The following is a 57,671-nucleotide window of genomic DNA, read 5'->3' as shown; positions in this document are numbered from 1 at the left end:
AGCATGTATCGAATGACTATTTTACCGATCGTAAAAAGTACTCCGGTAAAAACTCCACCTACTATAACTACTTTCCATGTAGCCTTTGCGGCTGGGAGCGCCTTAAATAAAATAGAAAACCAGGTAGAAACAACAACTACTGAAAAAGCCTGGTTAAAAAGGACGGTTAGGACATTGGCCGTGTGAGGCGGGATTTCACCAGTATATCGAAGTAAAAAAGCTTCCAATCCTTCTATAAGCATTCCGCTAATAAATAAGATCCCTGCAAGCAATATTATGATTAGAGATACTGCTCTTTTTTCTATTTGCAACTTGAAGGGCTGCGGTGTTCCTTTTACGTTCCAAAGTTGATTAATTGAGTCTTGAATAACTTTAAAGAGCGTGGTAGCAACAAACATTAAGAAGACAAATCCAGCAGCTACTAAAAACCAATTTTTAGCAAGAGATGTAAAGCCGAGAAATGTTTCTCTGACTTGTGCCGCACTTCGACGCCCTAAGACTTCAGCAAGTCGAACAAAAAATTTGTCGCGAAGATTTTGTATTTGAAATACAAGTCCTATTATCTGGACCAATATTATTATAATCGGAGGAAGTGCGAAGGTGGTAAAAAAAGCCGTTGCTCCCGCAAGGCGCAGCGGTTCGTTTCGCTTGAATTCGTCAAATGAAATAGCGCAAATTTTTATAAACTCTTTGCCTGTTATCCGCGCCATTAATCCAGATGAGGTTTGTAGGGTTGCAAATGTGGATCGGGGGAAAAAGCCGGCTATACAAAGACGTGAGACGGATCTTAAAGCCTGGGATCAAAAATGTCTATTTCTAAAAGCAAGGAAGTAGTACTTACTCAATCCTTGCCTTTAGAAATAAACTTAAATTAATTGATAGGAGATTATACAGCTTTCTTCTTAGTAACTGATAGACGGGTAAACTCGCTTCCGTTAAACATTCTGCCAGCGTTTACGTCCTTCGACTTGTTGTAGGTTTCAAGGTTAGCTTCAGTAACCAATCTCCAGAAGTTTTTAGATTTTAGTTCTTCGTAATCTGTGTGCTTGATGAAAATTCCAGTAATAGAATTACGTTTTTTGAATTCAACTTTAACTGTTGGGTTGTTTAATTGTTCGGTTTCAACAAATTTTGCAATCTGCTCTGGTAACATAGTAAAAATTTAATATAGGTGATTGCGGTAAAGCTAAGGAAATAGGCCTCATTAAACAATTTTTAGCAGCTTTATTAACTTTCGTTAACATATTTTTTATAAACAACTGTTTATACATCAATTTAAAAAGTTACGCTTACCCAAAGTCTAGGTCCAGAAGGACGGCAGTCTTTTCACTTGGTCTATCTAGGGTTCATTTCCTGAAAGGCGTCTTCGTTCAAATTACTTTGCTTTATTTGCAATTCATTTTTCACTTATGACCGGAAAACTAATCATTATAACGGCTCCATCAGGAGCAGGAAAAACAAGCATTACCCGGTATTTGCTTAATAAATATCCCAAGCTCGCTTTTTCGATCAGTGCGGCTACCAGGCCTCCACGTGGAAAAGAAAAAAATGGGGTCGACTATTATTTTTTGTCGCTTGAGGAATTTCAAGAAAAAATAAAGGCCAATGAATTTATTGAATGGGAAATGGTTTATGAAGGCAAGTACTACGGTACTCTTAAAAGTGAACTTGAAAGGATTTGGACAGAAGGCAAAACACCAATTTTAGATATTGACGTAAAGGGAGCGATACATGTGCAGCGGCAATATCCCAGCAATACACTTACTATTTTTGTACAGCCACCGTCGGTTGAAGAACTGAAGAAAAGACTTGAAGGCAGGGGAACAGAAACTCCTGAGAATATTGCCACAAGGTTAAATAAGGCTAGTTATGAGATGTCGTTCAATCACTCGTTTGATAAAGTAATCGTAAATGATGACCTCAGCCATGCTTGCACAAAAACAGAGGAAGCCATCAAACAATTTGTAAATATCGATTGAGTATGAAAGTGTATGGAATCCCTAATTGTAACACAGTAAAAAAGGCGATCGACTGGATTAAGAGTAATAATGTGCAGTTCGAATTTCATGACTACAAGAAGAACGGGATTACAAAAGGGAAGTTAAAGGAATGGTCTAAAGAAGTTGGCTGGGAAAAACTGTTGAATAAGAAAGGCACGACTTGGAGAGGACTATCACCGGAACAACAACAGCAGGTAAAAAATGAAAAGACTGCTATAGAATTAATGATAGAAAAGCCTTCAATAATTAAAAGGCCCGTTATTGAAACAGGTGGAAAACTGTTAGTAGGCTTTGATGAAGAAGAATATATGGCCAATCTGAAAAAATAGGCTTCTTTTGCTTCAAACCTCAGTTGCCTGGCATGTGCTGTTTTTATCCAACAAGTTCATGAAACCATTATTCCCGCGTTGACGTTTTCTTCCTTTGGTTTCTTTGCGTTATGGGTTCTCCTTTTAGTGTTATTTTTGCTCCTTTCTTTTCTACAACAAACCAAAGCTTTATTTCCACGTATTTAGTTTCAGGCGAATTCTAAGGGACTAGCAGAAATTCGAACATCTTTTTAACTTTCGTTCTTTATTCTGGCATTTGATGGGTGAGAATTTTTTCTTCATTGAAGAGTGCCACGCAACGATGTTGAATAGCGCTAAGTGTTGGGTTCCCAAAAAAAATCTAAGAAGTTTATGTGTGGCATAGCAGGAATATTATCACCGGATCATAGAAATGTAAGCAGGGAACGCTTGCAGAAAATGACCAATGCAATGAAGCATCGCGGACCTGAAGGTGAGGGATTCTGGATGAATGCTGACCGCACTACGGCCTTTGGCCACCGGCGATTATCTATTCTTGATCTTACAGACGCCGGGGCTCAGCCTATGCACTATTTCGATCGCTACACCATTACCTACAATGGCGAAATTTATAACTACGTTGAAATAAAGGAAACGCTGGAAAAGCAGGGATTTTCGTTCAAATCTCACTGCGATACAGAAGTTGTGCTGGCGGCGTACGCCTGCTATGGCAAAGAATGTCTCCAGTATTTCGACGGCATGTTTGCTTTTGCGATATGGGATGAACAAGAGAAACTTTTATTCTGCGCGCGAGACCGCTTTGGGGAGAAGCCCTTCTATTACCACTATTCATATCAACACAATCAGTTCGTCTTTGCAAGCGAAATGAAAGCGTTGTGGGCTGCGGGTATCAATAAAAAAATGGACAATGAGATGTTGCTGAATTATCTCACACTTGGGTGGGTACAGAACCCGGTAAATAAGCAACAGACTTTTTTTGAAGAGATTGTGTCATTGCCTCCATCTCACTATTTGATTTACAAAATCGACAATCGCGAACCTTACCTGGAAGTTAGGAGCTACTGGGATATTGATAAGGAAGCTGAAATACCTGATTGTTCAAACGATTGTATTAAGGAGAAATTTTTGGAGCTTTTTACTACATCTGTAAAACGTAGACTAAGAAGTGATGTAGCTATAGGCTCTAGCATTAGTGGAGGACTGGATAGCTCTTCGATCGTTGCGATAGTACATAAAATATTAGGTGGTACGGGAAACCAGAAAACGTTTTCAGCAGTCTTTCCCGGGTTTGAAAAAGATGAGTCAGCACAAATTGATGAGGTGGTTCGTCAATTTGGGTTAGACAATTTTAAAGTAACGCCAGAGCCAAATGATTTTATTGCAGACTTTGAAAAACTCGTGTATCACCAGGAGGAGCCTTTTCAATCCTCGAGCATCTACGCCCAATTTAAGGTGTACGAACTGGCCCGACAGAAAGATGTGACCGTAATCTTAGACGGCCAGGGAGCGGATGAGACCATGGCCGGTTATACAAAATACTACCAATGGTATTGGCAGGAAATTATAGCAGGCCGGCAATGGAAGGAAGCTAAAAAAGAAATAGAACTAGCAAAGCAAAATGGTCAGCAAATTAACTGGAGCTGGAAGAATTATGTTGCCGCCTTTATGCCCCAGTTGGCTGCGAATCAGCTTAACAAACTTTCTTACAAAAAGCAGGTAAACCATCCTGATATAACTGCTGATTTTTTTGAGGGCTATAACGACAGAACGAAGATTTTTAAGCCTGCGGTCACCAAATTGAATGACATCCTTTATTTCAACACGATGCAGTTTGGCCTCGAAGAGCTTTTACGGTATGCCGACAGAAATTCTATGGCGCACTCAAGAGAGGTACGCCTTCCTTTTTTAAACCACGATTTGGTTCAATTTATTTTCAGCGTTCCTTCGGCACTAAAAATATATGAAGGGTTCACAAAGCAAATACTACGGCTTAGTATGAATGATTTTTTGCCTAATTCCATTGTTTGGCGAAAAGACAAAGTAGGCTTTGAACCACCCCAAAAACAATGGATGAAACATCCAAAAGTAGAAGAGCTGATAATTGAAAGCAGGAAGAAATTGGTAAAGCAAGGAATTCTTAAACCTGAGGTATTACAAAAGCCGGTGCGCCACCAGGCAGCACATGAAGCAGGCAACTTCGACTGGCGATACTTATGCGCCTCCCAATGTATTTAATGTCGCCCAGCTCGGGCTGTTCACGTGTTTCTCAAACTCTCGCCCATACAAGCTTTGAAGCATTTTCTTACAATTAAGCTCAGCGTCTAAAATATAATCGGCTTTGGAAAGCGGGCTAATGGAAATAATTCATCCATCTTTGCATTCCTTAATTCAATTCAAAATATCATTATTCTTATATGAGACTGAATACAAAAATTATACATGCAGGTGCCGAACCTGATCCTTCGACCGGCGCTATCATGACTCCTATTTACCAGACCTCCACATATGTGCAGGAGGCACCAGGAAAGAATAAAGGATATGAATATGCACGTTCTCAAAATCCAACACGAACTGCGCTTGAAACCGCATTGGCAGCCCTTGAAAATGCAAAGTTTGGTTTAAGTTTTAGCAGCGGGGTAGCAGCAACAGATGCGGTAATTAAGTTACTCTCGCCTGGTGATGAAGTGATTGCAAGTAATGATTTGTATGGCGGCTCTTACCGAATGTTTTCTAAAATCTTTCAAAAGTTTGGGATTAAGTTTCATTATATAAACATGCACGACGCCAGCCACGTAAGTGATTATATAAATGAAAATACAAAGCTCATTTGGCTCGAAACGCCAACAAACCCTTTGATGAATATTACGGATATTGAGGCTGTAACAGCAATTGCAAAACCACACAATATACTTGTCTGCGTCGACAACACTTTTGCATCGCCTTATCTTCAAAACCCTCTGGACCTTGGCGCAGATATCGTAATGCATTCAGCTACTAAATACCTTGGTGGCCACAGTGATGTCATCCATGGCTGCCTGATGATGAATGACCAGGAGTTGCGTGATAAGTTGTTTTTTATTCAAAAGAGTTGCGGGGCTGTGCCGGGACCTCAGGATTGTTTTCTTGTGCTTCGGGGCATTAAAACATTGCATGTTCGTATGCAGAGGCATTGTGAAAACGGAGAAAAGGTCGCTCAATTCCTTCGCAACCATCCAAAGGTTGAAAGGGTGTACTGGTGTGGTTTTGAAGACAGTCCCAATTTTGAAATTGCTCGCAAGCAAATGCGGGGTTTTGGCGGAATGATGAGTTTTACTTTAAAAGATGACAGCATAGAGACTGCAACAAAAGTGTTGTCGTCAACAAAAGTGTTTGCGCTGGCCGAAAGCCTCGGTGGAATTGAATCTCTTATTAACCATCCGGCATCGATGACTCATGCATCTATTCCTCAGGAAGAAAGGATCAAAAACGGGTTGTCAGACTCTCTAATCAGGTTGAGTGTAGGCATCGAAGATGCGGAGGATTTGATCGAAGATTTGAACCAGGCAATCGGATAGATGGATGGAGTAAAAATTCGGAAATAGACAATAAACGTTCAAAACAATCCCTGCTTAAGTTAGCAGGGAATTGTTTTTGTCGCAGGCTGAAGATCTTTTATCAACATCGTTGTGTCACTCCCTTGTACTATAAAACGTTCTTGAGCCGCTTCCATTAATTATACCTTACGCGTTGCCGTTATCTTTGCCGCGTGAATGATCAATTGAAAGACTTTCTTGACAGCAAAGTCGAGCAGTACAACACTCCTGCTTTTATAAAAGATGATCCTGTTTGTATTCCCCACCTTTTTACCGAAAAACAAGACATAGAGATAGCAGCGTTATTCGCATCCATCTTTGCATGGGGCAACCGCACGATTATCATTAAAAAGTCGAAAGATCTTTTGCAGCGAATGGACAACGCTCCTTATGACTTTATTGTAAATCATACTGATAATCATTTAAAGGCTCTCTTAGGTTTCAAGCACCGCACCTTTAACGACACAGACCTCTTATACTTCGTCGAATTTTTACGACACCATTACACTCACAACAAATCTTTAGAAACGGCATTTACAAATGGCATGAATAAAGAAGACGAAACAACAGAGCAAGGTTTAAACCATTTTTTCAGGTATTTCTTTTCTTTGGAAGATGCGCCGGCAAGAACTAAAAAACACATTGCTTCGCCCGGTAAAAAAAGCACTTGTAAAAGGCTCAACATGTTTTTACGTTGGATGGTTAGAAACGATAAAAAAGGAGTAGATTTTGGTATTTGGAAAAAAATAAGTCCGGCCCAACTTGTTTGTCCGATTGATGTCCATGTCGCGCGGGTTGCTTATCGTTTTGACCTCCTTCAAAGAAATCAAATCGATTGGACTGCTGGTGTTGAACTGACAGCTAATCTCCGATTCTTAGATCGAGCCGATCCTGTGAAATACGATTTTGCTTTATTTGCACTAGGTGTGGTTGAAAAGTTCTAAAAAAGAAAAAATGCATTAGAAACATGCAAAGTACAGAGACGATAAAAGAAGTTGTAGAGCAACTCCAAAATGTGCAGCTCGCCTTTACGGTTCAAATTAATTCTTACCAACAACTGCAGCGTGAACTTGCGGAACGCCTCAACTACCTAATTACCCATGATTTCTCACTCGTCGTTTCTATCCTGTATCGTTTAGATATTTCTGAAAAGAAGCTCAAGCAGCTACTGGCTCAAACAAGAGAAGCAACCGCCGGAGATATTATTGCTGAGCTGATAGTAGAAAGGCAATTGCAAAAAATAGAAACGAGAAAAGCTTTCAAGAATAATCCTCCTGATATTCCGGAAGCGGAAAGATGGTAATTTTGGAAAGACTCGAAAACAAGTCTGGCGGCTAAAGAGGCCTTCTAATGAATTTGGAACCACAAGCCTCAATACATCCACCGGAAAGAGTTAGAGAATTACCTTCTATTTTATATCGAAGGGAAAAGCTTGCACCATCCGGATAAACAAAATTTATAGATGAATCGTTGGGGGTCTTATATCGCCTGAGGTTTGCTAATATTCCCGGCGTATTATTTTCAAGGCTGCCATCACTATTAAATTTCATGTAGTATCTATTTGGGTCGCTCACAGGTGTCCATCTACCACTACCGTCGCCCGGGTCTGCCAGAGTTTCGACCAGGAACCATTTGCCTACAATAGCTGAGTTTATTGAATCGTCTACAATGTAATTTTTAGTGCAGGCAAAAAATAAAACGGTTGAAAAGAATGCAGCGATACAGAGTAAAACTTTCATTTGAATTATTTTTTTAGCCTGACAATAGCCAATTAAAAATCGTTGCATGTATAAATCCTCCACTTTCCCTGTTTTAATTTCTGCAGAACGGCATCATTTAATGGTAAGCCCTAGTTCGTTCCCAATTTCTTTTGATTTTCTAAGCTCTTGATTAAGCCAACTCCTACGTCGTGTTCATAATAAAAAACTTAAAAAACAGTTTAATAGAATTAGCCAAAGTTGAACGAAGTGCGTCGCAACGATGATACATAGCACCACCTTGGCTCGGTAAAAAATTAAACCAATATGATCATTGCGGAAATTGGACAGGCACATGATGGAAGTGTAGGCATTTTGCACTCCTATATAGATGCTCTTGCAGATTCTGGTGTTGACGCAATTAAGTTTCAAACCCATATAGCAGAGGCAGAAAGCAGCGCCTTTGAAACATTTAGAGTGCCTTTTAGCTACGTCGATAAAACCCGTTTTGATTATTGGCAACGAATGCAGCTAACAACTGCGCAATGGGTGGAGATCAAGAACCATTGTCACAAAGTGGGAGTGCTATTTTTTTCATCCCCATTTTCTTGCAAAGCTGTAGATATCCTGGAGGAAGCAGGCGTAGACGGCTACAAAATAGGATCGGGTGAAGTGACAAACCTTTTAATGCTTGAGAAAATAGCGGGTACTGGTAAACCTGTAATTCTATCAAGCGGCATGAGCACTTTAGAAGAACTAGATGTTGCCGTACAAATTTTTAAAGAAAACAAAGTACAAGTAGCTGTTTTACAGTGTACGACGTCGTACCCAACAGAGCCCGAGCAATGGGGCCTTCATATAATAAAACAATTAAACATCCGTTATAATATAGCTACCGGCCTTTCTGATCATAGCGGCGATATTGTGTCTTGCCTTGCTGCAACAGCATTAGGAGCCGAGATATTGGAGTTTCATGTAGTATTTGATAAAAGAATGTTTGGACCTGACGCAAAAGCATCGATCGAAATTGATGAAGTTGGAAGATTGGTAAAGGGGGTAAAACAGATTAAGGATTCATTGAAAAACAAGTATTGTAAAAACGGGCTTTCCGAAAACATGTCTGGCTTAAAACAGCTGTTTGGAAAGTCTCTTTGCATAAACAAACACCTACCTGCAGATCACACCATCACTGTTGAAGACCTGGAGTCAAAGAAGCCATCAGGTTATGGAATAGCGCCGTCTGACTATAAATCTATTATTGGCAAAAAGTTGAATAAAGCTTTACACCAGTGGGAATTTTTAAACTATGAAGACTTCAATACCTATGAATAAGCGAAAAATTTGTGTGGTTATTACAGCTCGACCTAGTTACAGCCGCATTAAAACGACGCTTCAGGCAATAAAAAAACACTCGAAACTCGAGTTGCAGATTGTATTGGCAGGACCGGCGCTTCTAAACAAATACGGTAATGTTGACGACATATTGCACAATGATGGCTTTGAAGTAAAGGAAAGGGTCTACACCATGCTTGATGGAGAAAACCTGACCTCGATGGCTAAGACTGTTGGAGTTGGCTTGGTTGAGTTATCAAACGTTTTCTTTAAACTACAGCCTGATATGGTCGTAGTGATTGCTGACCGTTTTGAAACCATCTCAGTTTCCATAGCTGCATCTTATCAAAACATTCCCCTGGTTCATATTCAAGGCGGCGAAATAACCGGTAGCATAGACGAGAAAGTAAGACACGCAAATACAAAGTTTGCCGATATTCATTTAGTCTGCAATAACAGGGCAATGGAAACGGTGATAAAGCTGGGAGAAGATCCCGGCTACGTGTTCAACACTGGGTGCCCTTCTATAGACCTCGCGCGCAATGTTTTAAAAAATCCTGATTTAAATTTTGACCCGTATAAAAAGTACGGAGGCTTTGGAAGCAAGCCAAATTACCAGAAAGGCTATATAGTGGTGATGCAACATTCAGTAACGACTGAATTTGGTGAAGCAAAATTGCAGGTTGAAGAAACTTTGCAGGCTATAAAAGATCTAAAAATACCGACCTTCTGGTTTTCTCCGAATGCCGATGCTGGCTCCGACGCTGTATCGCAAAGCATCAGTTATTATCGCAGCCATTACGATTTGTCGCATGTTCATTTTTTCGACAACATGGTTCCCGACGACTTCCTGAGGCTCGTCTACAATTCAATCTGCCTTGTCGGCAATAGTAGCATGGGGATAAGAGAGTGTTCTTACATGGGCGTCCCGGTGATAAATATTGGCAACAGGCAGAGTGGAAGAGAAAGAGGCTGCAACCTGATTGATGTTGAGCATGACAAGCAGGAAATCGTAAACGCCGTTCGTTTTTGGCAAGAAAGTGAAAGACCAAACAGGTCATTTGTATACGGAAAGGGCGATGCAGGCAAAAAAATGGCAGATGTCTTAGCCACAGTAAAACTCCGATATTCTAAAATTCTACAGTTCCAAGATGAAAAACCTGTGTATAATTCCAGCCCGATCAGGCTCAAAAGGAGTGCCCGGCAAAAACATAAAGCAGCTTAACGGAAAGCCTTTAATACAATATACTTTCGACGCTGCGCTTGAATGTAGCTTTTTAGATAGAATCGTTCTAAGTACAGATTGTACAACTATTGCAGCCACTGCAAAAAAAGCTTCTATAGAAGTTCCTTTTCTTAGGCCCGCACACCTCGCAAACGATACAACTCCTACCCTTGAGGTCATTAAACATGCTCTGCACTACTTTGACAAGCGCGGACAGTTCTACGATAATATTTGCCTCTTACAACCTACCTGCCCTTTTAGGAGTGAAGGATTTGTTGATCTCTGTTTCGAAAATTTTATTTCCTCTGGCGCCGATTGCCTCGTTTCAGTAAAAGTTGTTCCGCACGAATACAATCCACATTGGGTTTTTGAAGCTAATCCATCAGGTTATTTAAAAATTGCTACAGGCGAAGAAGTGATTATCCCTTCCAGGCAATTGTTGCCTAAATCATTTGCGAGAGACGGAAGCGTCTATATTTTTAAAGCGGACAATATCCGTAACAGGAATTCAATTTTTGGACAGACGATTTCCTATGTGGAAACGGACGAAATGTGGCATGTAAACATTGATACTGCTGAAGACTGGAAGCGGGCAGAAATGATAGCCAAAATGTTATTCGTAGTTTCGTAGCTATCATTTAAAGCCAAACTTTGGTAGAACTACCTGCGCATATTACATACAGCACTATCCTTACAGACGAGGATAAAAATAAATTGTCGGCTGTCATGGAACTTCCGACAGTAGCCCCTTCGTTCTACGATAGTCAACTTAAAAGCATCTTTCAATACTATTCGCTCACTCCGGATGAAATGGATACAGAAGTTCACAAATACGCATCAAAATTATTAGCTGAAGGAAAAGTTAATGAAGCGTGGCAAGTACTACTAACAAGCGAATAACCTTACTTTTTAGATAATTTTGCACCATGTTTTCTGCTGAAACCTGGTACGGATTACTCACCATTATTACCCTTCGCTATTTTCTTATTGCAGGGGTAGCTTACCTTATCTGGTACAAACTGAAAAGGGATAAAATAGCCTATAAAAAGATACAGCAGCGTTTTCCTGATAATGAAGATTACAAGAGAGAGATTTTCTATCCCCTAGTTACTATAGTCATTTTCGCCCTGGTACCGGCAGCAATGTTGTTAACTCCATTCAGGCAATACACCCAATATTACCAACATATTGATCAGCATAGCATGTGGTGGTTTTGGTTGGCTTTTCCCGTGATGTTTATTGTGCATGATACTTACTTCTATTGGATGCATCGGACTATGCATCATCCGAAATTGTTTAAGCTTTTTCATGTACTCCATCATAAGTCTACCAATCCATCTCCCTGGGCTGCTTTTTCTTTTCAGCCTTCGGAAGCTTTTTTTGAGGCGGGCATTTTTGTTCTTTTAATAATGATTATGCCCCTCCACCTTATTCACCTGTTTGTATTTTTTCTTGTAATGATGGTATACAACGTTTACGGTCATTTGGGCTGGGAGTTATATCCTGCCGGTTTTACCAAACATCCTGTTGGAAAATGGATTAATACTTCTGTAAATCATAATCAACACCACCAGTATTTTAAAGGGAACTATAGTTTGTACTTTTTGTTCTGGGACAGGTTAATGGGAACCCTTAGATCTGACTACGACTCTCATTTTGAAAAAGTGAAAGCAAGGAAACCTGCCAAGCAAATAGTTGAATCATCTATAGCAGAGTAGTTAACTCCAGGCAAGTAGTTTTCGGAAAAATGAATTTGTTGATTGGGCCGTGTGTGGTTTAATTAACCCTGACTATTTCTGCACCTAAGGCTTGCAGTCTCTTATCAATATTTTGATAACCTCTGTCAATTTGTTCGATATTCTGAATCGTACTTTTCCCTTCGGCACTTAAGGCTGCAATCAGCATTGCTACGCCTGCACGAATGTCTGGGCTACTCATTGTAATACCTCTCAGTGGATGTTTTCTGCCAAGCCCTATAACTGTGGCTCTATGAGGATCACACAAGATAATTTGGGCCCCCATTTCCATTACCTTATCAACGAAGAAAAGGCGGCTTTCGAACATCTTTTGGTGTATAAGTACGCTTCCGACGGCTTGTGTTGCTACTACCAAAACAATGCTTATTAAGTCAGGCGTAAAACCTGGCCAGGGATGATCATAAATCGTTAAAACAGTTCCATCAAGAAAGGTCTGTATCTCGTACTTCTCCTGGTAAGGAATAAAAATGTCATCTCCCCGAAACTCCATTTTTATCCCAAGCTGAGCAAACTTTTCCGGTATAACACCCAGGTGTTCTATGCCTGCATTTTTTATGGTTATCTCGCTTTGGGTCATTGCTGCAAGACCTATAAAACTTCCCACCTCAATCATATCCGGAAGCATACGATGTTCTGTTCCTTTCAATGATTCGACACCCTCAATAATAAGTAGATTACTGCCAACACCTGCGATCTTCGCACCCATGCGCATAAGCATCCTGCAAAGTTGTTGCAGGTATGGCTCGCATGCAGCGTTATAAATGGAGGTCTTTCCTTCAGCCATTACCGCAGCCATCAGGATATTTGCGGTGCCGGTAACCGAAGGTTCATCTAAAAGTATATCAACCCCTTTTAGTCCCGTTGTGCTTAGCTGAAAGAAATGCTGGGCGTCATCGAAGTGAAAATTTGCCCCTAGTTTTTGAAAACCTATGATATGAGTATCTAGCCTTCTGCGACCAATTTTGTCTCCACCAGGTTTGGGGACATAAGCTTTTTTGAAACGAGCAAGCAGGGGACCGGCAAGCATAACTGAACCGCGTAGTTTTCCACTTTTCTGCCTGAAGTCTTCTGATCCGAGATGATCAACGTTTACATTATCAGCTTGAAAAATACAAGTGTCTCTAGACACTCTATTTACTTTTACCCCCATCTCCTGCAACAACTCGATTTGCAGGTTTACATCTACGATGTCGGGAATGTTTGAGATAGTCACCGGTTCTGCCGTAAGCAAAACCGCTGAGATAATTTGAAGCGCTTCATTTTTTGCTCCCTGCGGAACAATTTCACCTGTAAGCTTTTTGCCACCCGTAACCTGGAAACTACTCACTAAAAACGCTTTTTATTGCCTCCAAATTTATTATTTCTGTTGTCTCGTCCGCCGCCACCATTATTGCCAGGTGCATTTCGGTTATCGCGACTACCTCCACTGCCGGCATTTCTATTGTCGCGACCTGTGTTGCCACCCTCGCGGTTTCCGCCACCACCTCCGCCATCACGGCTGTTGCGTTGAAACTGTCCGCCGTTGTTATTGCGTTTAAAGCGATTGTTGTCACCAAAGCCGCCACTTCTGTTGTTGTCGCGACCTTCGTTTGCACGGTAATGTTTTACAAAAGGAGTACTATCGAACTCAAGCTGGCCGTTAGTAATTACGTTTAGCTCAGCACGAATACCATCATCATGCACCAGTTCTTTGTGCCAGTTGCTATAAGCCAGCTTCATGTAGTAGGCTATTGAATTTGCAAAACCGGCTCTTTTATCAGGATTTTCTTCCTTTAAAGCTTTATCAATTACAATCTCCAAATTCTTACCTAAATGGTTATACCGCGGCTTGCGTTTAGGATAAGGAAGCGGATCTGGTTTTAGTTTATAAGTCTCTTTTGTTGGTATTGGGTAAGGGCAATCAACGTCTAGTTTAAAATCGCTTACAAAAAACAAATGGTCCCAGAGCAGGTGCCTGAAATCCTCTACGTTTTTTAAGTGCGGGTTAAGAGTTCCCATCAGTTCAATCACCACTTGCGCCTGTTGCTGGCGCTTTTGCCTGTCCTCAATTGTCAGCACATGTTCTACCATTCTTTGAATATGTCTTCCATATTCTTTCATAGTTAAATGGTTGCGCTGCGTGTTATATTCCATGTAAAAAAATTATGAGCAAATGTAATAAAGCTTTTTGTAAGGAAAAGAATATTATGAACCCTGCAACAAGGCTTCAATAGGCCTTTGTTGCGTCGCACTCTTGTACGGTTGTTTCTCTGATTTGATCAATAAAAACCGGTACAACAGCACTCTTTCAAAACGCTAAAACTTGTCCTCGCTTAGAATTTATATAACGATATAATCAAGCAATTTATTTGTGCTTTCATCTTATCTATGAATCACCGGCAGGAGTCCAATTTTTTGTGATCTGCAACAATTGGTTAGATTTATTGCTTTAACTACTATCAATGAAACGATCGATAATTCTTGTATTTGCAATAATCACTGTCACTGCTTGCAAACTCAGTAACACCAACCCAGGCAATGAAGGCAACAAAGAGCTTTCAACCCTTTTAAACAATTACTACGAAGAAAGACTGAAGTTGTACCCTCTTGAAGCAACCGGTATTGGCGATGCCCGTTATAATAATCTTCTGCCCATTGAATTTACAAATAGCTATCGCGATACTCTTAAAGATTTTTATAACCGATACCTTACCTATATAGGTAAGTACGATCGCGAGAACTTAAACCAAAAGGATAAGCTTAGTTACGATGATTTTAAGAGAGAAATGGAAATAAACCTGGAAGGCTTAAAGTACCAGGAGAATTACATTCCGTTCCAGCAATTTTGGGGGCTTCCTTTAACCATGGGACAACTCGGCAGCGGCGCAGGAAACCAGCCTTTCAAAACAGTAAAAGATTATGACGATTGGTTAAGTCGTGCTGGTAAGTTTCCTGCCTGGGCGGACAGTTCGATCGTTTATTTCCGAAAAGGTATAACTGCAAATTATGTTTTACCAAAAGCACTGGTTGTAAAAATGATACCTCAGATGGAGGCAATGCAGGTAAAAGAAGATACAGCCAGTTTGTTCTTCGATCCGGTTAGAACCTTTCCAAGCAACTTTTCAGATAATGATAAAAGTCGTTTGAAGGCGGCTTTTGCAAATTTGATCCATCAACAAATAAAACCAGCTTATAAAAAGTTAGGGGACTTTCTTTCTAATGAATATTTACCAAAAGCAAGGGCAACGTCTGGCATAAGCGCCTTACCAAATGGAAAAGAGTACTATCAATATCTCATACGTTCGCAAACAACTACTAACAAAACTCCTGAAGAAATCTACCAGTTAGGCTTAAGCGAAGTAGCCAGGATTGGAAAGCTGCAGGACAGCGTAAAAAATTCAGTAGGGTTTAAAGGAAATATGAATGCTTTCTTCGAATTCATGAAAAACGATAAGCAGTTCATGCCTTACAAGTCACCTGCAGAAGTATTGGCAGCCTTTGAGAAGATCCATCAAAGGATAGAACCTAATCTTAAAAAGATGTTCAATCATGTTCCCAAAACAGCTTTTGAAATCAGGCAGACAGAAGCATTCAGGGCAGCAAGTGCAAGTGCAGAATATAACCAGGGTTCACCGGATGGAGCAAGGCCGGGAATATTTTATGTACCCATTCTAGATGCCACCACTTTCAACTCTACCAGTGGTATGGAAAGTTTGTTTCTGCATGAAGCAATCCCGGGCCACCACTACCAAATATCGTTGCAGCAGGAAGATACTACCCTCCCGAGGTTTCGTCGTTTTGGAGGCAATAATGCTTATATAGAAGGATGGGCTTTGTATTGCGAGTCGTTAGGAAAAGAGCTCGGTCTTTACACCGATCCCTACCAGTATATGGCCGCATTGGGAGATGAAATACATAGAGCAATCCGGCTTGTAGTAGACGTAGGCTTGCACACAAAAAACATGACAAGAGAAGAAGCTATAAAATATATGATGGAACATGAAGCCATCAGCGAACAAGGTGCTACTGCAGAAATTGAACGCTATATGGCTATACCCGGCCAGGCACTGGGCTACAAAATTGGAGCATTGAAAATAGCGGAGCTACGAAACAAGTACCAAAAAGAGTTGGGGAGCCATTTCAATCTTGCGAACTTTCATGACAACATTTTAAAAGACGGTGCGTTGCCGCTCGACGTGTTAGAAAAGAAAATGGATGAGTGGGCTAAAGGACAGAAGAAGTAAAAGAAGGGCTACCTACTTCAATGTTTTTGACAGCTCAACATTATTGCGTCTCTTTTATACAAAGGGGCACTGGTTGAATAATGAACGGCGGTACAAGAGTGCGACGCAACCAAAGTTGACAGAATTACTCTAGCTGGATACATAGAAATATTACTTGACATCCAGGGTAAAACCAATAGTGGTTCCTATATCGGGCTTACTACGAACATGAATGGTTTGTCCATGAGCCTCAATGATGTGTTTGCAAATCGCCAGCCCGAGGCCGGTGCCTCCGACATCACGGCTGCGACCGCGATCGGTGCGATAAAATCTTTCAAAGATCCGAGGCAGGTGTTCCTCTGCTATGCCAATGCCATCGTCGCTTATTTCTATTAAAACATGCTGGCCATCCGTTTTATAAATGCTTGCTACGATATGACCGTTTTCCTTTCCGTATTTAGTTGAATTACTTACAATATTGCTGATGACCTGCTTGATTTTTTCCTTGTCGGCAAATACAGACACCGGTTGATCACAACCCTTTTTGATGGAAGCTCTTATATTTTTAGCGGCAGTTTTTATAGATAGAGAATCATAAATTTCTTTTATCAGATCCTGTATAATAAAGTGGGTTTTGTTTAAAGGTTGTTCACCACTTTCCAGCTTAGTTATTTCATCGAGATCACTAGCTAGGGTAACGAGCCTGTCGACATTGCGAGCCGTGTTTTCTAAAAAACGTTTGCTCACTTCTTTGTTTTCCATTGCCCCGTCTAACAGCGTATCGACATAACCCTGGATAGCAAAAATGGGAGTTTTGAATTCATGTGCAAGGTTTTGAAGAAACTCTTTTCTGTAGGCTTCGTTACTTCTTAAAATTTCGATTTCCTCTTTTTGTTGCGATGCCCATTTTTCTACATCTTCCCTCACTTCATCGATGCTTTTTTGCGGAAGTATGTATTTATAATAAGTCTCTTCGCGCTTTGATGCCTTAGTTTGGTAGATGAATTTGTAGATGAGTTTGATTTTGCGATAAATAAATCGCTCAAGGGTAAATTTTATTAGAAGAAAGCTGCCCAAAAAAACAATCGCAAACACAATTAAAGACACCCACCACTTTGGATGCATCACATAATAGCCAACTGTTATCGGGAAAGTTAAGATTGCCGCAGTGTATAGTGAAAGCTGTTGTGGTGAAAGATTTTTAGTTGCGAACATGTTACGAATTTACAACAGCTATGAAGCTTAAAGGTGCCTTTTGGAGTATTAACGGATTTTTTAATCCTGCAATTCGAATTTGTAACCAACGCCTTTTACTGTTGTTATACAATCTATCCCAAGCTTCTGTCTTATTTTTCTTATGTGTACATCTATCGTACGGTCTCCCACAATTACCTCTGCGCCCCAAACCTGGCTTAAGATTTCATTTCTTAAAAACACACGGCCGGGTTTTGATGCAAGCAAGTAAAGCAGTTCAAATTCTTTCTTTGCAAGCACTACGTCTTTACCATCTATAATTACCATAAACTTTTCAGGGTCGATGATCATGTTTCCAAGGCGGAGCGTTTTACCTTCTTCTTCTTTGTGTATTCTTCTTAAGATAGCATTTACCCGACTTGTCAAAACTTTCGGGCTAATAGGTTTATTGACATAATCGTCAGCACCTGTTTCAAGGCCTTTGATTTGCGAAGACTCGTCACTTAACGCTGTAAGGAAGATGATGAGCGTATTGTTATATTCCGGTTTTGACCTCAAAATTCTACAAACCTCTACCCCGTTCATTTTAGGCATCATGATGTCGAGGATAACGAGGTCGGGTTTAAAAGAGGCAGTTTTTTCTAGCGCTTCGGTTCCGTTTTTAGCAGTTAAGATTTGGTATCCTTCTTTTATCAAGTTGTAGGAAATGATCTCAAGAATATCCGGTTCATCATCAACTATCAAAACCTTTTTTAAGTTGGCCTCCATTAACAAATTGTTTACACAAAAGTAATTTTAAGGTAACCTGCAGCAGTACTATAGGCATTATATAATTGTTAACTCATTTTTTTATAAACAAGAAAACACCTCATCAAATGCTAGAAAGAATTCCTTCAGTTCAAGCCTTTGGGTGCGCCTTTTTATATACGTCTTTGAGTTTTTCTATAGTATTGTGAGTGTAGATTTGGGTTGCAGCAAGGCTGCTATGTCCTAGCAATTCTTTGACTGCATTTAGGTCAGCCCCGTTATTTGTCAAATGGGTTGCAAACGTATGGCGCAATACGTGGGGACTTTTCTTTTGCAGAGTTGTAACCAATGAGAGATTTGCCTTCACGACATTGTACACGTATTTTGGGTAAAGCGGCTTTCCTTTCTCATTTACAAAAAGGTTCGAAAAAGTCAGGTTTGAAAAATGGCTGCTCTTATCATTAATGTAATTTGCGAGCTGATTTGCCAGCTCTTTTGAAACCGGTATAATCCGTTCTTTGTTACCCTTTCCTAAAACTTTCACCTGGCCATTGGCCACATCGAGTTGACTTTCTTTAATACCAATTAATTCGCTCAATCGCATCCCGGTCCCATAAAACAACTCCAATAACAATTTATCTGTTTGGCCTTTCCAGGTATCCGGAAACTCAACGTACTGCTGTAGGGTATCCATATCGCTTTCGGAAACAAAGGAAGGAAGCCGTTTGCCAACTTTCGGAGAAATGATAGTCGTCATTGGGCTTTGCTTTACCTCGCCCACTTTCATCTGGTACTTAAAAAAAGACTTTAGAGAGGATATTTTACGATTTAGACTTTTAGGAGTGATGTTCTCATTTCGCATTTCAGCAAGCCATGATCGCACAAAACCTGGTGTAATCGCCGTTAGAGAAGGACTATCGTATTGGCTAGCCAGAAACGCAAAAAACTGGTCGAGGTCAGTTTGATAAGAGATGATGGTATGCTGAGAATATCGCTTCTCGAACTGCAGGTATTGTATAAAAGATTGGACGTGTGGATAGAAAGATTGGGACATAAAAAAACTGATAGCCTAAAGTTATTACTTTACAACTACCAGTTTAAATATGTTTAAGAAAACTGAAATTAACTTTCAAATTCGCCGTTAGCCATTTGCTGACGGTAGATTGCTTTCAACACCTGCGTTCTGCGTTCAACAGAAGGTTTAGTGAAAGACTGACGGGCTCTTAATTGCAATAAAGTCTTTGATTTCTCAAATTTCTTTTTATATTTTTTAAGCGCTTTGTCAATGTTTTCGCAATCTTTTGAATCAATAATGAGCATAGTAGATACCTCCTTTGGTAAATTTTTGGATGGCAAAGATAGGATAAGTGTTTAAAATTCCAAATATCTGAAGATTTTTTAAAAAGAGCGGTAATTTGCAGGCATGTTTACAGGAATTATTGAAGCATTTGGTATTGTTCATTCAATTGAAAAACAAGGTACTAACACCACTTTCTGGATTTCATCACCCATTTCAAATGAGTTAAAAATTGATCAAAGCGTATCTCATAATGGCGTGTGCCTTACTGTAGAAGAAGTCCTTGAGGGACGCCATCGTGTAACTGCTATAGAAGAAACGCTAAAAAAAACGAACCTTTTTGAATGGCAGGAGGGCATTTTGGTGAACCTGGAACGCTGCATGACTTTCAACGGAAGAATTGATGGGCATATCGTGCAAGGTCATGTTGACACAACCGCAACTTGCATTGAAAAAAAAGATGTCGACGGAAGTTGGGAATTTCAGTTTCAGTTTCCCACAGAGTTTGCATCGCTGGTTATTGAGAAAGGATCTATTAGCTTAAACGGCATTAGCCTTACTGTTTTTAATGTAGGTGGAGATACGTTTTCAGTGGCGATCATACCTTATACTTATACCCACACTAACATACAACAGGTTAAAGAAGGAAGTACAGTAAACATCGAGTTTGATATGATTGGAAAATATTTAAACAGGATGTTAGCACTACAGAAATAATATGAATAAACCTGCTCCTTCTGTTGCTATTGCCATTCTTAATTGGAACGGGAAAAAATTTCTTGAATCATTACTGCCCGAGCTTCAACAACTAACTTATCCGAATTATACTGTGTATGTTATTGACAATAAAAGCAGCGATAATTCGGTTGCCTACATTCAGTCCTCCTACCCTGCTATAAAAGTAATTGAACTTGACGGCAACAATGGTTTTGCCGGAGGCTACAATAAAGGTTTAAGTCTTTTAAATGAGGATTATTACTTAATGATAAATTCCGACGTGGAAGTTTCCCCCTCGTTTATTGAACCCCTAGTCAGCATGATGGAAAGCGATACAACCATCGCAAGCAGTCAACCTAAATTGCTTTCATTAAAAGATCATACGCTACTTGAACATGGAGGTGCCGCTGGCGGTATGATTGACTTTCTTGGCTACCCTTTGTGTCGTGGACGAATTTTCGACGCCTCGGAGACTGACCGCGGACAATACGACCAGGAAACAGAAATCTTTTGGGCGAGCGGTGCATGCTGCTTAGTTAGAAGAGAGGCGTATTGGAAAGTAAAAGGGATGTATAATTTCTTTTTTATGCATTCAGAGGAAATTGATATGTGCTGGCGTTTTATCTCCGAAGGTTATAAGGTTAAGTATTGCCCAGACTCCTATATATATCACCTCGGTGGTGGCACGCTTTCGCACCAATCTCCGCGTAAAACGTACCTCAATTTCAGAAACAACATTATTATGTGTTTTCGAAATTCTCCCTGGTACGTTAATCTTTGGTTGATACCTACGAGACTCGTTTTAGATCTTGCCGCCGCGTTGCGCTTTTTAATGAACGATTGGAATAATTGTAAGGCAGTATTGCTGGCTTACAAAGACTTTATCAAATGGCTGATTTTTGAAAAGGATAAGTTTCCTGCTAAAAAGAAAGCGTTATGGTCGATCCCTTTCGTGCTCAAAACCTCCGTGGCCTGGCAATATTATATTAATAACATAAAGGAGTTTAGCAAGCTAAAAAAGCATGAGCTATAGCAAAATGCCTTTGTATACATTTGATTTTCATTTTGATACAAGCATTTGTTTTTCGTTGAGTCATCGTTGCGACGCATTTCGTTCATCGGCATATCTTTAAGCAACTTTTTTTCAATTTTTGATTACTGAAAGAATACCTCGCATTTCCTCTATAAAGCCAGCAACTTTTGAATAAACAAAGGACTTCGCAACTGAGCAAGCTTCAACCTTACCTGCTTTTGCTAGTCATTCTTTTATTGGCGTATTTGCCTTTAAGCACCTTTCATTTCGGGATGAAGAATGATGCCTTCAGCGATAACTTCCCAAATAAATTTTTCTTCACCCAGTCGCTTCGTTCTGTCTCCCTGCCTTTATGGAATCCCTATTTAAATTTCGGTTTCCCCGTTTATGCTGATCCCGGTTTTGCATTTTGGAGCCCAATTACCTGGTTTTTTGGAGCCATTATCGGGTATAACGCTTATACGCTCACTGTAGAGGTGCTCTTATACATTTATATGGCAGGCATTACCATGTATCACTTAGGGAGGTATCTAAAGTTCACCCCAACTATATCCATTACAATAGCGACTATGTATATGTGTTCAGGCTTTTTTACCGGCGAGCTACAACATATAAACTTCCTCACAGGTGCTGCTTTTCTACCATTTTTACTTCAACGATTTTTAGCCCTTTTTCAGAATCAGGCTATAAAAAATGCATTCCTTTTAGCCATCGCCGACTACATGGTTTTCGCCGGCGGTCATCCTGCTATACCCATTGGAAGCGTTTATTTTCTATTTACGTTGTCTGTTTCTTTTCTTATTCTTAATCCAACTCTTAGGCAAAATTGGAAACGGTTGCTCTTGTATCATGCCATTTCAATTGGAGTATTTGTAGTACTTTACTCTCCGGCTCTTTATAGTTACCTAAGCATTCTACCTGAATACGGGCGAGGCGCAGCTGCTGAGCAATCCACCAAAGGCGCTATGCAAACAGGGTTTTCTTTGTCATCATATCTCTCGCTTCTGTACCCGTTTGCTACTACCAAAAATGCATCTTTTTTCACTGATGACCTTGCAATGCGAAATGCTTATTTCTCTATTGCAGGGTTTGCTTTAGTGCTTACGCAATTAAGAAACAAAAGCTTTATAGTTCGTTCGTTACTTGTTTGCGGCGTTCTTATGTTAGTGCTAAGTACGGGAGGTTATCTAAAAAGGCTGCTCTATTCCAACTTACCTTTCCTAGGCTACATAAGAACGAACGGCGAGTTTAGAGTCTTCACGATAAGCTGTTTCTGTGTGCTGGCTGGGTTTGCCTTTATGGAGATCGAAAGAAAAAGCAAAAGCCAATTGGCCCTGCTAAGAACAGTATTGAAATCGATCCTTGTTGTCGGTATAGTCCTGCTTTGTTTTGTGTTGGTAACGAACCTCGATCATTTCACTAATTATTCAAAAGACACCATAAAAGGTTTAAAGGGTGTTATAGATAGTTTGACTTTCCCGCATGTTCTGCTCGTCAGCTTGATTATAAACTTAACAATTGTAATCGCTTTGTTAGCGATGAAGGGAGACTTAAAAAAGCTGTCTTTTATCATAGTTCTCGATCTAATTCTTAATAGCATTCTTTATCTGCCTTTTTCAGGGGTAGGGGTTGTAACGCTATCAGAAATACAACAGCAATATGACAAAAGCCCTAAAGGGATTGTAATACCACCATTAATAAGTATAAAAGACATCGACACACTGCCGACCAAAACAACTGGTCTAATTGGAAGTTGGGGGTTCTATAACAGGAAGATTGGAATTACCCAATTACAAGACTACCCTTCTTATTTTGTTAATACCGAGGCCTATTTTAATAGCAACTTACCCCATACTATCAATGATTTTCCATATGTTTTTTTGAAAAGTGATATTGATAGTTCTGGTAGCAGTCACTACTACCACGATCAGAACATAAGCGTCACTTCTTTTTCTTCTCAAGAAATTACCGCTAACGTAAATTTAAACCAAAGTGATTCTCTTGTGTTGCTACAGAACCACTATCGTTTTTGGAAAGCAAAAGTTGACAACAAGGAGGTTAAGGTAAACAAGTCGTTTATTACTTTCTTGTCGGTTCCGCTAGTTGAAGGCTCACATACTGTAACCTTTCGTTACGAAGACAATTGGCTATACGTTTTTACGGGCATCAGCCTCGTAAGCTTTATGGTGATTTTCATCTCTATTTATATTTTTAAGAAAAGAGGACGCAACGTGTTAGAATATGATTAACAAAAAGCCTGGTTGAAATAAATCATTTCGTTTCCTCAATATAGTTTCTCACAATAATCTTGTTTGTATCGATGTTATGATTAAGCCAATTTATGCCCCTTTTAAAGCCTAATCTAAAAACCGGTAAGCGATTAATAGTAACATTCAAAGTATCGATATATAAAGTATCTGAAGTGGCTTTAAAATGCTGCTGAATCTTCTGTTCTGTATTTTGAGCATATGTAGAAGCTTCAAAATAGTGATGTGATGCAGTATACTTTCCGAGCAACCAATATCCTGTAACCAATATTAAAATTACCGATACCGGCCTTCTTAAATTTTTTGAGTGATAAAAGACGGAGACAGCAGCAATGCTTATTCCCGCAACAAAAAATATAGACGGCAAATAAAGATATCGGCCGGATTCGAATGAGTTTACAGCAAGTCCAAGGGAAATCACCGGAGCAATCAACAATAAAATACTTCCACCAAAAAAAGCAATTGCTACTGTGTTTAAAGCCATCCGTCTGAAAAGAAAAATTAATGAACCAACCGCAGCAAGCAATATAACAACCGCACAAATGAATACATTTTTATTAGCTGGATTTAATACAAGTCTAGAAAGAATACGGAAAGCATTTGCCAGTAACGTTGACCAATTAAAGGCCAACAGGTTGCTTCCTTCGTAGTCTCCAACTACTTCAGTCGTAATTAACTTTCTTACGATCACGTACACTACATCGACCCCAGACAAAACGGAAGCATACACAATCATTCCTTTTCTTTTTACTTTTTGCTTCTCTAAAAAAGCAACTCCTAACAGAGCTATGGGTAATAACACACTTTGTTCATAAGTAAAGAGAGCCGCTGCAAACAAAAAAGCGCCAGCTATATAAATCGGCCACCGATACCTTTCAATAAAAAACAGGCGGAAAGTCATCATAAGGAAAATTGCTGAAAGAACCGGTGTTCTTCCCAGGATCCAGGCTAAGGACTCGGACGATTGGGGGTAAGCTAAAAACAGCACGACTGCTAATAAAGACGCGTGTACTGCTTGCCGTTTCTCAATTTTCAACCATCGTAGCTGCATTAAAAGACAGAGGTCATAAAGTTGCAGGCAGACAACAAAATGGAGTAATAAAGCGCTAACATGATACCCATATGAATGCCTTCCCCAAAGAAACAAATCAAGCCTAACCAACAATTCGTGCACGGGACGAACAGAGTTTGTCTGAAATAAATGCCCTTGATCTGTTAGTGGAATATGCAGCAAATCGTCATTTAGAAAATACAAATTTCCTGGCCAGAAGAATAGTATGTTTATTCCTGCAAGTAGTACAATACAAACAAGCAAGGTTTTACTTTTCATGATTTAAATATAGAAACGATAAATCAATGAAAAATAATACGAAGGTTAGGACAGGGTGAAAATGAATGAATGTTAAACCGACTTTCCTTTCATTGCAGAACTTACGGCCATATCCATTACTCGTTCTGCGTACGGCCGGCTGATATCGTTCAGTTCTTCAACTTTTCTGTGCATTAGATCTTTGTCTTCCATTGTTAGTGCAAGTTGTAGCGCTTGCATCGCTTCAGCTGTAGCGATCAATTCTTGTTGCGTTAGCAGCGAAGCATTCTTCCCTATAAATTTTTCGGTTGTTTCAAGCAGTTGTTCGCCTTCAGTCCGCGCTTCGACTAATGCCCGTTTTGCTATATCATCTTTTGCGTTGGTAATACTGTCGAGCAACATTTTTTCTACGTCCTCATCACTCAAACCATATTGAGGTTTTACCTCTATACTTTGCTCAATTCCGCTACGGAGTTCTTTTGCTTTTACCACTAAAATTCCATCAGCATTTATTAAGAAGGAAACTTCAACTTTTGGTAACCCTGCCGGCATAGCAGGTATACCTGATAGATTGAACTCTGCCAGTTTGCGATTGTCTTGTACCAAGTCTCTTTCACCTTGAAAAACACTTATTCGCATTCCGCTTTGGCCATCTTTATGGGTGGTGTATTGTCGGCCTACTTTGGTTGGAATTTTAGAATTTCTAGGAATTAAAACGTCCATCAAACCCCCCATTGTTTCAATACCGAGGCTAAGCGGAGTTATGTCGAGTAGTAAGAATTCTTTGTTATTTCCTGCCAGAATATCTGCCTGGATGGCTGCACCCAAAGCAACTACTTCATCGGGATTGACTGAATCATTAACGGGTCGTCCAAAGAAAGCGCTTACAGCCTTAATCACTGCCGGTACCCTTGTACTGCCGCCAACCATAACCACGCTTTCGATTTCGCTCGTTGAAATGTTCGCGTCAGCTATCGCATTTTTACAGCTTTTGATTGTTCTTTCAATTAATGGAGCTATTAGTGTTTCAAACTCCATTCTTGAAATTTTCAATAAGTCACCATTTACTTCAGCTTCAAAGCTATCTGTGCTACTTAATTGTTTTTTGGCTTCCTCAGCTTTTAATCTTAGGGTCTGAGACAATTCTTTATTGCCAAAAAGCTCCACCTCTGAAAGTCCGGATTGTGCCATCCAATGCTGTACAACAACCCTGTCAAAATCATCGCCACCGAGGTAAGTATCGCCGTTTGTGCTCAGTACTTCAAAAATGCCATTGGTAATTTGGAGAATGGAAATATCAAAAGTTCCACCGCCTAAGTCGTACACTGCGATCGTTTTGATTTCTTCTTTTCCCAGGCCCAATCCGTATGCAAGGCTTGCTGCTGTAGGTTCGTTAATGATGCGAAGTACATCAAGTCCTGCAAGTTTACCTGCATCTCGGGTTGCTTGTCGTTGCGCATCGTTAAAATAAGCGGGAACGGTTATAACGGCTTTCGTGACCGGGGTTTTCAAGATATGTTCAGCACGTTGCTTTAGTTCTTTTAAGATGAAAGATGATAAATCTATTGGTGAATAAAACTTATCTCCCACCTGCACTTTTACCAGGCTTTCGGTATTGTCGTCAATAACTTTATAGGTAAAAAATGATGCGTTATCCTTGATGTCGTTGTAGCTTTTGCCCATCAAACGCTTCGCACTAAAAACGGTGTTGTGCGGCTCTGTTACCAGGAATTGTTTCGCCCCCTCTCCCACCGTTACATTGCCAGCATCATCAAAGTGAACAATACTCGGAACAAGGCTGCTTGAGTTATGCTCTTTTAAGGCGATTGGCTGTTTAGTTTCAGGATGGATAATGGCAACAAGGCTGTTGGTTGTTCCCAGGTCTATACCCACAATCATCTCTTCTTTTTGCAAACTTCCGGTAGCTATGTTGATTCCTATTTTGGCCATTTTTCTGCTATTTCTGCAAATGTAGCATAAGAAATTACAAGAGGTTTTTGATTTGGGGAATTGTGGTAAGCCAGATTATCTTAATTATCAAAGGGAGGTATACTACCGATTGAACCAGTTTTCGATTTGAATTTTTTCTAATCGCTGAAAGTCCGTTGTGTTATCTGTAACCAAGATCAGTTTGTTTTCTATTGCGGTAACTCCAATCAATAAATCAAATTCATCATTTATTGGCGTGCCAAGTCGTCGTAACCTCACCTTTTCTTTTGCATATAAGTTTATACAACTGTAGATAGGTATTATTGAAATACCTGCGAGGAAATTATCGACTGCCTCATGGGATTTAAAGGGGTGATTGCTGTTCTCTGCACCAAAGCGAAGTTCAACGACAGTAATTTCAGAAATGAAACAATTTTCTCTTCCTTTTTCTCTAATCACCCGATCAAGATCAAGTTTGCCACGAAGGAAAAAAATGCAAATATTTGTGTCTAGAAGATATTGCATTAGAGCTCTATATCCTTGTTTCTAAACTTTCTTGTTTCTTTAATTTCTTTGATAATCTCTTCTGCAGATTTTTCCGACGAAAAACCACCAAAGGAGTTATAGAATGCCTTTTCTTTCTTTTTGTCTTCTTCTACCGATTTTGAAAGTCTCTCGATTAGTTCAAGCTTGCTGTTTGCATTCAAGCCTTCGAGCAATTTTGTGTACGTCTCAATAATATGGTTTTCGGTGTAGGTCATTGTAATTACATATAGAGCTAAAGTTAAAAAAGTAATTCAACAACTCCGTCCCCTGTTCGTTTTGATAACAAAACTGATTGAGGAATTTAGGAAAGCTTGCTGTAAAAGGTTCAAACTCTCGTCTCCCACCAACCTGATTATGCTTCGACCACTCTTGTCTTACTTAGCTGGTCGTGCAAGGGACGATCGAAAATGATGATGAAAAACATGTCGATAAAGGTTAACCGCAAAAGTGATCTTAGGAGGACCTGGTAAAACGCCGGCCTCTCTCCTTTTAGGTTTCTCACTCTTGTAATAGAGAGCCATTTGCCTGGTGAACGACCGGCAAACGCTTCAAAGAGGGTGTAGTAAATAAAAACCATCGGATAGAAAAACAGGTAGAAAGGATAAAACTTATGCTGCCAGTAGTACACGTAGAAATTGTTCCATTTGTACAATCCATACGCTATTAAAGCAATGAGAATGGTATCTACAGAGAAATTTATAACACGACTGCCTATTCCTACTTCGTTCATAACGCAAATTTACCCAAAAACAACATGAGCATTTGCAATGAATTTCTAGCCCGGTGCGTCTTCTACTGGCGTACAAGAGTGCGACGCAACAATGCCTTATAGACTTTCATACGCTGGTTACAAAAAGCTACCTCATTAAATACATTTTACCATAGCCCTTATTGAAATACTTATCAGTATCTATTTTATCGCCGTTAGCATCTGTCGTATTAAACTTGTCGAGTGATGCACCGTTTAAGTTAGTTATGACGCGGTACAGGTAAATGCCGTTTGCGAGCTTTTGTCCATACTGGTCAGTGCCATCCCACTTGTAGTCAGTAATGTTTCTGCCTATATGCAGGTTTCCCAATTCCTGCCTTGTAATCTCCTTAACTATTTTGCCCGTTATCGTCATGATTTGGATCCTGATGTTTTGAGGAATATCACTTCCGGTAACCGTGAACACAAAGGCCGTAGAAGTCGTAAAGGGATTTGGATAGTTGAACATATTAGAGATCATCGGCTTGGTATACACCTGGAACCTTACGCTATATTCGATCGTTCCTGTAGCATTACCACTTTTGTCTTTCGCCTTTACATGCAACTCGTAAAAGTCTCCTTCGCTATCCTGCAAAAAGGCCGGAGAAAACTCAATAGTAGCCTCGTTTTTACCGCTTGCCAAGTCCGCGGGAACAAACCTAAGCGTATCGGTACCAAAGGCAAAACGTTGCAGTCTTCCATTGCTGCCTGGGTAGCGTACAAAAACGGTTGTCAGCGATGTATCATCTAGTGCGAGGAACTTCGACTCATCCTTGAGCTTGACTACAATTTTTGGTTTGGCAGAAACAATGTCACCATTTAGGATATGCACGCCGTCGAACGTTACATCCATTACTGGATTATAAGTATCAGCTTTTACAAAGAAGTTTTTATACAAAACGTTATTGTAATGATATTGCTCGGGCTGCCCGGGTGTTGGGTTAACATCAACAAAGAGGGTGTTGTTACCAAGTAACGATTTTGTATCGATGGAATAACTTACGCTTGTGGTATCCCCCGGCTGTAAGCTTTTTCGTCTTGGAACGGGAACAACATTCGCGACGTTATTCTTATCGTAAACGATCATGTTCACTTTCAGACTATCAGAAAATACTCCATCGCTCACATTTTTGAAAGCTATAGAGAAATTCAGTTTTTCACCCACTTCCAACGTGTCTTTTCCACGATAAACAATATTAGGAGCAAGGGCGCCTTCAGGAACAGGATCATAGTACAATCGCCAGTAGCGCAATTGGTAAGGCGTTAATGCAGCAGTATCAAGATCCTGGTTAGGCATGCCTAAACGGATGTAAGGATATTGAACGGCACTCACATTAGTCAAAGCAAAATCCTGCTGGTTAGGCTGCAAAGTGTATAAAGTATCTTCTCTACCTGTAGAGGTAATGCCAATCACTTTTACAGAATATACGTCGCGTGGTGCAGCTTCAACACTGGCGCCTCTCCATTTTACCTCTTTCCATGTTTTGGCAGGGCCAAAGGCAGGAGAACTAATATATCCCGCAGTTGCCGGTGTGTTAATGGTGGCGTTTAAAGTCACTCTTTCAAGTGCGCTGCTCATTTTAGAGACAGGCGTGAAAGAAGTATTATTTTTTCTATAGGCGAAAACCCAAGTGCGTGCGTAGGTGTACGCGTCAATATCTGAGAAGCCCGCGCTTTTTAACCTGTTGTACAAAGTGTTTCCTTCGCCGTATACGGCAGCATCATTCTTCCAGACGTCTACGTAAGGGTTTTGATCATAAGGACCATCGAGGTTAAGACGCATAGCGACATAATAACCGGAAGGTATCCAATCGATAAAATCTCTCATCTTTCTTCTGGAGGCAGTGTCCATGTAAGAAAATTCAAAATTAAACTCACGAAGATTCTTACCACAATTCGCAGCACTGCCCATGAAGCCACCCGATAATACTCCAGCTGTAGTAGATGGAACTGCCTGGTTGTATAGAGGTTTGAGTGTTATTGGATCAAAAACAAAAAATACGATAGAATGACCGAGACATGCACTCTGTGCTCTTATGATGCCATTAATGGCAAAACTAAAGTGATTGTCTTCGTCGCCACTTACGGGGAAGACAGAGTTGACAATCGTTAAGGTATTGGGCTTCGAGGTGAACTGCCACTTCCTCGAAGCGCTGTCGATAGCTATATCTGTTGTAGTTGATTTTTTGTGTTGGAAGAAATGAGACTGGTTGAAGCCTACATTACTACCACTGATATAAGTAAATGAGGCTGTATTCCAGCGGACGGCAGTTGAAGAAGCCGGTGCGACGCGCCAGTAATAAGTGGTACTATCCGTAAATGAAAATCCGGGATCAAATTCTATCAATCCACCTTTTGATGCTACACTGCGACTTACCTTAAATGACGAGTTGAAATTTTCGGTCGTATCAATTTCCATCAAATATTGTCGGCTATCTACCACCGGGTTTGCCGTGCTCGCTGCCAGTTCTAGACTAGCCTTATTTACGATAGAAAAATTGTAAGGATAAACGGGTGTGAGCTCATCTTCGAAAATAGTAAAGGTGTTGGTAGCAGTATTATTTGTTTCGCTTAGTTCGGAATATGCATTTTCAGGATCGATAGTAACAATGATCTTATTCTCACCCTTATCGCGAGTGGCGACAATGGGAACTTCAAGAGAGATTGAGTCATTATAACGAACTGATTTTATACGTCTATTATAAATCAAAGTATCAGTTCCGTTAGGGTAGCGATGCTTGATTTGAACCATTACAGAATCGCCTGTCGCTTTACCTATATTATACAACTGAACTTTTACGGTAAACTTTGTGTCAGCGACAGAAACGATATTAGGCACCGTCTGCACCATCGGATCTTCCACATCAAAGTCAGGCTTTGGAAAACTATTAATTTTTATGGCCGGGTCACCATGAAGTGTATTTTCTTCAGAGTGCAATCTTCCTCCAAGGCTTTCTGTTCCGAAATAACTGTTAACTGCGTTAATAGCTTCATTGATATTAAAAGTGATGCTCTTTCCGTAACCAGTTGTAGCTATCGATTTGTATAAATACCTGTTGTAATAGTCAAGGTAGGTATCTATACCAAAATGCGTACTTGCTATGAAACCAATTGCACCCTTATTCGGTGCCAGCACAAATTTCTCTGATAAAGTTCCTAAGAAAGAAAACCTGGATGTATCAAAAGAGAACAAGTCGCCGGCATTACAACCACTTACAAGGAACATTGGATATTTCCCTGTGTTGTTATAAGCTGCTGGATCATCGAGGTTATAGTCTAATGAAGAAGCCGAAGAGTGACCGAAATAAGAGAGAATGCTGATGCCTTGTTGGAATAAACTACTCATTAAGCTATTAACAATGGGCGTAACAGGACCAGTGGAGGCTTTGTTGAAATTAGTAACTTTTGCACCAAACAACGTGTCTTCCACAATGGTCTGGTAGTTCTTCATATAACTCGAAAGGCTTTGATCTAAGCTGGCATCGTTAGCACCTACTACATGCACAATGTTTTTCATCCACGCTTTATTGTCGAACGTCTGCGTCGTGTTTTGCTGCGCCTGCTCGTATTGCTTTACCTTATCTAAATACTCCGCCAATTCTTTTGGAGATAAAATAGACAAGCGACTGATGAAAGTACTCATCACGGGGTCAAGGCTGTTTGAAGCAAGTAAAATGTCTGAAGCGGGATAGCCAAAAGTTGGAATCAAATTCAACCTGTCTGCATTTCGATTGCTTTCATTTTCACGATAGTCAGAATAGGTTAAACCCTTTCCAACCAGGAAAGCAAATTTTGGCGCAACTGAAAAAGTGTTCCTGGCGTATCGAAGAAAGTTCTTTATTCCAAGCGGATTCTTCTTTATACCGTAACCGAACTGATCCGTCAACTGGTCGATATCATAAATCTTACCATTGTAACCACCGCCCACAGCAGAACTTCTATAAGCTCTATACAATTCCACCTGGTTAGCGCCAGAAAAGGGTACCTGCAAAGAAGGATGGGTAATAATCATGAAATCTCCCTGGTTAGCGGGAGCATGATAATCAATAAATGTTCTTTGTTGTAACGTGCCGACTGATTTTGCATTCCCGGCGTTTTGTGCTACCAAAGTAAGGTTGGCCGCTGTAGCAGATGGAAGAACAAGAAACTTAAGCACTCCCACAGTAGAGACATCGGCAACGTACCTGCGAAGATTAGTTAAATCATATAAAACTGGAACAGAACCACCGGCGTTGAAGTTGGTGATTTCGATATATTTTGGAGCGGCTGACGCAGGCAGAGAAAAAGCAAAAGTTGATTGATTGCTAAAATTGAACAATCTGGGATAGGTTAACTCAAAAAAACTGGAAACAATCCGGTCGTTTACATTGGAGCTTTTATTGGTGATTTTGAAGGAAGCGGTATTTGAGGCTATCACCGCTAGAGGCACAGCAGGGTTGCTACTAATTCGCGAAGCGAAGACGCTGATGGTAGTATCGATAATAGAAGTATTGTTTAAGTCCACTCTGAAGTCGCGGTTGTTGGGCGCACTTCCCGCCATGGCAACGCTGAAACTAGCTGCTGGCCCGGCAGTAGCAACCTGCAGATCGTTAAAGTTAACAGCCGCAGGAGAAGCAGGGTAAATATCAAACGAAGACCACATCTCGCCAGCGTCATAAGTACTTGAATACACATACTCGCTGCCAGCGACCAATGCCTGGCCTCTATGTATTCTGTCTTTAAAACTATGTCGCAGCGAATACATGAAATAAGGCTCAGCGGCTCTTGTATTTCCTGTAAGATTATTGTCAGTGGGAGAAAACCTGAGATTATTACCGGTTGTGTTTACGGTTAAAAAGAAAGCAGCCGTATCTGTTAGTAAACTTTCTCTATTCGATAATTGGTTGTTGGGATTCCTATACAGATCGCGATCTGTAACGCCATCATTTCTTTCACCCCAAAACTCGATATAACCTCCGCTTCCCAAAGCACCTGCTGATGTGCTCGTGTACAAAGGCACCTGCTTACCATTTCTCCAAAGTTGAAAGTTTTGTGCCCCTTCACTAGCGAGCCCTATAGCAGTTAAATCGTTTACAGAAATCCTATATAAACCGGTAGAGCCGACCTTGAATTTATAATACGTTTTATTGTAATCAATCCATTCGTTGTAGTAAGATTGGCCAATAGCAACACCTGCGAATAGTAATGATAGAATAAAGACAAAAACCTTTTTCATGCTTTTCAAATTATATGTAGTACCTGCTACCACGCCTATTTCTTGTTTTTTGTGAGATCTACCCGCAGCGAAAAAATATGGGTATATAGGGGATTTGACTGATTAGCCAGGTTTGTAAAAGCGTAATCAATCATTACATTGTTTATCTTAAAACCCGCACCTACACTTGGCTGGTACACCCAAACTTTATTCTGGTTAAGCGTATCTGCGTCAGCAAGTGCTTTCTGAAAATTGGAGATACCTGCCCTAAAAAAGACGGTTTCGTTATAAGAAGCTTCCAAGCCAATCCTCGGGTCTACGTTGATAGCTTTATTACTTATTACCGTATTTCTTTGTCCATCGAAAGTAAGATCGAGGTTAGCCTCGGCAGTCAAACTAAATTTCTCGCTGAAAGGAAAAAGTCGCGCAGCTCCAAGAATTAGCCTCGGAGCAGTAAGTTCAGTAGACTTTACGGGGATGTCGTTGTTTGTAAGATATAAGACCTCTTTTTCTCTTTCATTAAAAGAAAAAGACCATGCATTAAAAGTTGTTGTAAGGTCGCGAACTGTGGCGCCCAAACTCCAGTTATTTTTCTGGTAACGTGCACCGGCGTCGATTCCAAAACCCCATGCTGTGGCAAAACTGCCCACCTTTCTGTGTATGATTTTTACATTTCCGCCAAAGCTCAATTTCTCATCATCGTTGTCTATCACACTTTGTGCGTAGGACAAGAGAAAGGCGTAATCGGCCGAAGAAAAAGTTTTGATGTTATTGTAGTTGACTGAACCATCCGGTTCTACAAGAAATAGAGTATTGGGAATGTCATCAACTGCAAAGCGCAATAACGATAACCCTACTACCCTTTTCTCGTCGCGGAGAGGAATTGCGAGGCTGGCGTAGTCGTATTTTCCAATTCCGGCAAAATATTCTGCATGCATTAAGTGCAAAGAAGGAACTTCTTTCACGCCTACTAATCCGGCGGGGTTCCAATATCCTGCCGTTCCATCTTTTACCGATGCTACCTGGGCACCGCCCATTGCAAGACCCCGGGCTCCGGCTCCGATGTTTAGAAATTCATTAGAATATTTTCTAAATTGTCCCGATGCATTCACACACGCCATTATCGCAAGGACAAAGGCACCTAGTTCTTTCAATTTCATGAAGAAAAATTACAAAATCAACAATAATTAAAGTAAAAATCAGGGAATAATGTCAGTTTTTAAAAATTAATGAGATCTATTGTAAAAGAATGAACGCTTTAATTTGGTAACTATTGTCTTTGTCGGTGTCGACCTCGCCGCTCTCTTTTCAGAGCCATCTTATAAATGAACTTTTTTTAATACGGGCAGTAGGTTTTTCATAGCATCATCGTTGCGTCGCAATCACTTCAACTGCATAACAATGTGGTACTTCTTCCTACAACCCACTCCGCTGCATACCATTACTTAAAATCATAGCCGGACAACCACTGCTTGAGACACGTTTAAAAACACTTTTGCTGCTTATTTGATAAAATGGTTTGAGCTGTCTCTTGCTTTACTTCTTATATCACACGCACCTCCAAATCGCGTCCAAAAACCACTTCTTTGTATCATAGAAATGATGAATAGGTTCAAAGCCTGTTTGTTTTGCTAGTTCGTCAGTTTGCTGCACAGTATATTTTTGTGAGATCTCCATAAATATTGACTCTCCCTCCGAAAAATCAAAGAGGTTTTCTGCGACGCTTACCTGTTGTTCTACTTTGCTGACAATATAACTTTTGGTTGCCCCTGTAGCGGGGTCGTAGGTGGGATAGTGATAGAAATTATCGAGGTTGAAATTTCCTTGTAACTCGTTATTGATTCTTCGTAGTAAGTTTAGATTGAAGTCTCGGGTAAATCCGCAACTATCGTTATAAGCATCTAAAATTGTTTTTGGATCTTTTTTTAAATCAAAGCCGATTAAGACAAGATCGCCCGGTTTCAAATGTTGTCTTAACAATGTAACAAAGTCACCTGCTTTTTCCAACGGAACATTGCCAATATTGCTACCTAGAAAAAGAACCACTTTGATTTTATCAGATAATGTCTTTGCCTTTTCAAGCATTTTAAAATATTCCCCGTTCAAACCCTGCAGCTTTAATGTGGGAAGTTTTTTAGGAAGTTCATTCTGCAACAGGTCAATTACGTTAGCAGAAATATCAACGGGAAAATAGGTAAAGGTTACTTTATTATCGAGAAGCCCTTTTAGTAGATGGACCGATTTCGTAGCATCACCGGCACCTAATTCAACGATATCAAATTCTTTATTCTGCCCCGTAAGTACTGTAACCAGTTCGCTTGTTTTTTGCGTGAAAATTTCCATTTCACATTTTGTAGGATAATACTCTTTTGAGCCCATAATACTTTGGAACAACTTATCGCCGTTCGCATCATAAAAATATTTTGACTGCAAATATTTCTCTTTCGCAGAAAGACCCTTCAAAACATCCTCTAGAAATTGACTCATGTTTGTTATTGTGCTAACCTGATACCGGTGTATTGCCAGCGAAGGTGGGGATGAAAAAAGTTGCGGTAAGTAATACGACTATGGCCGGGTGATGTAACTTCCGAAGCACCACGCAATACCTTTTGATTGACCATAAATTTTCCATTGTACTCACCAATTGCACCGGGAGCTTTTTTGAAACCAGGGTAAGGCAGGTAAGCACTCTCGGTCCACTCCCAACGTTGTCCCCACGTAAATTTGTCTGCTGCTGCTTCCCACTCAAATTCTGTGGGTAAGCGCATGCCTTTCCATGCGGCAAAAGCCGCTGCTTCATAAAAACTTATATGGTTCAGAAGGTCGTGGGGATTTACAGGAGTTAATCCAGTGTAAGTGTAATGATGCCAGGTTCCGTATATTGAGTGCCAGTACATGGGAGCAGAAATGTTGTTGTTCTTCACCCAATCCAATCCCTCTGCATGCCAATGTCTAAAATCAGTATAACCTCCAGCTTCGATAAATTCAATAAATGCTCCATTAGTCACCAGTGTAGTAGCTATTTCAAATTGAGGCAAATACACTTTATGTCTTCCCAATTCATTATCGAAACAAAAGCTCGATCCGTTGAAACCGATTTCATAAATTCCTTCATCGATTGTTATAAAGCTCTCAACTGAACTATGTTCGATTGTTTCAATTGAGGGAGTGTAAGCTGGAAACAAGGGATTATTTCCCAGAATATATTTTATATCAGTTAACAGAAGCTCCTGGTGTTGTTCTTCGTGGTTAAAGCCGAGCTCAAGAAGCTCATTCAACTCGTTTGCGTAATCTGTAGAAAGCAATTGCTCCATTGAGTCGTCTACATACTTCCGGTATTGAAAAATATCTTTTACAGTGGGCCTGCTTAAGTTACCGCGATCAGTCCTGATAACTCTCGCACCAACTGTTTCGTAATAACTATTGAATACATAATTGTATTCGGGGTTAAATTCTTTATATCCCTGCAAGTAATTCTTAAGTATGAATGTTTCGAAGAACCAGGTTGTATGACCAATGTGCCACTTAGGTGGACTTACATCTGCAACAGGTTGAACAACGAAATCTTCCGTTTCCAACGGTCTGCAAATGTCTTCCGTTCGTTTTCTGACTATTTTATAACGCTCTAAAAAATCCATTCTTTTAATTATTATCGATAAACATTTTTAAATCGGAAATAGTTCGGATGTGCAATTCATCGGCCTGCTTCTTCCGCATCATTAAGGCATAAGCATTATTAAAACCAATAGGTTTCAACCATTTTATTTTGTATTGGTTGATGAACTCCTTTTGAACATATTCGTACACTTTTTCTTTATTCCCAATAATCTCCTGAACAATATTATTCTTTGGTTGCAGTATAACCAACAAGCCAGTGCCTGTATATTCAGGATACATGTCAATCTGGTTGTTGTTTAAAGCATCAAAACAAATTTTTGTACCACCAAGCCCTGTTTTCGTTTCTACTTGGAGGTCGGTGTTGCCATTTATCAGCATTGAATACATCTGTAACAAAATGTACTGTTCACCAAATATTTTTGAACCTAGCCTTACTATTCCTTTGTTTCCGTTTCGAGGTTTTTTGTATAGATTTTGTCTCATCAGAAATTCCTTCGCAACTTTTTCAGGAGACTCCTTTAAATGATCAACGCGGTAATTAAGATCAGTCATAACAGAGTCTTTAATTCTACCTGATAATAAATTTAGCGCAGGCTCAAGTTCGGGGTACTTTATTAACGCATCCTGTCTCACAATTGGTGCTGCATAGTAAGGCGGGAAGATGGTTTTATCATCGTTTAACACTACAAGGTCGTACGCTTTCAATCTTCCATCCGTGCTATACCCGCTGATCACATCGAGTTGGTTTTCGAAAGCCGCTTTGTACATTATTGCATCGCTTATAACTACCGTTCTTATGTTTAATTTGTATTTATCCTTTAACCCAAGATATCCATCACTTCTTCCCATAAATTCCGGCGTAAAGCCAGCAAGCATCTTGCCTTTTATTGTAGCAGGAAGGAGGTAAAAAGAGGAGAGAACAATCAATATAATCGGGAAAATAATCAAAGAAATGCGGGCATTTCGAATGTTAAGTTGCTGAACGCGCGCAAGCAAAAAATCAAAAAAGATTGCAAGCAAAGCAGCAGGAATTGCACCGGCTAAAATCATGTTGGTGTTGTTTAAAGCAATTCCACCGAAAATGAATTCGCCAAGACCACCGGCAGCGATATAAGCTGCGAGGGTTGCTACACCAACGTTGATGACGGTGGCTGTTCTGATGCCGGCAAGTATAACCGGCATAGCAAGTGGTAACTCAACCTTAAAAAGTATTTGATTAGAAGTCATGCCCATGCCTTTTGCCGCATCGGTTACCGCTGCATTAACCTGGTTAATACCAGTGAATGTGTTACGAATAATTGGAAGAAATGCGTACAGCATCAACGCAACAATTGCAGGTTTAACCCCAATACCTAACAAGGGTATCATAAAGCCAAGTAGGGCAATACTTGGAATGGTTTGAAGTACACCTGCAATGCCCAGCACCGTACCGCTCCATTGCTTTTTCCTGCTGATCCAAATGCCCAAAGGAATTCCGATGATGATGGAAAGGAGCAGGGAAATGAAGGTCAGTCCAATGTGAGCAGCCGTTTGTTGGAGCAACTTATCAGATTGTTGCTGTATAAAACTCCACAGACTTTGTTGCTGCTCATTCATGCAGTAAATGAATTTTTATAAGCTGTGTAAGCAGCCATCAAAGAACCTGTTTCAACTTGTTTGTTTTGATTGTTTACTGTCGTAACAAATCTTTCAGCTCCCAACCCTGTTGCCTGCGATATTGTGTCTATTGCTTCCCACAATGTAGTTTCAGGCGATAGCACCTTTTCGTCTGTTCCTTCAATTGTTTTAGGTAGAAGTTGCCAGATATCCTTTAGTTGGATACTTTCCAATTCCAATTGAAAGCGTTGTTCTTTAAAAAAGGTGGAAACAAAATCATTGGAAGGTTTAAACAATAGTTCTGTAGCTGTACCGATCTGCACAATTTTTCCTTCGTTCATCAGGCAGATGCGATCGCCTAATTCAAAGGCTTCCTGCACGTCATGAGTTACCATAAGAATCGTCTTTCTTTTCAGCTCGTCAAGTGTATTGAACTCTTTTCTTATGCTTGCCCGGGTCACGGGGTCAAGGGCACCTAACGGTTCATCCATCAGTAGAACAGGTGCGTTAGCGGCCAAGGCTCTTGCCAGGCCAACACGTTGCTGTTGCCCTCCACTTAATTGTGCCGGGTAAAGGTTTGCAACTTTTAAGGGGAGTTCTAGTTTTTCCAGTAATTCATTGACGCGACTTGTAGTTTTTTCCTTGGTCCATTTTAGCAAGTTGGGAACGATCGAAATATTTTCTGCAACTGTATAGTGAGGAAACAAACCATGGTGTTGTAGTACATATCCAATTCCTCTTCTAAGTAATTCGGGTGATTGTGTTTTTATATTCTGTCCGTTTATAGTGATGTCTCCTTGCGTTGGCTCAGTCAAACGGTTAATCATTCTGAGGGTGGTTGTTTTTCCGCAACCACTGGTTCCCAAAAGCACGAGCGTTTCACCTTCTTTGATGAAGAAGGAGATATCATCTACTGCTTTGCCATTAGAATATTGTTTGCTTACATTTTGTAATCGGATCATTCCAAAAACTACATGTTTGATTTTCGAGTGAAAAAGTAAGATACATATTTTGAAACTTGGGATACTGTCGCTACTTGGCAGCAAGCGTTCAGCAACAGCTTTCAAATTTAGATCGTCTCTCTAAAAAACATGTATCCATTTTTAGTTTTGCAGAAAAGCCTGTCAAAAAGGTTCAAAGGAAAGGTAGCTAAAAGGGTTCCATTATAACTTACAGTACAAGGGAGGGTCGCAACGATGAAGCTATAAAAAACAACTGCCGGATCAACAGGAAAATAAATTCCGGAAGCATGCAACGTTTATGGTCCTGATATAATCAAAAGTTTCCAGACGTATTTCCGCTAACCAGAGCGCCTTTAAAGAGAATAGTGGAGTAAGTACTTTACGCTCTTAGGATCACACTTTTATTGGTAGTTTAGTCACTAATTTTAACAACACTGAAGCTAAACTGTATATAGCTTTATTTAGTGAAAACTCGTAACTTCTTTTAAATATATCCTGCTTGAAACTACTTCTTTCAATTGCGTTCACAGCTTTAATTCTTTGTAGCAGTTTATATAGCTTTTGCCAAAATTCGAACCTTGAATTTGTAGAGAATAAAGGCCAGTGGGAAAATAATATAAAGTTTAAGGGTTTGATGAATAGTGGAGCTTTTTTTCTACAAGAGAAAGGATTTACTGTCGTTCAACATAATCCCAATGACCTTTCTTTTCTGCAGCACCTAAACCATGGTAATGCGCAATACGAAAAGAGGGTTGCAGCAAAAACGATTGCTCCTGCTCCGGAAAGCAGCGTTGTAGTTCATTCTCATGCATATAACGTGCAATTTATAAATGCAGTAAAACCTCTTATTTCAGGCGATAAACCTCTGACCTCTTATAACAATTATTTTATCGGTAACGATCCTGCAAAATGGAAGGGTAATTGTAGTATTTACCAGGCTATCACTTATCAAAATATTTATCCCGGCATAGACGTGAGGTATTATACAAACGAAGGGCAGTTAAAGTATGACATTGTTGTAAATGCAGGAGCAGACCTGTCTCCTCTGGCTATGAAATACGAAGGTGTAGACGGCCTGGAAGTAAAAAACGAACAACTCATTATAAAGACTTCAGTTGGTAACATGCGCGAACTTGCCCCTTACGCTTACCAGGTAGTTAACGGGCAGAAAAAGACAATTGATTGTAGATTTAAGGTGGCAGGTAATACAGTGAAATTTGCTGTTGGCAATTACTCAGCTACATCAACTTTAGTGATAGATCCCACACTTGTTTTTTCAACCTTTACTGGTAGCACAGCGGATAACTGGGGCTATACTGCAACCTATGGCGCCGATGGTAGCTTTTATGCCGGAGGGATTGTCTTTGGTACAGGGTTTCCTACAAGTCCTGGTGCTTTTCAAACAAGTTATGCTGGTGGAGAAAGTGACTCAGAAGGACTTGGTGGTTTTGATATAGGGATAATGAAATTTTCTCCCGATGGAAGAAATAGAACCTACGCCACTTACATCGGGGGATCGAAAAACGAATATCCTCATAGCTTAGTGGTGGATGGGCAGGACAACCTGGTGATGGCGGGAAGAACGACTTCGGATAATTACCCGGTGAGATCTACCATTTTCGGTACGGGTGGGGGTTATGATATTGTCTTGACTAAATTAAATGCAGCAGGAAATGCCCTGTTAGGTTCAAGAAAAATTGGAGGTTCTCAAATGGACGGGGTTAATATAGGTCCTAAATATTCCGGTGGAAACCAGTTGTCGGTTGAAAGTCTTCGAAGGAATTATGGGGACGACTCGAGGAGCGAAGTAATTCTTGATAATGCCGGGAACATTTTGCTTGCCTCCTGCACCCAGTCTTCTGATTTTAGAACTACTGCCGATGCTTTCCAAAAGTCGTTAGGTGGCAAACAGGATGGGGTATTTATTAAAGCAAGCGCGGATATCAGCAATATTTTGTACAGCAGTTTCATTGGAGGTAGTGAAAATGATGCTGCTTTTGTGCTGGCTATTAATCCATCAAATAACAACATTTATTTGGGAGGTAATACTGTGAGTCAAAATTTGCCGGGGGATAAAGCCGGTATTTTACATGCTACTTTCCAGGGCGGCGAAACGGACGGATTTGTTTCGATTATTACTTCTGGAGGCCAATTGGTAAAAACCAGTTATATGGGTACGCCAGGGAATGATATGTTGTACGGCATCCAGTTCGACAGGTTTTCATTTCCTTATATAATGGGAACTACAACAGGAGACTGGCCGGTTGTAAATGCAGTATTTCGCCAGGCTGGAGGAAAGCAATTTATATCGAAATTAAAACCTGATCTTTCTGGCTATGAGTATTCAACTGTGTTTGGAACTAACAACCCGTTTCCTAATATTTCACCCATAGCCTTTTTGGTTGACCGATGTGAGAATGTGTATGTATCAGGGTGGGGCGGCTCTGTGGACCAGGATGCTAAATATCCAAATGCAGGAACTTCTGGTTTAACTGTTACTTCTGACGCAATACAAAAAGGAACCGACAATAGCGACTTTTACTTTTTCGTGCTAGCAAAAAATGCCACCAGCCAATTATATGGAAGTTTTTTCGGTCAGAATGGGGGCGTGGGCGAACACGTAGATGGCGGCACAAGCAGATTTGATCGAAACGGTGTTATCTACCAGGCGCTTTGCGCTAATTGCAATAAAGGGGTTACGTTTCCAACAACGCCCGGTGTCTGGTCGCCCGACAATGGATCGAATAATTGTAACCTCGCAGCCGTAAAAATTGCTTTTAATCTTGCAGGCGTTACCGGAAGTGTGAGATCCTCTATAAAAGGCGCAGTAAATGATACAACGGGCTGTGTGCCTCTTACTGTTGACTTCTCTGATACGTTAGCACAGGGAAATAGTTATATCTGGAACTTCGGGGATAATACAGGCGATATTGTTACGACGACCCCTAACCTCAGTCATACCTTTACGAGTGTTGGAGATTACCGAATCAGGCTTGTTTCCATTGATAGTTTAAAATGTAATGTTGCTGATACCGCCTATACAAATATCCGGGTAAGGACCTTTAGAGCAAACCTCGATTTCAACTCGACAAAGCTTCAACCCTGCGATTCTTTTAATTATCGATTTACTAATACGTCTTTTGTTTCACCCGCTGCAAGATCTTTTTCATCCAGTTCATTCAAATGGAATTTTGGAGACAATTCTGCTCCTGTTGTTGCAGGCACTAATCCGGTAAATCATAGTTTTCCCGGTGCCGGTAGTTATGTTGTCAAACTCTTTTTGAATGACACAACATTTTGTAATTCTCCGGATTCTATTGAAAAAACAATCAGAATATCAGCCAATGTAAAAGCGAGTTTTAAGACTGGTGCAAGTGGTTGCGCACCTTACAATGCGATCTTTGAAAATACTTCTGCAGGAGGCCAACAATTTAACTGGAATTTTGGGGATGGAACAACATCAACCCTCACAAATCCTCAACATTTATATACAACACCCGGAACTTTTATTGTAAATTTAAGAGTGATTGACTCTGCCACCTGTAACCTACAAGACTCCGCCAGTTTTACTATTACTATTGCAGGAAAGCCTGTTGCTTCATTTACTTTTTCACCCAATCCTCCGCAAGAAAATACCCCTGTTAGGTTCTTTAATAACTCCATTGCGGCCAGCCGATACAAATGGGTTTTTGGCGACTCTGACTCTTTACTTACTTCTTCAACTAATCCGATACAACATATCTACAGCGAGACAAACACCTTTAATACATGTTTGATTGCAATTAATAATGTTGGTTGTGCGGATACTGTTTGCCAACCAATTTCGGCCTTGATTGTTCCGGTACTTGACGTTCCTAATGCCTTTACACCCAACAACGATGGAATCAATGATAAAGTGTTTGTGAGAGGTTTTGGTATTAATAGACTGCTGTGGAAGATCTATAACAGGTGGGGAACAGTTGTTTTTGAATCAATCGACATAACCCAGGGTTGGGATGGTACTTATAAGGGAGCAATGCAACCGAAGGAAGTGTATCACTACATCCTGGATGTTGAATATTCTGACAATACAAAATATCAAAAGAAAGGAGACATCACATTATTGAGATAGAAATAATAGCAACAAAAAACATGTAAGGTGAAATAATATTATTAAAGAAGATGAAAACGAAGAGAATGAATAAGAAATTTAATTACCTGGTTATTCTAATATTAGTTTGTAGCTGGCAGACAAATAGTTCTGCCCAAGACTTGCACTTTTCACAATATTTCCATTCGCCGTTGCTGGTCAATCCAGCCAATACCGGGTTCATACCTGACGGTGAATATAGGGTAGGTATGAACTACCGAACGCAATGGGCAAATATTGGGAACCCTTATAAAACCTTTAGTGCCTTTGCTGACGGGCAGGTTTTTGGAGATCGTTTTGAAAACGGATGGATAGGTATTGGCGGAGCATTGTTAAGAGATGTTGCGGGTTCTGGAAATCTTACAAGCACACGTGCATTTGGATCTGTTGCCTATCACCAGGCTGTTGGCTTGGGAAGTTTGGTGAGTGCGGGTTTCAATATCGGCTGGACCAACAAGAGAATAGATTTTTCAAAGCTCACTTTCGATAACCAGTGGAACGGGAAATTCTTCGACATCGGCGCGCCAAGCGGTGAACCTTTTGCTGCAAACCAAGTCAATTATTTTTCACTTCAGGCGGGTTTAAACTACGCTTACTATCCCAATGAAAATACCTACTTAAATGTTGGTTTTAGCGCTTCTAATATCAACCGACCAAACGAATCTTTTTTTAGTCCCGGCCTGGTTGATACTCGCATTCCGACCCGCCTTACGACTTTTGTAAACGGAAGTTTTAGAGCGGGAGATGCATGGATTGTTAACCCGAACGTTTATGTAAGCAAGATGAGTACTGCATGGGAAGTGGTAGGTGGCGTAAATGGTCAAAGAAAGTTGAATGAAGATGGTAGCACGCAGTTGATTATGGGCGCTTATTACCGTGTTACAGACGCGATCATACCAATGGTTGGATTTGCACAAAGCGGGTACAGGCTTACATTTAGTTATGATGCCACCGCCTCTACTTTAAAAAATTATAACCAGACCCGCGGGGCTTACGAAGTATCAATTATTAAGCAAGGTTTAATTGATAAGTCAAGAGATCTTAAATGTCCTGCAGTCAGATTTTAGAATTAACGAATTTTGAAAATAGCATTAAAAAAAGTGAAGAGTAATCTTCACTTTTTTTATGTTCTCCACTATAGCGAAACGATTTCTAAGGAACGACCTGAAGGTATTTCTGGTTAAGATTTGAAACTTCCACCGATCCGTCTTCGTTTACCAGGTATATCTTAAAGTAAAGATCATTGATAGTAAAGTAGTCATTTAAGTTTTTAATGATAGCCTGGTATCGACCAACATTAGGAACAGCCATTGCTACCTCATTATTGTCGAAACTGCTAAAATTTACAAACGAATTAAAGAGCGCTTCTGTGAACCAACTTTTTGCCTGCACCGCTTTAGGAGCGACAGCATGCAAATGGTTTGGGTGATAATATGGAAAACCTTTCACCTCTATAATTTCTTTTTGAAAAAACTTAGACGCGATAATTATTCGTTCCGGCTTTTCTCCTTCTTTCGGTCTGTTTTCTTTCTGCACTTTATACCCGTTTTCTTTTAGGTAAGTCACCATACTTGAGTAGATAAACTCTTCAGAATACCATTCATTATTCTTTGAAGCTAAAGGAGAAAGTAGATTTGTTTCCATGTGATCGACGAGAATTATTACACTATCGTCCAATTAATAGTGCATATTTTATAAGACAAAAAAGCGTGCATTTCTGTTGCATGTGCAAACTACTTCTTATCCACTTTTTAACTAAATGTGTTTATATGTTTTCACCTCTTCTCATAATAAATCACATTCTCCAAATGGTAATGAGATAGGAAAATACTATTGCTTTTAGAAGCAAGAAAAAAAGCAAAATAGCGGGAAGCAGATGAACGAAATGCGTCGCAACAAAAGCCTCAACAAGGCACTATTGTACGTACCAAAATATCTTTCTATCTTGATTTAAACGAGTCTCCTTTATCTGTTGCTCATGGTTATTGCTGACAATATTCAATGTTTAAAAGCCGCTGTATGCATGTAATTAATAAGGCTGTCCCGGGAGTCTCTTCCCTCTTTTTCCTTTTTACCTCTATTGTTTTTTATTCTTGTTCTTGCAAACCTGTTATAAAATCATTTAAAGTAACCACGCATGATACTACCCAGGTTAGAAGAATGACGGCCGACGATACTTTAAAGGTTAATTGGGATGTAAAAGGTAAACCAACTTTATTGGTAAGTGAAACTGAACTGCCAGACTCAGGAGGAAGGGTGCTCGAAATGAAACTAGTAGTTGAGAAAAACGGAAAGGAAGTGAACCAGGTGGTGCAGGTAGAAATGCTTCCTAAAAACACCACAACTTCCATTACGTTTAGTACTGAGCTTAGAGGCGATACCCTGGTTGCAGAGGACGAAAAAAATCCGGGTGTGTGGGGAGACCGTTTCGAGGTGCTTTCTGTTTCTAATGCTTCAGGCCGACCATTAACTGTAACCCATGCGAACCGTACGGCCTCACTTAATAAATCTGAAATGTCTTCAAACGCCTTTGCTGGAACACCTGTAGAGGGAAGATGGATTTTTAAGTCGCTTCTAACCCAAGCCGAAAAGGGTGATCACTCTCTGTTACCCGAAAGGCTTACAATAAATGCAACCCTTACCTATAAAAGAAGATAAAATGGCAAATATCCTGGATAAAGTAAAAACGGTTGTTCTGTTGATGTTTGAAAACCGGTCGTTCGACCATATGCTTGGGCACCTTAGCTACGAAAAAATTAATAACCAGGTGGATGGATTGAAATCCCCGTTAAGCAATTTCAATAACATTTATAAGGGCGATACTTATAATGCTTTTGCAATGAAAGGCGATACTCAATTGCCTTTTGATTTACCTCACGAGTTAACTGACGTTTCAGTTCAAATGGCAAAATCGGGAGTGACGGGAAAATTTACAATGTCTGGCTTCGTAAAGTCTTATGCCGATACAACAAAACTGCCTCCAAATCCTCAATGCCAGCCAATGGGTTTTTTTAAATCAACCCAAGCCCCCATTACAAGTTTTTTGGCTAGTAGATTTTGTACCTGTGACCGTTGGTTTACACCAGTTCCTTCAAGTACACAGCCCAATAGAACGATGGCTTTTTTCGGCGACACATCTAACCACTTGACCCGCTCAGGTCTTATTAATATGGACAACAGTATTTTTGACTGGATGACCAAGGCCGGTATAAGATGGAGGGTATATCATGACGGACTTTCGTTTTTCGTTTTATACCCGAAGCTTTGGCATTTTGTTTTTGATAGCAATTTCAGGAAGTACGAAGATCTTGCTGGTGATATCTTACACGAACCCGAAGAAACTGCACCGCAGGTAATCATTGTAGAACCGTCGTACCAGGATGCACCTCACATAGGATCGGACAGGCCAAACGATAATCACGCTCCTTTGGCAATAGGGTGGGGTGAGGAATTTCTAAGAAATACTTATCGTGCGCTTATATCAAATACTAAAAAGTGGGAAGGCACGGTGATGATTACTTATTACGATGAACACGGTGGTTTTTATGATCATGTTGCTCCGCCGGCTGTTACCTATCAAACCAAGGCAAACCCACCTTTTTCGTTTGCCAGCCTTGGCCCTAGAATACCAGCTATTATTGCATCTCCACTAGTAAAGGCTGGATCGGTTTGTCACTCTCAATTTGATCATACCTCAGTCCTCAATTTTTTAGCGGAAAAATTTGCACCGGGAAAACCTGTTTCGGCAACAGTTACTAAACGTGCTGCACAGGGAATAGCCAGTATAACGGAAGCACTTACAAATAACATTCCCTGGGATCCGCCACAGCCTCCTACAACACCTATTATTGTACAAACTGCCTTAGGCCGAACCATACAAACAGCGCCGCAAAGTGATGTGGCAAAATCATTTGAAATTGCTGCAAATGAGATAATTCAGAAGCGGCCGGTTGATGCAAGGCGGGTCTACCCAGAACTCCTTTTGTGGAAGGAAGCTGTTTCAAAAGCGCGGAACGGATAGAAGAAGTAGGTATCACATATTTTGAGTAAATGACCTTTTTTCTTTAGAGACAATCACACTTTTATGCGATTGTCATCCCTTCATTGCTACTGTAAGTTTGCAATATCAAAATAACTGGTCATGAAAGCTACTATCACATTTACTTATCAATACATCCTGTTTCTGAGTATGACACTTATGCTTATACCTGCTAAAATTGTTCGTCCTTGTACCTTAAAAAATGAGATTAAGATTGAAAATAAAAAGCAGGCGGCAGTAGCGGTTGAAGCTTCTGCTGACTTGCTTCACGGCGAAATGCTGTTCCGTTTTTAATATCGGGAGATTCTGGGTGAAGGTTATGTTATAAAAAAAGAGGTGCTTCTAAATTAATAGAGGCACCTCTTTATTTATATCCTTAGGTTTCTTACTTATAAGTAGGAATAATGCTTTTTGCCAAATCAGTCATCTTATTAATTCCTTCCTGTGGCAAATTACCCTTTTTAAATTCAACGAGTAATTCAGGCATTCTGTTCTCTAGTTCAGTTAAAAAATGCTCTTCAAATTGCTTAACCTTCGAAACAGGCACTTCTCTCAACAAGCCCTGCGTACCAAGGTAAATAATCGCAACTTGCTTCTCAACCGGAACAGGAGCATACTGCAACTGCTTTAAGATCTCCACGTTACGAGCACCTTTGTCTAGTACAGCTTTCGTTGCGGGATCAAGGTCACCACCAAATTTAGAGAAAGCTTCCATTTCACGGTAAAGCGCCTGGTCAAGTTTCAAAGTACCAGATACTTTTTTCATCGACTTAATCTGCGCATTACCACCCACACGGCTTACAGAAATACCTACGTTAATCGCAGGACGAATACCCGCGTTAAACAAGTTACCCTCAAGGAAAATCTGGCCGTCAGTGATCGAAATTACATTTGTTGGAATGTAAGCAGATACGTCACCCGCTTGTGTTTCAATAATTGGCAAAGCAGTCAAAGAACCACCACCTTTTACAAGATGGCGAATGCTTTCAGGCAAATCGTTCATTTTTTGTGCAATGTCATCTTTCGAAATAACTTTTGCAGCTCTTTCAAGCAAACGACTGTGCAAATAGAATACATCACCTGGGTAAGCTTCACGTCCTGGAGGTCTTCTTAACAACAAAGATACTTCGCGGTAAGCCACAGCCTGCTTTGACAAATCATCATAAATGATTAGAGCAGGGCGACCGGTATCCCTAAAGAATTCACCCAACGCAGCACCAGCAAATGGTGCGTAGAACTGTTGAGGAGCAGGATCACTTGCAGAAGCAGCAACAATAGTTGTGTAAACCATTGCACCGTGTTCTTCCAAAGTTTTCATAACTCCGGCAATTGTACTTGCTTTTTGACCAATAGCTACGTAAATACAATACACGGGTTTACCGGCATCGTAAAATTCTTTTTGGTTAATGATAGTGTCTATACAAATCGCAGATTTACCAGTCTGACGGTCACCGATAACCAACTCACGCTGGCCACGGCCAATAGGGATCATTGCATCAATCGCTTTGATACCAGTTTGCAAAGGTTCTTTAACCGGCTCTCTGAAAATTACCCCAGGCGCTTTACGCTCCAAAGGCATTTCATATAGAGGTCCCGTAATAGGCCCTTTACCATCAATTGGTTCACCAAGCATGTTTATAACGCGTCCAGCCATACCGTCACCTACTTTAATAGATGCGATCTGACCTGTACGACGTACAGTAGAACCTTCCTTTACCTCATCCTGGTCACCCATCAATACCACACCCACATTATCTTCTTCAAGGTTAAGTGCAATGGCTTTTACACCACTTTCAAACTCAACCAACTCTCCACTACGTACATTATTCAATCCATATATACGGGCAATACCGTCACCTACCTGTAACACTGAGCCCACTTCTTCAAGATCAACCGAAGTACTAAAGCTGCTTAGTTGCTGCCTTAATATCGCTGATATTTCATCTGGCTTAATTTCAACCATATTACTATCGTTTTGCCCCAAACTCATACGAGCCCGGGAAATTTAGAAATTTATTTTGTCCCCAACTTTTGTTATCTAATCATCATCGTTGCGTCGCACCCTTGTACTATATCCGCCACATTATTCAATTTGCGGCATTGTTTAATTGTTTTTAGTACAACTTTCGGAAAACCAGAATTAGCCACTAAAACAATCAAACCTTCCACCACCTACCTGATCTGTTGCACATACATGTTCTTATCGAACTGCTTTTTGATGTCTCTCAACTCGCGCTGAATACTTGCGTCAACCAAATTGTTATTATACTCCAAAACAAATCCTCCAATCAGATCTTCGTTCACTACAGCCTCCAACTCTATTCTCTCAATAGGAGTTTGAGTTTTAATCTTACTTAAAATCTCGTTCTTTACCTCATCACTTAAAGGAGCAGCTGTAGTCAGCTTTATCTTATTAATACCTTTAATAACGTTGTACTGATCTATAAAAGCATCAACGATCTCAGGCAGATAAAACTCCCTGTTTTTGTTAATGAGCAACTGGTTAAAAGCAGCTGTTAACGTGCTTATTTTTCCAGTTGTTACTGCTGTCAGAGCATGACTTTTTTTATCAATTGGAATAACAGGACTTTTCAACAACGCAACAAAAGGTCTGCTTGCTTTACAAACTGCCTTCAAATATTGCATGTCGTTGTATACCGCTTCCAACTCATTTCTTTCCGTTGAAAGGTCTACAAGACTTTTTGCATACCGCCCAGCTAAACGTGGATTAAGCATATATTTTTTAGCTTTAAGCTATCGGCTGTAAGCATCAAGCTTGCGGCTTGTGGCTTATAGCTTGCGGCTATTGTGTTAATTAAGTTTTACAGCTTCTGCCTGTTGTCTGATAAATCCTTCCTGTTCTGCCCTATTCGCTAACTCACGACGAAGCACTTTTTCACTAACCTCGATCACAAGCTTGCCAACCTGGTTTTTTACATCAGTAAGGGCAGCATTTTTTTGTTGTTGAATTGCAATTTGAGCTTCAGCTAATATACGATCATATTCTACTCTGGCTTTTTCCTTTGCCTCGCTGATCATTTTAGTGCCTGTCTCTTTTGCCTCCTTTATCATAATAGCTCTTTCCTCGCGGGCTTGCGCTAACAATACTTCATTTTCGCTTTTCATCGCAGCCATTTCTGCCTTCATATCGGCAGCAGAAGAAATAGCAGCTGCAATACTTGTTTCTCTTTCTTTAAGAGAAGACAAAATAGGTTTCCAGGCAAACTTTCTTAAAACAAATAAAACAATCAAAAAAGCAATGAACGTCCAGAATATTAAACCGATGCCGGGTGATAACAGTTCCATTTAAGAAATTTGAAAAATTTGAAAATTTGGGAATTTGAAAGGACAGAGAAAAGCCGATTTCAAATTTTAAAATACTGCATCCTCCGCCCTGTGCTTAAGATGCAGTAAATAGTTTGTGCTTAAACCGGCTGATTATTTCAAAACAGCAAGAATACCTGCGATAACTGCGAAAAGGGCAACACCCTCAACAAACGCAGCAGTCAGGATCATGTTAGCACGAATGTCATTTGCAGCTTCGGGTTGGCGAGCAATAGATTCTACTGCACCACGACCAATCTGACCGATACCAATACCGGCACCTATTGCAGCCAGACCTGCGCCAATGGCACCACCTAAGTGCGACATTGAGAAATTATTTGCGGCATCATTAGTTACCTGCAAAAAAATGGTCATTAAAGACATACTGTTTGTTTTTGTTTATGATAAAAAAAATTATAAAGCGTACTCTTTTTCTCTGTGATCATGCGTCGGATGTGGATCGTGAGGTTGCTCATTATGATCCACATGCCCGGTTTCAAAAGCCTGGCCAATAAATACTGCAGTCAGGTTGGTGAATATGAACGCCTGGATAAAAGCGACCAGAATTTCAATGAAATAAATGAACACCGTGAAAGCAAGAGATAGTGGTGAAAAACCAAGACCAGCTCCAATATTCATTGCGCCAAATATAAATATGAGTGCAATGAAACAAATGATTACGATGTGACCAGCTACCATATTTGCAAAAAGACGTATCATTAAAGCAATTGGCTTAATAAATATCCCTGCAAATTCTACCGGTATTAAAATAACTTTTACAAAAAATGGTACTCCCGGAGGCCAGAATATATGACCCCAGAAATGACTATTGGTGCTAATAAGAATAACAATCATTGAAATGAAAGCCAGAACAAGGGTAAATGCAATGTTGCCTGTTACGTTTGCAGACCCAGGGATCAACCCTATTAAATTATTGATTAGTATAAAAAAGAAAACGCTAAGGAGGTAAGGCATATACTTCTCGTATTTACTTCCAAGGTTAGGTTTGCCTACTTCGTCTCTAACAAAAGTAATAACGGGCTCAACAGCATTCTGAAAGCCAGAGGGTGCTTTCGAGGTACCATTAGCTTTATACTTTTTAGCCACATTAATCATTACCAGCAATAAAAGAAGAACGGCTATAAACATTTGAACGACGTTCCGAGTAAGCGAGAAGTCCATAACACTAACCGACTCATCAACGTTCCCGTTCTCATCTACTGGAACGACCTTATCGTTCACCATTTTATACCCACCATATTGCGCGTGGCCATGTTCGAACCTGGAAGACATAAAGGCATTGAAACCTCTTTGTGGAGAATATAAAATGATAGGTAAGGGGATAGAAACAGTATGACCTCCTATTTCCGCCAAATGAAACTCGTGGTTATCGAGCACGTGTTCCATAATAATCTTTGCCGCATCCATCTTTTCCTCGTCATGTACTGTAGTACCTTTTTCAGTCACCTCAGCTCCATGCTGACCAAAGGCCATATTAGATAATAATAATATGGAGAGACTGAAAGCCGCCACCAGAAAAGATTTCACGCATTTTGCTGACATACCCATCCTAAATTTTGCGCAAAGATAAGGGTAAGAGAGAGAAAAACGGAAAATGAAGAAGTGAAAAAAGCCAAATATTACAACTTGTTTTGATCTTTAAGAAGCCTTTTTATTTTCTTTAAATAAGCAACAATAACTCATCGGTCCATAGTAGATTAATGTTTTACTATTTCGAAGTAAGAGTAGTTACTCCCGTAGCATTTCTATATGTGGGATATCATCCTCGAGGTACATATCGCTTATTTGCTTAAAACCAAAAGACTGGTAAAAACCTTTCAAGTATAACTGCGCTCCTATTTGGATGGGTTGTTTTCCAAAGAGCCGGTCGCATTCTTCTATGGCCTTTGTCATCAAAGATTTTCCAAAACCGGTCTTACGGTGAGCAGGCGAAGTAATGACGCGTCCAATGGAGATTTGTGGATAAGAGACGCCACCGGGGACCAATCGGGCATAAGCAACTAGTTCGTTATTGATAGTTCCACTTAAGTGGTAGCATTGCTGATCTTTGTTATCAGCGTCCTGGAACACGCAATTTTGCTCGACGACAAACACTTCGTTACGCAATTTTATAATTGCATATAATTCATGCGGACTCAATTCATCGAAAAATTTGCACACCCATGTTATTGCCTGCATTTAGTGGACATTTTCCTTTATGAATTCAACCGTCTTGCTATAAGTATCTGCCAGGTTTTTACCGTACCAGCCGTGTCCTTCAGATGCATAAGAGGTCATCTGAACCTTTACATTATTTGCCAGCAATTTAGCTTTTAGTGCGTTTGATTGAGCTATCGGAACAATTATATCATTGGTTCCATGAAATATACAAGTAGGAACTGTTTGTGCACTTACGAAGTTTACGGGACTTGCCTGCTGGTAAATGCTCGCACCGGATGCAAGGCTCTTTCCTAATAAACTTGTAAGTACATATCGTACTTGTTGAGGAACAGGATGATTGCTATAAAGGTCCTTTAAGTCTGTTGGACCGAACAAATCAACCACGGCCTTAATTTTTCCTTCGTTATTATTTTTATAAGCGTGAAGCAAGGCCAAGTGCGCACCGGCGCTCGCGCCAATCAGACAAATCTTATTTGCGTTTATTTTATACTCATCGGCATGGCTGTCAATAAAGTTCAAAGCGCTTTTTATGTCGCTCATCTGGTCTGTAAGCCCCCTTGCACTTTTATTGACCAAACGATAATTCATATTAAATATAGCATAGTCAGGAAGTTTTGCATGGATGGCCGCTATCGCGTCATTAAACTCACTTTTGTCACCTCCGACCCAACTTCCACCGTGTATAAAAAGAATCGCTTTTGTATTCGTTGTATCTCTGGCTGCCGGTAAATAAAAATCTAGCTTTTGCGCCGTATCCGTTCCGTAAGAAACATTTTTCATATCTAACTTGGCAACTGCTGAGTCTTTTGTTTCACCTGCTTTGTTTCCCTTGTTACAAGAAGTAATTGTTGAAAAATAAGACAACACGATGAGAAAAGTAAAAGCAGTAAAATTCATTTTAATTTTTGCCTGTAGCCGGCAAAAGTACTGCCAAAAGGTAGGGCTTACATGAGGATTAATAACTATAGATGTTAAAAATCGAATAAACAAAAAAGGAGGAAATACAGTTATTAATAGCTGCATTTCCTCCTTTAAAAGATTGCTTTTTACCTACCTACTGCTGGTACTACCGGCAAGCTTTCATTTCCGTTTTCTGATACGGATTGCACTGCAAAAAAGTAATTGTCTTTTGAATAGGGCAATTTGATATTGGTATCAGCAGTAAATATTTTCTTCTGCCAGGTAGGAGACGTGGTTTCGCGGACAAGCACATAATAACCTTTAGTCTTTCCGGAGGCTGATTGTTTCCAATTTAGAATGGTGTAGTTAGTTAAATTCTTTACATCCACTTTTACCTCTTGCGGCATCGAAGGACCTTTAGCGAGGTTGGCAAGATTACAAAGGTTCATCGCTGTGTTCTTCCGCAGGTATTCAAAATCCATAAACTCCATAAGATCGCCATATTGAATTCCATTTTCCTTTCTTACATTTTGATGCTGATGATAATAGTTCTCATTCATTTCTGTAATGCGTACAGCAGCAAAACCATTTTCAACATAAGGAGTATGATCACCGCCACGAAGGAAACGGTCGTTGCGGTAGACCATTACTACGTTCAGATTATCAACATACCGCTCACCCACTTCTTTTACGTAGCGGGCTAACTGTCTCGCCTTACCGTCATTTTCCAATCCCAACTGCCTGATCATTTTACCATTTTTGTCAAGCTCGTATGCAGGTAGTCCCTCACTAAAGACCCTAATTCTTGTGTTATCAATAATATTGGTTTCGCTGCTATTATTGCTTCCCATGATATCATTGTTCAAAACCGCTTCAATATTCCAATTTTCTTTTTTGGCTTTATTTGCCATAAATGTTGCGCCCAACAAACCCTGTTCTTCCCCTGCTACTGTAATGAAAATGATAGTTGCCGGAAACGAATGACCGCTCATAATTCTCGCGCATTCCATTACAGCTGCTGTACCACTACCGTCGTCATTTGCTCCGGGGGCATCCCCCGTGCGATCCATTACACTTGTGCGCATATTATCCATGTGGCCGCTTACAAGAAAAATACGTTTATCATTAGGGTCGGTGCCTTTTAGAGTGGCTACTACATTTCCTAAATTGATGGCTGTGTCAACTCTTTTGCCATCGGGGGCATAAGTCGTAGTGTCGATAATAGCTGTTAGCCTTCCACCTGAATTTTTAGCAAACTGATTAAACCTGCTTAGGATCCAGTTTCTCGCAGCACCAATACCACGCTTTGGATCTTTTTGAGTGCTTAATGTATTTCGGGTACCAAAAGCGACCAGGGATTTAATGTAAGATTGGATTGAGTCTGCAGATACCTCTTTTACCATTTGCTCAATTTCAGGATCTCTTTGCACGGTTGTTTGTGCAAACAACGTTGAATGGAAAAGAACCAGTACAGCTATAGATATTTTTTTCATTTTCATAGATTGTTCGCGAAGGTAATCATCAATAAGAAATGGGGGGTTAGAGTTAGCAGTTTAAACAAATTCAAGATGCATTTGCAGAAACACTAATATTATCAACGAAGGTCAACTTAAAAAAATGTGGAGTGGGCGACCGGCTAGTAATTGTATTTGTCGCCCCACTTTTCTTTCAGGTACTTTCTAAGTTCATTCTCCCTTGCGTTAGCACCGGGATTATAAAACGTAGTGTTGGAAAGCGGTTCGGGTAAATACTCCTGGTCAGCGAAATTTCCGTGGTAAGAATGTGCGTACTTATAGCCTTTGCCATAGTCCATATTCTTCATCAACTTGGTTGGAGCATTGCGAATATGCAACGGAACCGGGAGATCACCGTGTTTAGTGACTGCTTCCTGCGCCATTCCTATCGCCTCATATGACGCATTGCTTTTTACACACGAAGCAAGATAAGTAGCGCACTGCGATAGAATGATGCGGCTTTCAGGATAGCCTATTTTGGCAACTGCTTCAAACGTTGCATTAGCCAGTAGCAAAGCATTTGGATTAGCGTTACCGACATCTTCGCTTGCAAATATCAGCATCCGTCTTGCGATGAATTTTACGTCTTCCCCACCCTCAATCATTCGGGCTAACCAATAAACAGCTCCATTAGGATCACTTCCTCTCATACTTTTAATAAAGGCCGAAATAATATCATAATGCTGCTCGCCCTGTTTGTCATACAATGCAATTTTCTTTTGCGCAACCTGCATTACAAATTCATCTGTAATGGTCACTTTTTCGCCTGCAGCGTTTGCTACCAATTCAAAAAGGTTTAGCAGTTTCCTGGCATCACCTCCCGAAATATTTATCAATGCTTCAGTTTCTTTCAGCTCTATTGATTTGCTCTTTAGCCAATCGTCTTTTAGCATTACTTCTCTTAGTAGGGCAATTAATTCTTCGTTTCTTAACGGTTTTAGCACGTACACCTGGCAACGGCTAAGCAAAGCCGAATTGACTTCAAAAGAAGGATTTTCCGTGGTAGCGCCAATAAGTGTAATAATGCCTTTCTCTACGGCTCCAAGCAGCGCATCTTGTTGACCTTTGTTAAAGCGGTGTATTTCATCAATAAATAAAATGGCTTTTTCCTTTTCCCTGGCTTGCTCTATTACTTCGCGTACATCTTTCACCCCACTGCTGATAGCACTTAGTTGATAAAAAGAGACTTCTAATGTGTGAGCGATAATATTCGCAATGGTTGTTTTTCCAACTCCCGGTGGTCCCCACAAAATCATAGATGGAACGTTTCCGTTTTCTATGGCTGTTCTCAATATGCTCCCTTTTCCGGTGAGGTGTTGTTGTCCTGCCAATTCATCAAGAGAACGCGGACGCATTCTTTCTGCAAGAGGTATAGAAGGCTGGTTCATATTATAAAGTAACAAAAAAAGCACCCTGAAGGTGCTTTGAAAATAGGCTTAGCTATTGAAAAAATTCTTTGTGTTTTTTAATTAGGGCAAAAGTCCATAGAATGTGCGCCAGCAAAACAACTGCATATACAAGCATCACGTAACAAAAAGTAATGATGGTTTTTAAAGGCATCGTGATACCAAAGTTTTTAACTGCGTCTACAAAAGGTTGTGGATTTGCTAACAGAGGAGTTATGCCAATAATAGAAATGAAGCAGAAAATAAGTGTAACAATGCCGTTTACCCTAACCCAATCACGCAGACTATGACTAACTATTTTTTGTTGTTGTAAGACTTCTCTTCTAAACTTAAAACTAAACCACGAATACAAGATCACTGCTACCATCATAAATCCGGACAGCATTGTTTGGGCAGAAGAAATTAACATTGGAATGCTTCCTAAGAGTGAGATAGTAAGCATTAGCGCAACTGTATTTATAATGAGACTTAGAATTCGATATATTATTGTCATGTATGTTTTTTTGATTCATGCTTCTCATCGTCCGAAAGATTAAACTCTTAAGATAGTAGAATAACTAAATCGCTAATCTTATGCTCTTTACAATCACTAACCGACTGAAGAACTGGAAGCATTAATTTTTGATAGTCTGGGATCATAATAATTATTTCAGATCCAGCTTTATCTGCAGTTCATCAAACTGCTTTGTATCAATGGCGCTTGGGGCATCTAACATTACATCGCGGCCACTGTTGTTTTTAGGGAAGGCAATGAAATCACGAATGCTTTCACTTCCTCCCAGGATTGCACATAGCCTGTCAAATCCAAATGCAATTCCACCATGAGGTGGCGCGCCGTACTCAAAGGCACCAAGAAGAAATCCGAATTTGTGTTGTTGCTCCGCTTCGTCCATACCTAGGGCGGCAAACATTTTTTCCTGTAAATCGC

Annotated in this window: 52 protein-coding genes (2 of these 52 running past the window's edge); 20 read left to right on the top strand and 32 right to left on the bottom strand. The window is 40.2% G+C overall.

Going from position 1 to position 57,671, the window contains the following annotated elements; translation table 11 throughout:
* Both SAE01_RS09545 and SAE01_RS09540 read right to left on the bottom strand, forming a co-directional pair.
* Window positions 1–710: the 5' portion of a YihY/virulence factor BrkB family protein gene (locus SAE01_RS09545; protein ID WP_147203528.1), read on the bottom strand. It extends 196 nt beyond the left edge of the window; the window shows 710 of its 906 coding nt (coding positions 1–710); the start codon lies at window positions 708–710; the stop codon falls past the left edge of the window.
* A 176-nt stretch (window positions 711–886) separates the two neighbouring features.
* Entirely contained in the window at window positions 887–1,153 is a 267-nt protein-coding gene (locus SAE01_RS09540) for a short-chain dehydrogenase (RefSeq protein ID WP_147203527.1), read from the bottom strand.
* A 256-nt stretch (window positions 1,154–1,409) separates the two neighbouring features.
* On the opposite strand from SAE01_RS09540, the gene gmk reads away from it, so the two are divergent.
* The 6 genes from gmk (at window position 1,410) to SAE01_RS09510 (ending at window position 7,183) form a co-directional block, all read left to right on the top strand.
* Window positions 1,410–1,979 (top strand): guanylate kinase, encoded by a 570-nt coding sequence (gene gmk, locus SAE01_RS09535; protein WP_147203526.1) that lies wholly within the window; start codon window positions 1,410–1,412, stop codon window positions 1,977–1,979.
* 2 nt (window positions 1,980–1,981) lie between these two features.
* Window positions 1,982–2,329, top strand: coding sequence for an ArsC family reductase (locus SAE01_RS09530; protein ID WP_147203525.1), 348 nt, complete (start codon window positions 1,982–1,984; stop codon window positions 2,327–2,329).
* 351 nt (window positions 2,330–2,680) lie between these two features.
* Window positions 2,681–4,543, top strand: coding sequence for an asparagine synthase (glutamine-hydrolyzing) (asnB, locus tag SAE01_RS09525; protein ID WP_147203524.1), 1,863 nt, complete (start codon window positions 2,681–2,683; stop codon window positions 4,541–4,543).
* 179 nt (window positions 4,544–4,722) lie between these two features.
* Window positions 4,723–5,862 carry a cystathionine gamma-synthase gene (locus SAE01_RS09520; protein WP_147203523.1) on the top strand — a complete coding sequence of 380 codons (1,140 nt, stop codon included), beginning with the start codon at window positions 4,723–4,725 and terminating at the stop codon, window positions 5,860–5,862.
* A 191-nt stretch (window positions 5,863–6,053) separates the two neighbouring features.
* Complete coding sequence (locus tag SAE01_RS09515; RefSeq protein WP_147203522.1) at window positions 6,054–6,824, top strand: TIGR02757 family protein; 771 nt, start codon at window positions 6,054–6,056, stop codon at window positions 6,822–6,824.
* Between the two features lie 23 nt (window positions 6,825–6,847).
* A complete protein-coding gene (locus tag SAE01_RS09510) occupies window positions 6,848–7,183 on the top strand; it encodes a hypothetical protein (RefSeq protein ID WP_147203521.1) in 336 nt (111 codons plus the stop codon).
* Window positions 7,184–7,214: 31 nt separating this feature from the next.
* On the opposite strand, the gene SAE01_RS09505 is transcribed toward SAE01_RS09510, so the two are convergent.
* Window positions 7,215–7,619 carry a hypothetical protein gene (locus SAE01_RS09505; protein ID WP_147203520.1) on the bottom strand — a complete coding sequence of 135 codons (405 nt, stop codon included), beginning with the start codon at window positions 7,617–7,619 and terminating at the stop codon, window positions 7,215–7,217.
* Between the two features lie 285 nt (window positions 7,620–7,904).
* On the opposite strand from SAE01_RS09505, the gene SAE01_RS09500 reads away from it, so the two are divergent.
* From SAE01_RS09500 to SAE01_RS09480, 5 genes are read left to right on the top strand one after another with little or no spacing between them, the layout of a single operon-like run.
* Window positions 7,905–8,909, top strand: a complete 1,005-nt coding sequence (locus SAE01_RS09500; protein WP_147203519.1) for an N-acetylneuraminate synthase family protein — start codon at window positions 7,905–7,907, stop codon at window positions 8,907–8,909.
* On the top strand, window positions 8,884–10,134 hold the full coding sequence (neuC, locus tag SAE01_RS09495) for a UDP-N-acetylglucosamine 2-epimerase (RefSeq protein WP_218029124.1): 1,251 nt from the start codon (window positions 8,884–8,886) through the stop codon (window positions 10,132–10,134). Before SAE01_RS09500 ends, neuC begins: the two co-directional genes overlap by 26 nt.
* Entirely contained in the window at window positions 10,061–10,765 is a 705-nt protein-coding gene (locus SAE01_RS09490) for an acylneuraminate cytidylyltransferase family protein (protein ID WP_147203518.1), read from the top strand. Before neuC ends, SAE01_RS09490 begins: the two co-directional genes overlap by 74 nt.
* A 20-nt stretch (window positions 10,766–10,785) precedes the next feature.
* Window positions 10,786–11,034, top strand: a complete 249-nt coding sequence (locus SAE01_RS09485) for a hypothetical protein (protein ID WP_147203517.1) — start codon at window positions 10,786–10,788, stop codon at window positions 11,032–11,034.
* A gap of 26 nt (window positions 11,035–11,060) precedes the next feature.
* Window positions 11,061–11,852 carry a sterol desaturase family protein gene (locus SAE01_RS09480; RefSeq protein ID WP_147203516.1) on the top strand — a complete coding sequence of 264 codons (792 nt, stop codon included), beginning with the start codon at window positions 11,061–11,063 and terminating at the stop codon, window positions 11,850–11,852.
* Between the two features lie 58 nt (window positions 11,853–11,910).
* On the opposite strand, the gene murA is transcribed toward SAE01_RS09480, so the two are convergent.
* A complete protein-coding gene (gene murA, locus SAE01_RS09475) occupies window positions 11,911–13,218 on the bottom strand; it encodes a UDP-N-acetylglucosamine 1-carboxyvinyltransferase (RefSeq protein ID WP_147203515.1) in 1,308 nt (435 codons plus the stop codon).
* Window positions 13,218–14,024, bottom strand: coding sequence for a DUF4290 domain-containing protein (locus SAE01_RS09470; RefSeq protein ID WP_147203514.1), 807 nt, complete (start codon window positions 14,022–14,024; stop codon window positions 13,218–13,220). The genes murA and SAE01_RS09470 overlap by 1 nt, the downstream gene beginning before the upstream one ends.
* Before the next feature lie 308 nt (window positions 14,025–14,332).
* Between SAE01_RS09470 and SAE01_RS09465 the strand changes: the two genes are divergently transcribed.
* Complete coding sequence (locus SAE01_RS09465; RefSeq protein ID WP_147203513.1) at window positions 14,333–16,114, top strand: DUF885 domain-containing protein; 1,782 nt, start codon at window positions 14,333–14,335, stop codon at window positions 16,112–16,114.
* A gap of 150 nt (window positions 16,115–16,264) precedes the next feature.
* Here the strand turns inward: SAE01_RS09465 and SAE01_RS09460 are convergent, their stop codons facing one another.
* From SAE01_RS09460 to rpsU, 4 genes are all read right to left on the bottom strand, one after another.
* On the bottom strand, window positions 16,265–17,308 hold the full coding sequence (locus SAE01_RS09460; RefSeq protein ID WP_147203512.1) for a sensor histidine kinase: 1,044 nt from the start codon (window positions 17,306–17,308) through the stop codon (window positions 16,265–16,267).
* A gap of 60 nt (window positions 17,309–17,368) precedes the next feature.
* Window positions 17,369–18,055, bottom strand: coding sequence for a response regulator transcription factor (locus SAE01_RS09455; RefSeq protein ID WP_147203511.1), 687 nt, complete (start codon window positions 18,053–18,055; stop codon window positions 17,369–17,371).
* Between the two features lie 130 nt (window positions 18,056–18,185).
* Window positions 18,186–19,088, bottom strand: a complete 903-nt coding sequence (locus SAE01_RS09450; protein ID WP_147203510.1) for a tyrosine recombinase XerC — start codon at window positions 19,086–19,088, stop codon at window positions 18,186–18,188.
* A gap of 68 nt (window positions 19,089–19,156) precedes the next feature.
* A complete protein-coding gene (rpsU, locus tag SAE01_RS09445; protein WP_147203509.1) occupies window positions 19,157–19,354 on the bottom strand; it encodes a 30S ribosomal protein S21 in 198 nt (65 codons plus the stop codon).
* Between the two features lie 103 nt (window positions 19,355–19,457).
* On the opposite strand from rpsU, the gene SAE01_RS09440 reads away from it, so the two are divergent.
* From SAE01_RS09440 to SAE01_RS09430, 3 genes are all read left to right on the top strand, one after another.
* Entirely contained in the window at window positions 19,458–20,048 is a 591-nt protein-coding gene (locus SAE01_RS09440; RefSeq protein WP_147203508.1) for a riboflavin synthase, read from the top strand.
* Between the two features lies 1 nt (window position 20,049).
* Window positions 20,050–21,081 (top strand): glycosyltransferase family 2 protein, encoded by a 1,032-nt coding sequence (locus SAE01_RS09435; RefSeq protein ID WP_147203507.1) that lies wholly within the window; start codon window positions 20,050–20,052, stop codon window positions 21,079–21,081.
* 167 nt (window positions 21,082–21,248) lie between these two features.
* Complete coding sequence (locus SAE01_RS09430) at window positions 21,249–23,330, top strand: YfhO family protein (RefSeq protein WP_147203506.1); 2,082 nt, start codon at window positions 21,249–21,251, stop codon at window positions 23,328–23,330.
* 22 nt (window positions 23,331–23,352) lie between these two features.
* Here SAE01_RS09430 and SAE01_RS09425 read toward each other — a convergent pair whose 3' ends face one another.
* From SAE01_RS09425 to SAE01_RS09375, 11 genes are all read right to left on the bottom strand, one after another.
* Window positions 23,353–24,678 (bottom strand): hypothetical protein, encoded by a 1,326-nt coding sequence (locus SAE01_RS09425; RefSeq protein ID WP_147203505.1) that lies wholly within the window; start codon window positions 24,676–24,678, stop codon window positions 23,353–23,355.
* Window positions 24,679–24,750: 72 nt separating this feature from the next.
* The gene (gene hscA, locus SAE01_RS09420) at window positions 24,751–26,607 is read right to left on the bottom strand and encodes a Fe-S protein assembly chaperone HscA (RefSeq protein WP_147203504.1); all 1,857 of its coding nucleotides are present in this window, start codon (window positions 26,605–26,607) and stop codon (window positions 24,751–24,753) included.
* A gap of 102 nt (window positions 26,608–26,709) precedes the next feature.
* Entirely contained in the window at window positions 26,710–27,111 is a 402-nt protein-coding gene (locus SAE01_RS09415; protein ID WP_147203503.1) for a type II toxin-antitoxin system VapC family toxin, read from the bottom strand.
* Entirely contained in the window at window positions 27,111–27,347 is a 237-nt protein-coding gene (locus SAE01_RS09410) for a hypothetical protein (protein ID WP_147203502.1), read from the bottom strand. The genes SAE01_RS09415 and SAE01_RS09410 overlap by 1 nt, the downstream gene beginning before the upstream one ends.
* Window positions 27,348–27,484: 137 nt before the next feature.
* Complete coding sequence (locus SAE01_RS09405; RefSeq protein WP_147203501.1) at window positions 27,485–27,862, bottom strand: RDD family protein; 378 nt, start codon at window positions 27,860–27,862, stop codon at window positions 27,485–27,487.
* A 127-nt stretch (window positions 27,863–27,989) separates the two neighbouring features.
* Window positions 27,990–33,095 (bottom strand): putative type IX secretion system sortase PorU2, encoded by a 5,106-nt coding sequence (gene porU2 / locus SAE01_RS09400; protein ID WP_147203500.1) that lies wholly within the window; start codon window positions 33,093–33,095, stop codon window positions 27,990–27,992.
* A 35-nt stretch (window positions 33,096–33,130) separates the two neighbouring features.
* Window positions 33,131–34,234, bottom strand: coding sequence for a putative type IX sorting system protein PorV2 (locus tag SAE01_RS09395; protein WP_147203499.1), 1,104 nt, complete (start codon window positions 34,232–34,234; stop codon window positions 33,131–33,133).
* Window positions 34,235–34,622: 388 nt separating this feature from the next.
* Window positions 34,623–35,561, bottom strand: a complete 939-nt coding sequence (locus SAE01_RS09390) for an L-histidine N(alpha)-methyltransferase (RefSeq protein WP_147203498.1) — start codon at window positions 35,559–35,561, stop codon at window positions 34,623–34,625.
* A 5-nt stretch (window positions 35,562–35,566) separates the two neighbouring features.
* Window positions 35,567–36,712, bottom strand: coding sequence for an ergothioneine biosynthesis protein EgtB (gene egtB, locus SAE01_RS09385; protein WP_147203497.1), 1,146 nt, complete (start codon window positions 36,710–36,712; stop codon window positions 35,567–35,569).
* A gap of 4 nt (window positions 36,713–36,716) precedes the next feature.
* A complete protein-coding gene (locus tag SAE01_RS09380; RefSeq protein WP_147203496.1) occupies window positions 36,717–38,288 on the bottom strand; it encodes an ABC transporter permease/substrate-binding protein in 1,572 nt (523 codons plus the stop codon).
* Window positions 38,285–39,250, bottom strand: a complete 966-nt coding sequence (locus SAE01_RS09375; protein ID WP_147203495.1) for an ABC transporter ATP-binding protein — start codon at window positions 39,248–39,250, stop codon at window positions 38,285–38,287. Before SAE01_RS09375 ends, SAE01_RS09380 begins: the two co-directional genes overlap by 4 nt.
* A gap of 499 nt (window positions 39,251–39,749) precedes the next feature.
* Between SAE01_RS09375 and SAE01_RS09370 the strand changes: the two genes are divergently transcribed.
* Window positions 39,750–43,361, top strand: coding sequence for a DUF7948 domain-containing protein (locus tag SAE01_RS09370; RefSeq protein ID WP_246113195.1), 3,612 nt, complete (start codon window positions 39,750–39,752; stop codon window positions 43,359–43,361).
* 65 nt (window positions 43,362–43,426) lie between these two features.
* Window positions 43,427–44,446, top strand: a complete 1,020-nt coding sequence (locus SAE01_RS09365) for a PorP/SprF family type IX secretion system membrane protein (RefSeq protein WP_147203494.1) — start codon at window positions 43,427–43,429, stop codon at window positions 44,444–44,446.
* Between the two features lie 85 nt (window positions 44,447–44,531).
* Here the strand turns inward: SAE01_RS09365 and SAE01_RS09360 are convergent, their stop codons facing one another.
* Window positions 44,532–45,023 (bottom strand): hypothetical protein, encoded by a 492-nt coding sequence (locus tag SAE01_RS09360; RefSeq protein ID WP_147203493.1) that lies wholly within the window; start codon window positions 45,021–45,023, stop codon window positions 44,532–44,534.
* A gap of 375 nt (window positions 45,024–45,398) precedes the next feature.
* Here SAE01_RS09360 and SAE01_RS09355 point away from each other — a divergent pair, with 375 nt between their 5' ends.
* The 3 genes from SAE01_RS09355 to SAE01_RS09345 all read left to right on the top strand — a co-directional run bounded on the left by SAE01_RS09355 (window position 45,399) and on the right by SAE01_RS09345 (window position 47,712).
* Window positions 45,399–46,037: a hypothetical protein gene (locus SAE01_RS09355; protein ID WP_147203492.1), complete on the top strand. Its 639-nt coding sequence runs from the start codon at window positions 45,399–45,401 to the stop codon at window positions 46,035–46,037.
* 1 nt (window position 46,038) lies between these two features.
* Window positions 46,039–47,400, top strand: a complete 1,362-nt coding sequence (locus SAE01_RS09350) for an alkaline phosphatase family protein (RefSeq protein ID WP_170234125.1) — start codon at window positions 46,039–46,041, stop codon at window positions 47,398–47,400.
* A gap of 120 nt (window positions 47,401–47,520) precedes the next feature.
* The gene (locus tag SAE01_RS09345) at window positions 47,521–47,712 is read left to right on the top strand and encodes a hypothetical protein (RefSeq protein ID WP_147203490.1); all 192 of its coding nucleotides are present in this window, start codon (window positions 47,521–47,523) and stop codon (window positions 47,710–47,712) included.
* Window positions 47,713–47,803: 91 nt separating this feature from the next.
* On the opposite strand, the gene atpA is transcribed toward SAE01_RS09345, so the two are convergent.
* The 11 genes from atpA to aspS form a co-directional block, all read right to left on the bottom strand.
* Window positions 47,804–49,381 carry a F0F1 ATP synthase subunit alpha gene (gene atpA / locus SAE01_RS09340; protein ID WP_147203489.1) on the bottom strand — a complete coding sequence of 526 codons (1,578 nt, stop codon included), beginning with the start codon at window positions 49,379–49,381 and terminating at the stop codon, window positions 47,804–47,806.
* 209 nt (window positions 49,382–49,590) lie between these two features.
* Window positions 49,591–50,154, bottom strand: a complete 564-nt coding sequence (atpH, locus tag SAE01_RS09335; RefSeq protein ID WP_147203488.1) for an ATP synthase F1 subunit delta — start codon at window positions 50,152–50,154, stop codon at window positions 49,591–49,593.
* A gap of 75 nt (window positions 50,155–50,229) precedes the next feature.
* On the bottom strand, window positions 50,230–50,724 hold the full coding sequence (gene atpF / locus SAE01_RS09330) for a F0F1 ATP synthase subunit B (RefSeq protein WP_147203487.1): 495 nt from the start codon (window positions 50,722–50,724) through the stop codon (window positions 50,230–50,232).
* A 132-nt stretch (window positions 50,725–50,856) separates the two neighbouring features.
* Window positions 50,857–51,126: an ATP synthase F0 subunit C gene (atpE, locus tag SAE01_RS09325; RefSeq protein ID WP_147203486.1), complete on the bottom strand. Its 270-nt coding sequence runs from the start codon at window positions 51,124–51,126 to the stop codon at window positions 50,857–50,859.
* A 30-nt stretch (window positions 51,127–51,156) separates the two neighbouring features.
* The gene (gene atpB, locus SAE01_RS09320) at window positions 51,157–52,305 is read right to left on the bottom strand and encodes a F0F1 ATP synthase subunit A (RefSeq protein ID WP_147203485.1); all 1,149 of its coding nucleotides are present in this window, start codon (window positions 52,303–52,305) and stop codon (window positions 51,157–51,159) included.
* Window positions 52,306–52,491: 186 nt separating this feature from the next.
* A complete protein-coding gene (locus SAE01_RS09315; protein ID WP_147203484.1) occupies window positions 52,492–52,941 on the bottom strand; it encodes a GNAT family N-acetyltransferase in 450 nt (149 codons plus the stop codon).
* Window positions 52,942–53,820, bottom strand: coding sequence for an alpha/beta hydrolase (locus SAE01_RS09310; RefSeq protein WP_170234124.1), 879 nt, complete (start codon window positions 53,818–53,820; stop codon window positions 52,942–52,944).
* A 149-nt stretch (window positions 53,821–53,969) separates the two neighbouring features.
* The gene (locus SAE01_RS09305; RefSeq protein ID WP_246113194.1) at window positions 53,970–55,316 is read right to left on the bottom strand and encodes a M20/M25/M40 family metallo-hydrolase; all 1,347 of its coding nucleotides are present in this window, start codon (window positions 55,314–55,316) and stop codon (window positions 53,970–53,972) included.
* Window positions 55,317–55,459: 143 nt separating this feature from the next.
* Window positions 55,460–56,725: a replication-associated recombination protein A gene (locus SAE01_RS09300; protein ID WP_147203481.1), complete on the bottom strand. Its 1,266-nt coding sequence runs from the start codon at window positions 56,723–56,725 to the stop codon at window positions 55,460–55,462.
* Between the two features lie 52 nt (window positions 56,726–56,777).
* Window positions 56,778–57,236: a hypothetical protein gene (locus tag SAE01_RS09295; RefSeq protein WP_147203480.1), complete on the bottom strand. Its 459-nt coding sequence runs from the start codon at window positions 57,234–57,236 to the stop codon at window positions 56,778–56,780.
* Window positions 57,237–57,387: 151 nt separating this feature from the next.
* A protein-coding gene (gene aspS / locus SAE01_RS09290) for an aspartate--tRNA ligase (RefSeq protein ID WP_147203479.1) crosses the window boundary here: on the bottom strand, window positions 57,388–57,671 show its 3' end. It continues 1,555 nt past the right edge of the window; only the last 284 of its 1,839 coding nucleotides appear in the window; its start codon lies beyond the right edge, outside the window; it ends in the stop codon at window positions 57,388–57,390.

The sequence above is a fragment of the Segetibacter aerophilus genome (assembly GCF_007991655.1).
GTDB classification, from domain to species: domain Bacteria; phylum Bacteroidota; class Bacteroidia; order Chitinophagales; family Chitinophagaceae; genus Segetibacter; species Segetibacter aerophilus.
Note: the sequence above shows the minus strand (reverse complement) of the source record. Positions and strands in the feature narration are given on the sequence as shown.

Excerpts from the sequence above, each read along its gene's own strand:
- SAE01_RS09540 (WP_147203527.1), bottom strand. The coding sequence starts at position 1,153 with ATGTTACCAGAGCAGATTGCAAAATTTGTTGAAACCGAACAATTAAAC.
- gmk (WP_147203526.1), top strand. The coding sequence starts at position 1,410 with ATGACCGGAAAACTAATCATTATAACGGCTCCATCAGGAGCAGGAAAA.
- SAE01_RS09530 (WP_147203525.1), top strand. The coding sequence starts at position 1,982 with ATGAAAGTGTATGGAATCCCTAATTGTAACACAGTAAAAAAGGCGATC.
- asnB (WP_147203524.1), top strand. The coding sequence starts at position 2,681 with ATGTGTGGCATAGCAGGAATATTATCACCGGATCATAGAAATGTAAGC.
- SAE01_RS09520 (WP_147203523.1), top strand. The coding sequence starts at position 4,723 with ATGAGACTGAATACAAAAATTATACATGCAGGTGCCGAACCTGATCCT.
- SAE01_RS09510 (WP_147203521.1), top strand. The coding sequence starts at position 6,848 with ATGCAAAGTACAGAGACGATAAAAGAAGTTGTAGAGCAACTCCAAAAT.
- SAE01_RS09505 (WP_147203520.1), bottom strand. The coding sequence starts at position 7,619 with ATGAAAGTTTTACTCTGTATCGCTGCATTCTTTTCAACCGTTTTATTT.
- SAE01_RS09500 (WP_147203519.1), top strand. The coding sequence starts at position 7,905 with ATGATCATTGCGGAAATTGGACAGGCACATGATGGAAGTGTAGGCATT.
- neuC (WP_218029124.1), top strand. The coding sequence starts at position 8,884 with ATGAAGACTTCAATACCTATGAATAAGCGAAAAATTTGTGTGGTTATT.
- SAE01_RS09490 (WP_147203518.1), top strand. The coding sequence starts at position 10,061 with ATGAAAAACCTGTGTATAATTCCAGCCCGATCAGGCTCAAAAGGAGTG.
- SAE01_RS09480 (WP_147203516.1), top strand. The coding sequence starts at position 11,061 with ATGTTTTCTGCTGAAACCTGGTACGGATTACTCACCATTATTACCCTT.
- SAE01_RS09470 (WP_147203514.1), bottom strand. The coding sequence starts at position 14,024 with ATGGAATATAACACGCAGCGCAACCATTTAACTATGAAAGAATATGGA.
- SAE01_RS09465 (WP_147203513.1), top strand. The coding sequence starts at position 14,333 with ATGAAACGATCGATAATTCTTGTATTTGCAATAATCACTGTCACTGCT.
- SAE01_RS09460 (WP_147203512.1), bottom strand. The coding sequence starts at position 17,308 with ATGTTCGCAACTAAAAATCTTTCACCACAACAGCTTTCACTATACACT.
- SAE01_RS09455 (WP_147203511.1), bottom strand. The coding sequence starts at position 18,055 with ATGGAGGCCAACTTAAAAAAGGTTTTGATAGTTGATGATGAACCGGAT.
- SAE01_RS09450 (WP_147203510.1), bottom strand. The coding sequence starts at position 19,088 with ATGTCCCAATCTTTCTATCCACACGTCCAATCTTTTATACAATACCTG.
- rpsU (WP_147203509.1), bottom strand. The coding sequence starts at position 19,354 with ATGCTCATTATTGATTCAAAAGATTGCGAAAACATTGACAAAGCGCTT.
- SAE01_RS09440 (WP_147203508.1), top strand. The coding sequence starts at position 19,458 with ATGTTTACAGGAATTATTGAAGCATTTGGTATTGTTCATTCAATTGAA.
- SAE01_RS09435 (WP_147203507.1), top strand. The coding sequence starts at position 20,050 with ATGAATAAACCTGCTCCTTCTGTTGCTATTGCCATTCTTAATTGGAAC.
- SAE01_RS09425 (WP_147203505.1), bottom strand. The coding sequence starts at position 24,678 with ATGAAAAGTAAAACCTTGCTTGTTTGTATTGTACTACTTGCAGGAATA.
- hscA (WP_147203504.1), bottom strand. The coding sequence starts at position 26,607 with ATGGCCAAAATAGGAATCAACATAGCTACCGGAAGTTTGCAAAAAGAA.
- SAE01_RS09415 (WP_147203503.1), bottom strand. The coding sequence starts at position 27,111 with ATGCAATATCTTCTAGACACAAATATTTGCATTTTTTTCCTTCGTGGC.
- SAE01_RS09410 (WP_147203502.1), bottom strand. The coding sequence starts at position 27,347 with ATGACCTACACCGAAAACCATATTATTGAGACGTACACAAAATTGCTC.
- SAE01_RS09405 (WP_147203501.1), bottom strand. The coding sequence starts at position 27,862 with ATGAACGAAGTAGGAATAGGCAGTCGTGTTATAAATTTCTCTGTAGAT.
- porU2 (WP_147203500.1), bottom strand. The coding sequence starts at position 33,095 with ATGAAAAAGGTTTTTGTCTTTATTCTATCATTACTATTCGCAGGTGTT.
- SAE01_RS09395 (WP_147203499.1), bottom strand. The coding sequence starts at position 34,234 with ATGAAATTGAAAGAACTAGGTGCCTTTGTCCTTGCGATAATGGCGTGT.
- SAE01_RS09390 (WP_147203498.1), bottom strand. The coding sequence starts at position 35,561 with ATGAGTCAATTTCTAGAGGATGTTTTGAAGGGTCTTTCTGCGAAAGAG.
- egtB (WP_147203497.1), bottom strand. The coding sequence starts at position 36,712 with ATGGATTTTTTAGAGCGTTATAAAATAGTCAGAAAACGAACGGAAGAC.
- SAE01_RS09380 (WP_147203496.1), bottom strand. The coding sequence starts at position 38,288 with ATGAATGAGCAGCAACAAAGTCTGTGGAGTTTTATACAGCAACAATCT.
- SAE01_RS09375 (WP_147203495.1), bottom strand. The coding sequence starts at position 39,250 with ATGATCCGATTACAAAATGTAAGCAAACAATATTCTAATGGCAAAGCA.
- SAE01_RS09365 (WP_147203494.1), top strand. The coding sequence starts at position 43,427 with ATGAATAAGAAATTTAATTACCTGGTTATTCTAATATTAGTTTGTAGC.
- SAE01_RS09360 (WP_147203493.1), bottom strand. The coding sequence starts at position 45,023 with ATGGAAACAAATCTACTTTCTCCTTTAGCTTCAAAGAATAATGAATGG.
- SAE01_RS09355 (WP_147203492.1), top strand. The coding sequence starts at position 45,399 with ATGCATGTAATTAATAAGGCTGTCCCGGGAGTCTCTTCCCTCTTTTTC.
- SAE01_RS09350 (WP_170234125.1), top strand. The coding sequence starts at position 46,039 with ATGGCAAATATCCTGGATAAAGTAAAAACGGTTGTTCTGTTGATGTTT.
- SAE01_RS09345 (WP_147203490.1), top strand. The coding sequence starts at position 47,521 with ATGAAAGCTACTATCACATTTACTTATCAATACATCCTGTTTCTGAGT.
- atpA (WP_147203489.1), bottom strand. The coding sequence starts at position 49,381 with ATGGTTGAAATTAAGCCAGATGAAATATCAGCGATATTAAGGCAGCAA.
- atpH (WP_147203488.1), bottom strand. The coding sequence starts at position 50,154 with ATGCTTAATCCACGTTTAGCTGGGCGGTATGCAAAAAGTCTTGTAGAC.
- atpF (WP_147203487.1), bottom strand. The coding sequence starts at position 50,724 with ATGGAACTGTTATCACCCGGCATCGGTTTAATATTCTGGACGTTCATT.
- atpE (WP_147203486.1), bottom strand. The coding sequence starts at position 51,126 with ATGTCTTTAATGACCATTTTTTTGCAGGTAACTAATGATGCCGCAAAT.
- atpB (WP_147203485.1), bottom strand. The coding sequence starts at position 52,305 with ATGTCAGCAAAATGCGTGAAATCTTTTCTGGTGGCGGCTTTCAGTCTC.
- SAE01_RS09315 (WP_147203484.1), bottom strand. The coding sequence starts at position 52,941 with ATGCAGGCAATAACATGGGTGTGCAAATTTTTCGATGAATTGAGTCCG.
- SAE01_RS09310 (WP_170234124.1), bottom strand. The coding sequence starts at position 53,820 with ATGAATTTTACTGCTTTTACTTTTCTCATCGTGTTGTCTTATTTTTCA.
- SAE01_RS09305 (WP_246113194.1), bottom strand. The coding sequence starts at position 55,316 with ATGAAAAAAATATCTATAGCTGTACTGGTTCTTTTCCATTCAACGTTG.
- SAE01_RS09300 (WP_147203481.1), bottom strand. The coding sequence starts at position 56,725 with ATGAACCAGCCTTCTATACCTCTTGCAGAAAGAATGCGTCCGCGTTCT.
- SAE01_RS09295 (WP_147203480.1), bottom strand. The coding sequence starts at position 57,236 with ATGACAATAATATATCGAATTCTAAGTCTCATTATAAATACAGTTGCG.